The sequence below is a fragment of the Streptomyces sp. NPDC048751 genome (assembly GCF_043198595.1).
Lineage (GTDB): Bacteria > Actinomycetota > Actinomycetes > Streptomycetales > Streptomycetaceae > Streptomyces.
In genome coordinates, this window is the sequence record NZ_JBICUX010000005.1 from 400,701 (window position 1) to 458,371 (window position 57,671).

The 57,671-nt window shown below is 71.0% G+C and carries 49 protein-coding genes (1 of these 49 only partly in view); 24 read left to right on the forward strand and 25 right to left on the reverse strand.

Annotation, left to right across the window (positions count from 1 at the left end):
* The 6 genes from ACGFNV_RS19035 to ACGFNV_RS19060 all read right to left on the reverse strand — a co-directional run.
* Positions 1 to 811 carry the 5' portion of a carbohydrate ABC transporter permease gene (locus ACGFNV_RS19035; RefSeq protein ID WP_393623845.1) on the reverse strand. It extends 68 nt beyond the left edge of the window, so only the first 811 of its 879 coding nucleotides appear in the window; it begins with the start codon at positions 809 to 811; its stop codon lies off the left edge, out of view.
* Positions 808 to 1,824 carry a carbohydrate ABC transporter permease gene (locus tag ACGFNV_RS19040; protein WP_393623847.1) on the reverse strand — a complete coding sequence of 339 codons (1,017 nt, stop codon included), beginning with the start codon at positions 1,822 to 1,824 and terminating at the stop codon, positions 808 to 810. The genes ACGFNV_RS19035 and ACGFNV_RS19040 overlap by 4 nt, the downstream gene beginning before the upstream one ends.
* A gap of 2 nt (positions 1,825 to 1,826) precedes the next feature.
* Entirely contained in the window at positions 1,827 to 3,206 is a 1,380-nt protein-coding gene (locus ACGFNV_RS19045; RefSeq protein ID WP_393623849.1) for an extracellular solute-binding protein, read from the reverse strand.
* 141 nt (positions 3,207 to 3,347) lie between these two features.
* Complete coding sequence (locus ACGFNV_RS19050) at positions 3,348 to 4,004, reverse strand: peptidyl-prolyl cis-trans isomerase (protein WP_393623851.1); 657 nt, start codon at positions 4,002 to 4,004, stop codon at positions 3,348 to 3,350.
* Positions 4,001 to 8,368, reverse strand: coding sequence for an NEW3 domain-containing protein (locus tag ACGFNV_RS19055; protein WP_393623853.1), 4,368 nt, complete (start codon positions 8,366 to 8,368; stop codon positions 4,001 to 4,003). The genes ACGFNV_RS19050 and ACGFNV_RS19055 overlap by 4 nt, the downstream gene beginning before the upstream one ends.
* A 113-nt stretch (positions 8,369 to 8,481) precedes the next feature.
* A complete protein-coding gene (locus ACGFNV_RS19060; RefSeq protein WP_393623854.1) occupies positions 8,482 to 9,366 on the reverse strand; it encodes a MurR/RpiR family transcriptional regulator in 885 nt (294 codons plus the stop codon).
* A 136-nt stretch (positions 9,367 to 9,502) separates the two neighbouring features.
* On the opposite strand from ACGFNV_RS19060, the gene ACGFNV_RS19065 reads away from it, so the two are divergent.
* A complete protein-coding gene (locus ACGFNV_RS19065; protein WP_393623855.1) occupies positions 9,503 to 10,276 on the forward strand; it encodes a sugar isomerase domain-containing protein in 774 nt (257 codons plus the stop codon).
* A 74-nt stretch (positions 10,277 to 10,350) separates the two neighbouring features.
* Here ACGFNV_RS19065 and ACGFNV_RS19070 read toward each other — a convergent pair whose 3' ends face one another.
* Positions 10,351 to 10,791, reverse strand: a complete 441-nt coding sequence (locus tag ACGFNV_RS19070; RefSeq protein ID WP_393623857.1) for a DUF6086 family protein — start codon at positions 10,789 to 10,791, stop codon at positions 10,351 to 10,353.
* Positions 10,792 to 11,202: 411 nt separating this feature from the next.
* Here ACGFNV_RS19070 and ACGFNV_RS19075 point away from each other — a divergent pair, with 411 nt between their 5' ends.
* The 6 genes from ACGFNV_RS19075 to ACGFNV_RS19100 all read left to right on the forward strand — a co-directional run bounded on the left by ACGFNV_RS19075 (position 11,203) and on the right by ACGFNV_RS19100 (position 18,468).
* Positions 11,203 to 12,000 (forward strand): hypothetical protein, encoded by a 798-nt coding sequence (locus ACGFNV_RS19075; protein WP_393623858.1) that lies wholly within the window; start codon positions 11,203 to 11,205, stop codon positions 11,998 to 12,000.
* An 88-nt stretch (positions 12,001 to 12,088) separates the two neighbouring features.
* The gene (locus ACGFNV_RS19080) at positions 12,089 to 13,762 is read left to right on the forward strand and encodes a DUF262 domain-containing protein (RefSeq protein WP_393623859.1); all 1,674 of its coding nucleotides are present in this window, start codon (positions 12,089 to 12,091) and stop codon (positions 13,760 to 13,762) included.
* Between the two features lie 446 nt (positions 13,763 to 14,208).
* Positions 14,209 to 16,272: an alpha-L-fucosidase gene (locus ACGFNV_RS19085; protein WP_393623860.1), complete on the forward strand. Its 2,064-nt coding sequence runs from the start codon at positions 14,209 to 14,211 to the stop codon at positions 16,270 to 16,272.
* 169 nt (positions 16,273 to 16,441) lie between these two features.
* The gene (locus ACGFNV_RS19090; RefSeq protein WP_393623862.1) at positions 16,442 to 17,083 is read left to right on the forward strand and encodes a hypothetical protein; all 642 of its coding nucleotides are present in this window, start codon (positions 16,442 to 16,444) and stop codon (positions 17,081 to 17,083) included.
* A gap of 264 nt (positions 17,084 to 17,347) precedes the next feature.
* Complete coding sequence (locus ACGFNV_RS19095; protein WP_393624074.1) at positions 17,348 to 18,034, forward strand: hypothetical protein; 687 nt, start codon at positions 17,348 to 17,350, stop codon at positions 18,032 to 18,034.
* A 203-nt stretch (positions 18,035 to 18,237) separates the two neighbouring features.
* A complete protein-coding gene (locus ACGFNV_RS19100; protein ID WP_393623864.1) occupies positions 18,238 to 18,468 on the forward strand; it encodes a hypothetical protein in 231 nt (76 codons plus the stop codon).
* A gap of 34 nt (positions 18,469 to 18,502) precedes the next feature.
* Here the strand turns inward: ACGFNV_RS19100 and ACGFNV_RS19105 are convergent, their stop codons facing one another.
* On the reverse strand, positions 18,503 to 19,444 hold the full coding sequence (locus ACGFNV_RS19105) for a helix-turn-helix domain-containing protein (RefSeq protein WP_393623866.1): 942 nt from the start codon (positions 19,442 to 19,444) through the stop codon (positions 18,503 to 18,505).
* A 242-nt stretch (positions 19,445 to 19,686) separates the two neighbouring features.
* Here ACGFNV_RS19105 and ACGFNV_RS19110 point away from each other — a divergent pair, with 242 nt between their 5' ends.
* A complete protein-coding gene (locus ACGFNV_RS19110) occupies positions 19,687 to 21,168 on the forward strand; it encodes an MFS transporter (protein ID WP_393623867.1) in 1,482 nt (493 codons plus the stop codon).
* Positions 21,169 to 21,217: 49 nt separating this feature from the next.
* On the opposite strand, the gene ACGFNV_RS19115 is transcribed toward ACGFNV_RS19110, so the two are convergent.
* On the reverse strand, positions 21,218 to 22,663 hold the full coding sequence (locus tag ACGFNV_RS19115; protein ID WP_393623869.1) for a sensor histidine kinase: 1,446 nt from the start codon (positions 22,661 to 22,663) through the stop codon (positions 21,218 to 21,220).
* Positions 22,660 to 23,349, reverse strand: coding sequence for a response regulator transcription factor (locus ACGFNV_RS19120; RefSeq protein ID WP_133932720.1), 690 nt, complete (start codon positions 23,347 to 23,349; stop codon positions 22,660 to 22,662). The genes ACGFNV_RS19115 and ACGFNV_RS19120 overlap by 4 nt, the downstream gene beginning before the upstream one ends.
* Before the next feature lie 151 nt (positions 23,350 to 23,500).
* Between ACGFNV_RS19120 and ACGFNV_RS19125 the strand changes: the two genes are divergently transcribed.
* From ACGFNV_RS19125 to ACGFNV_RS19135, 3 genes are read left to right on the forward strand one after another with little or no spacing between them, the layout of a single operon-like run.
* Complete coding sequence (locus tag ACGFNV_RS19125) at positions 23,501 to 24,838, forward strand: ferric reductase-like transmembrane domain-containing protein (protein ID WP_393623870.1); 1,338 nt, start codon at positions 23,501 to 23,503, stop codon at positions 24,836 to 24,838.
* A gap of 13 nt (positions 24,839 to 24,851) precedes the next feature.
* On the forward strand, positions 24,852 to 25,532 hold the full coding sequence (locus tag ACGFNV_RS19130) for an FMN-binding protein (RefSeq protein WP_393623871.1): 681 nt from the start codon (positions 24,852 to 24,854) through the stop codon (positions 25,530 to 25,532).
* Positions 25,533 to 25,554: 22 nt separating this feature from the next.
* Entirely contained in the window at positions 25,555 to 26,274 is a 720-nt protein-coding gene (locus ACGFNV_RS19135; protein WP_393624076.1) for an FAD:protein FMN transferase, read from the forward strand.
* Between the two features lie 7 nt (positions 26,275 to 26,281).
* On the opposite strand, the gene ACGFNV_RS19140 is transcribed toward ACGFNV_RS19135, so the two are convergent.
* On the reverse strand, positions 26,282 to 28,237 hold the full coding sequence (locus tag ACGFNV_RS19140; RefSeq protein ID WP_393623873.1) for an ArnT family glycosyltransferase: 1,956 nt from the start codon (positions 28,235 to 28,237) through the stop codon (positions 26,282 to 26,284).
* 268 nt (positions 28,238 to 28,505) lie between these two features.
* Between ACGFNV_RS19140 and ACGFNV_RS19145 the strand changes: the two genes are divergently transcribed.
* The 6 genes from ACGFNV_RS19145 (at position 28,506) to ACGFNV_RS19170 (ending at position 33,872) form a co-directional block, all read left to right on the forward strand.
* Positions 28,506 to 29,636, forward strand: coding sequence for an ABC transporter ATP-binding protein (locus ACGFNV_RS19145; protein WP_393623875.1), 1,131 nt, complete (start codon positions 28,506 to 28,508; stop codon positions 29,634 to 29,636).
* Positions 29,633 to 30,340: an ABC transporter permease gene (locus ACGFNV_RS19150; RefSeq protein ID WP_393623877.1), complete on the forward strand. Its 708-nt coding sequence runs from the start codon at positions 29,633 to 29,635 to the stop codon at positions 30,338 to 30,340. The genes ACGFNV_RS19145 and ACGFNV_RS19150 overlap by 4 nt, the downstream gene beginning before the upstream one ends.
* Positions 30,337 to 31,005, forward strand: a complete 669-nt coding sequence (locus ACGFNV_RS19155) for an ABC transporter permease (RefSeq protein WP_393623879.1) — start codon at positions 30,337 to 30,339, stop codon at positions 31,003 to 31,005. Before ACGFNV_RS19150 ends, ACGFNV_RS19155 begins: the two co-directional genes overlap by 4 nt.
* A 49-nt stretch (positions 31,006 to 31,054) precedes the next feature.
* Entirely contained in the window at positions 31,055 to 32,188 is a 1,134-nt protein-coding gene (locus ACGFNV_RS19160; protein ID WP_393623880.1) for a DUF2332 domain-containing protein, read from the forward strand.
* A gap of 141 nt (positions 32,189 to 32,329) precedes the next feature.
* Positions 32,330 to 32,755: a hypothetical protein gene (locus ACGFNV_RS19165; RefSeq protein WP_393623882.1), complete on the forward strand. Its 426-nt coding sequence runs from the start codon at positions 32,330 to 32,332 to the stop codon at positions 32,753 to 32,755.
* A 151-nt stretch (positions 32,756 to 32,906) separates the two neighbouring features.
* On the forward strand, positions 32,907 to 33,872 hold the full coding sequence (locus tag ACGFNV_RS19170; RefSeq protein ID WP_393623884.1) for a hypothetical protein: 966 nt from the start codon (positions 32,907 to 32,909) through the stop codon (positions 33,870 to 33,872).
* 9 nt (positions 33,873 to 33,881) lie between these two features.
* On the opposite strand, the gene ACGFNV_RS19175 is transcribed toward ACGFNV_RS19170, so the two are convergent.
* The 4 genes from ACGFNV_RS19175 to ACGFNV_RS19190 are packed head-to-tail and all read right to left on the reverse strand — an operon-like array spanning position 33,882 to position 38,316.
* Positions 33,882 to 34,481 carry an ATP/GTP-binding protein gene (locus ACGFNV_RS19175; RefSeq protein ID WP_133932651.1) on the reverse strand — a complete coding sequence of 200 codons (600 nt, stop codon included), beginning with the start codon at positions 34,479 to 34,481 and terminating at the stop codon, positions 33,882 to 33,884.
* Positions 34,468 to 34,917, reverse strand: coding sequence for a DUF742 domain-containing protein (locus ACGFNV_RS19180; RefSeq protein ID WP_133932652.1), 450 nt, complete (start codon positions 34,915 to 34,917; stop codon positions 34,468 to 34,470). The genes ACGFNV_RS19175 and ACGFNV_RS19180 overlap by 14 nt, the downstream gene beginning before the upstream one ends.
* A gap of 37 nt (positions 34,918 to 34,954) precedes the next feature.
* Positions 34,955 to 35,437, reverse strand: coding sequence for a roadblock/LC7 domain-containing protein (locus ACGFNV_RS19185; protein WP_133932653.1), 483 nt, complete (start codon positions 35,435 to 35,437; stop codon positions 34,955 to 34,957).
* Complete coding sequence (locus ACGFNV_RS19190; RefSeq protein WP_393623887.1) at positions 35,434 to 38,316, reverse strand: ATP-binding protein; 2,883 nt, start codon at positions 38,314 to 38,316, stop codon at positions 35,434 to 35,436. The genes ACGFNV_RS19185 and ACGFNV_RS19190 overlap by 4 nt, the downstream gene beginning before the upstream one ends.
* Positions 38,317 to 38,594: 278 nt before the next feature.
* On the opposite strand from ACGFNV_RS19190, the gene ACGFNV_RS19195 reads away from it, so the two are divergent.
* The gene (locus tag ACGFNV_RS19195) at positions 38,595 to 39,551 is read left to right on the forward strand and encodes an ABC transporter substrate-binding protein (RefSeq protein ID WP_393624078.1); all 957 of its coding nucleotides are present in this window, start codon (positions 38,595 to 38,597) and stop codon (positions 39,549 to 39,551) included.
* Between the two features lie 7 nt (positions 39,552 to 39,558).
* On the forward strand, positions 39,559 to 41,124 hold the full coding sequence (locus ACGFNV_RS19200) for an aromatic amino acid ammonia-lyase (protein WP_393623888.1): 1,566 nt from the start codon (positions 39,559 to 39,561) through the stop codon (positions 41,122 to 41,124).
* 21 nt (positions 41,125 to 41,145) lie between these two features.
* On the opposite strand, the gene ACGFNV_RS19205 is transcribed toward ACGFNV_RS19200, so the two are convergent.
* The 6 genes from ACGFNV_RS19205 to ACGFNV_RS19230 all read right to left on the reverse strand — a co-directional run bounded on the left by ACGFNV_RS19205 (position 41,146) and on the right by ACGFNV_RS19230 (position 47,488).
* On the reverse strand, positions 41,146 to 42,519 hold the full coding sequence (locus ACGFNV_RS19205) for a glycoside hydrolase family 43 protein (protein ID WP_393623889.1): 1,374 nt from the start codon (positions 42,517 to 42,519) through the stop codon (positions 41,146 to 41,148).
* A gap of 185 nt (positions 42,520 to 42,704) precedes the next feature.
* Positions 42,705 to 43,268 (reverse strand): ATP/GTP-binding protein, encoded by a 564-nt coding sequence (locus tag ACGFNV_RS19210; RefSeq protein WP_393623890.1) that lies wholly within the window; start codon positions 43,266 to 43,268, stop codon positions 42,705 to 42,707.
* Positions 43,255 to 43,611, reverse strand: a complete 357-nt coding sequence (locus tag ACGFNV_RS19215; protein WP_393623892.1) for a DUF742 domain-containing protein — start codon at positions 43,609 to 43,611, stop codon at positions 43,255 to 43,257. The genes ACGFNV_RS19210 and ACGFNV_RS19215 overlap by 14 nt, the downstream gene beginning before the upstream one ends.
* Position 43,612: 1 nt before the next feature.
* The gene (locus tag ACGFNV_RS19220) at positions 43,613 to 44,044 is read right to left on the reverse strand and encodes a roadblock/LC7 domain-containing protein (protein ID WP_133932660.1); all 432 of its coding nucleotides are present in this window, start codon (positions 44,042 to 44,044) and stop codon (positions 43,613 to 43,615) included.
* A gap of 11 nt (positions 44,045 to 44,055) precedes the next feature.
* Positions 44,056 to 46,389, reverse strand: coding sequence for a nitrate- and nitrite sensing domain-containing protein (locus ACGFNV_RS19225; RefSeq protein WP_393623894.1), 2,334 nt, complete (start codon positions 46,387 to 46,389; stop codon positions 44,056 to 44,058).
* Between the two features lie 91 nt (positions 46,390 to 46,480).
* Positions 46,481 to 47,488: a substrate-binding domain-containing protein gene (locus ACGFNV_RS19230; protein ID WP_393623896.1), complete on the reverse strand. Its 1,008-nt coding sequence runs from the start codon at positions 47,486 to 47,488 to the stop codon at positions 46,481 to 46,483.
* A gap of 419 nt (positions 47,489 to 47,907) precedes the next feature.
* Between ACGFNV_RS19230 and ACGFNV_RS19235 the strand changes: the two genes are divergently transcribed.
* The 3 genes from ACGFNV_RS19235 to tatA are packed head-to-tail and all read left to right on the forward strand — an operon-like array spanning position 47,908 to position 51,145.
* On the forward strand, positions 47,908 to 48,282 hold the full coding sequence (locus ACGFNV_RS19235) for an ArsR/SmtB family transcription factor (protein WP_393623898.1): 375 nt from the start codon (positions 47,908 to 47,910) through the stop codon (positions 48,280 to 48,282).
* Between the two features lie 7 nt (positions 48,283 to 48,289).
* Positions 48,290 to 50,887: a magnesium-translocating P-type ATPase gene (mgtA, locus tag ACGFNV_RS19240; protein ID WP_393623900.1), complete on the forward strand. Its 2,598-nt coding sequence runs from the start codon at positions 48,290 to 48,292 to the stop codon at positions 50,885 to 50,887.
* 36 nt (positions 50,888 to 50,923) lie between these two features.
* Entirely contained in the window at positions 50,924 to 51,145 is a 222-nt protein-coding gene (gene tatA / locus ACGFNV_RS19245) for a Sec-independent protein translocase subunit TatA (protein ID WP_393623902.1), read from the forward strand.
* Between the two features lie 75 nt (positions 51,146 to 51,220).
* On the opposite strand, the gene ACGFNV_RS19250 is transcribed toward tatA, so the two are convergent.
* Together ACGFNV_RS19250 and ACGFNV_RS19255 are read right to left on the reverse strand one after the other, a co-directional pair.
* The gene (locus tag ACGFNV_RS19250; protein ID WP_393623904.1) at positions 51,221 to 51,661 is read right to left on the reverse strand and encodes a DUF6114 domain-containing protein; all 441 of its coding nucleotides are present in this window, start codon (positions 51,659 to 51,661) and stop codon (positions 51,221 to 51,223) included.
* Positions 51,658 to 52,326: a DUF6230 family protein gene (locus ACGFNV_RS19255; RefSeq protein WP_393623906.1), complete on the reverse strand. Its 669-nt coding sequence runs from the start codon at positions 52,324 to 52,326 to the stop codon at positions 51,658 to 51,660. The genes ACGFNV_RS19250 and ACGFNV_RS19255 overlap by 4 nt, the downstream gene beginning before the upstream one ends.
* Positions 52,327 to 53,033: 707 nt before the next feature.
* Between ACGFNV_RS19255 and ACGFNV_RS19260 the strand changes: the two genes are divergently transcribed.
* The gene (locus tag ACGFNV_RS19260) at positions 53,034 to 53,672 is read left to right on the forward strand and encodes a Tat pathway signal sequence domain protein (protein WP_393623908.1); all 639 of its coding nucleotides are present in this window, start codon (positions 53,034 to 53,036) and stop codon (positions 53,670 to 53,672) included.
* An 18-nt stretch (positions 53,673 to 53,690) separates the two neighbouring features.
* Here the strand turns inward: ACGFNV_RS19260 and ACGFNV_RS19265 are convergent, their stop codons facing one another.
* Positions 53,691 to 54,614: a lytic polysaccharide monooxygenase gene (locus ACGFNV_RS19265; RefSeq protein ID WP_393623910.1), complete on the reverse strand. Its 924-nt coding sequence runs from the start codon at positions 54,612 to 54,614 to the stop codon at positions 53,691 to 53,693.
* Between the two features lie 385 nt (positions 54,615 to 54,999).
* Here ACGFNV_RS19265 and ACGFNV_RS19270 point away from each other — a divergent pair, with 385 nt between their 5' ends.
* Positions 55,000 to 56,814: a S8 family serine peptidase gene (locus tag ACGFNV_RS19270; RefSeq protein WP_393623912.1), complete on the forward strand. Its 1,815-nt coding sequence runs from the start codon at positions 55,000 to 55,002 to the stop codon at positions 56,812 to 56,814.
* A gap of 119 nt (positions 56,815 to 56,933) precedes the next feature.
* Here the strand turns inward: ACGFNV_RS19270 and ACGFNV_RS19275 are convergent, their stop codons facing one another.
* Entirely contained in the window at positions 56,934 to 57,605 is a 672-nt protein-coding gene (locus ACGFNV_RS19275; RefSeq protein ID WP_393623914.1) for a ScbR family autoregulator-binding transcription factor, read from the reverse strand.
* Positions 57,606 to 57,671: the final 66 nt, after the last annotated feature.

Below are 57,671 nucleotides of genomic sequence, written 5' to 3' on the forward strand. Positions count from 1 at the left end.
GCACCGGAATGATGGAGATCACCGACCCGGCCATGACCATCCGCTGGTCGTAGCCGAACGACGAGCTCTGCAGCCGTGACAGGCCCAGCGTCAGCGTCATGTGGTTCTCCGAGCGCAGCACGATCAGCGGCCAGAGGAAGTCGTCCCAGGCGCTGATGAAGGTGTTGATGACGACCACCATGATCGCGCCCCACGCGGACGGCAGGTACAGGTGCCGGAAGCGCTGCCACTCGCTCGCGCCGTCGAGCATCGCCGAGTCCTCGATCTCGCGCGGCACCGCCAGGAACGCACCGCGCATCAGCAGGACGTTGATGGCGCCGACGAAACCGGGCAGCCACACGCCCACCACGTTGTCGACAAGGCCCAGGTCACGGATGCTCAGGAAGAGCGACACCATGATCGACTCGAAGGGGAACATCATGGAGGCGGCCAGCACGACCCAGACCACCTTGCGGCCCTTCCAGCCGGGCTTGGAGAGCATGTAGCCGGCCGTGGTGGAGAACACCAGCTGGCTGGTGATGGACAGGACCACCACGATCAGGCTGTTCCTGATGTACGTGGCCACCGGCACCTGCTCGAAGATCGCCTCATAGGCACGCAGGGTCGGGTGGTGCGGCAGCAGGGTGGCGCCCGCCCCGAAGACGTCCTCGCTGGTGCTCTTCAGCGACGCCAGGAGCTGCCAGAGCAGCGGTCCGACGGTGATGGCGAGCACGAAGAGCAGCAACAGATAGCGGACGACGAGTTCGCGGGGGCGGCCGTAGTCCCGCCAGCGAGGCACCAGGCGCCCGCGCTTGCGCACAGCGGTCGTCATGACTCGTCCTCCTTCGTCAGGCGCTGCGCCAGCAGGGTCAGCCCCAGCGTCAGCAGGAACAGCGCCACACTGACCGCCGAGCCGTATCCGGCGTTGCCGGTCATCGGGTCCAGGCCGACGTCGCGGATGTAGAAAGGCAGGGTGCGGTCGGCGCCGCCGGGGCCTCCGGTGTAGCTGCCGAGCATGAAGATCTCGGTGAACACCCGCAGTGAGCCGATGCCGGTGAGCGTGCCGACCAGCATCATGGCCTGCCGCACGCCCGGCACGGTGATGTGCCAGAAGCGCCGGATCGCCCCGGCGCCGTCCATCGCCGCCGCCTCGTGCAGCTCGTTGGGCACGTTCCCCAGGGCGGCCAGGTAGAAGACCATGTACCAGCCGAGCCCCTTCCACAGCGTCAGGCCCATCGCGCAGAACAGGATCAGCCAGGAGTCGGACAGGAACGGGATGGCGTCCCGGATCAGATGGGCCTGCTGCAGCCAGGTGTTGATCAGTCCGTCGTCGGCGAGCAGCCACTGCCAGCTCAGGCCCACGACCACGCTGGAGGCGAGCACCGGCGTGTAGAAGGCCGACCGGAAGAACCCGATGCCGGGGAGCTTCTTCTCCACCAGAACGGCGAGCAGCAGCGGCAGCAGCACCATCAGCGGCACCACGATCACCGCGTACAGCACGCTGTTGCGGGTCGCCAGCCAGAAGTCGGGGTCGTCCAGCATCCGGGTGTAGTTGGACAGCCCGACGAAGTTCGCCACGCCGCCGAGCGGCTTGGCGTCGGTGAACGACAGCAGGACAGTGTTGAGGAACGGGAACACGCCGAAGACCGCCGCACAGAGGATGGCAGGGGCGGTCCACAGCCAGGGCAGCCACCAGCGGCGGTACAGCGCCGCGCCGTTGGCGCCGGGAGCGGGACCGGGCAGCACGGCCCGGGCCAGCCGGCGGAGGCGGGACGGGGCCGTGCCCGGCGCGGAGGTGGGCTCCGCGCCGGGCAGGGGCACCGGCTTCACGGTCTGCGTCGTCACGGTCAGCTGCCCTGCTTCAGCAGCTCGTCGGCCTTCTCCTGAGCGTCCTTCACGGCCTGCTCGGGGCTCTTCTTGCCCTGCATCGCCAGCTGCACCTGGCTCACGATGGCGTTCTGCACGGCCGGGGAGAGGTTGGTCTGGTTGGTGTCGGCCGTCTTGAGCTGGTCGGCGACGAGCTTGCGGGCCTGAGAGAAGGGATCGTCACCGGTCACGTTCTGGAAGAACGGGTCTTCCAGCGAGGCCGAGGTGGTCGGGAAGATCACCACGTTGGGGTCCTTGCACCAGGCCGTCTGGTTCTCGGCGTTGGTGAGGAACTCGGCGAACGCCAGCGCTACCGGCGCGTGCTTGCTGGTCGCGGCGACGGAGATGTACTGCGGGGCACCGGCGGAGGCGCGGCCGAGCGCGTCGTAGGGCTGCTGGCCGACGGCCGTCTTGGCGTAGACCGACGGGCTGTTCTGCTTCACGAACCGCACGAAGCTCGGGTTCGTCGAGCCGTAGGCGACCTTGCCCTGGCTGTAGAGCGTGGAGGGGTCGTTGCTGGAGGACAGCGAGTCCTTCGGCATCGCGCCTTCCTTGTACAGCTTCGCCATCCAAGCGACCCACTGGGTGGTGCGCGGGTCGTCGGCGAAGGTGGCGGTCTTGCCGTCGGCGGAGAGCGTCTTGATGTTCATCTGGTCCCAATCGGACGGTATCCGCCAGATCGGGTTGGCCATCGTCGCGTAGAACTTGCCCTTGCCCGCCTTGGCGACCTTCTCGTAGTCGGCGAACACTCCGAACAACGTCGTCGGCGGCTTCGCCGGGTCGATGCCGGCCTTCTCCAGCAGGTCCTTGTTGTACGTCAGCAGGACGCCGCCGGTGTACCAGGGGAGCGTGGTGTGGATCGCCTTCCCGGAGGCGTCCTGGAAGGTGGCGGACTTCCAGAACGACGGGACGAACGGCTTCGCGACGTCCGGGTCCTTCGCACTCAGGTCGAGCAGGTAACCGGCCTTGGTGAGGGCGGTCGCGGTCGGGGCGTTGACGTTGATGACGTCCGACAACGTACAGGCCTGCGCGTCGGCGACCGTGCGCTGGGTGAACGTGTTGTCGCCGGGGTCGTCGATCCACTTGACCGAGGTGCCGGGGTTGGCCGCCTCGAACGCCTTGATCACTCCGTTGAAGAAGCCGCCGAAGTCTTTCTTCAGATTGGTGGTCTGGAAGGTGATCTTGCCCTTGACCTCGCCCGTGAGCTTCCCGGACCCGACGTTGCCCTTGTCCACCTTGCACGCCCCGGCCGTGGCGGAGCCCTTGTTGTCGGACCCGCCGCCGGACAGGCCGCACCCGGCGGCCGTCAGCGACAGGACGACGAGACAGGTGAGGGATCCGGAAAGTCTTCTCGCACGCATGATTGCTGCCTCCTGCTGGTTCCAGACTGCTGGTTCAAATCACCAACTCTGACCCCGATTGATGAAAAGGTGGACCAGAATTCATCGGAGGTCAATGGTTTCCCGTGTTGCGTTTGCGTTCCGGGCGTGCGGTCGGCTTGATCAGTGCCGGTGTTCGTGGTCCGGGTGCGACGGGTCGCCCGGGTGCTCGTGCCCGGGGGCGTACTCCACCCCGGCGCGGGCCCGGTCCAGCCAGTCGAAGAAGGCCCGCCGGCCCGCTGTCCGCCGCAGCTCGCGCGTGATGCCGTCGCGGGCGCGTTCGTAGGGCAGGAAGTCCTCCGGGGCCGCCCCGCCGAACGGGTCGACGCCCCGGCGCAGCGCCTCGGGGGTGAGGAAGCGGTCCGGGTTGCGGTCGTAGTAGTCCCGCACGGACTCCTCCGGGACCTCCTGCTCGCGCTCCAGCTCGGCCAACAGGGCGTGCGCGGCCGGGGAGTGGGCGAGCGCCGCCGCGACGATGCTGCCGAGGTCGGCGACGTCCGTACCGGCCACCGCGAGCACCCGGGACGGCGAGACCTCGTCGGGCGGCGCGAGCCCGCGTTCCTCGCAGCTCCTGCGGGCGAGCTCGTCGGTGACGACGACCTGGGTCGCCCAGCGCCGCCGCTGCCGCTCGGCGCGGGCGAGCGCCTCGGGACGCGTCTCGCGATCCCGCGCCGGGACGGCGGTGAGCAGGGCGTCCACCCGGGCCCGTGGGACGGCCACGCCGTCCACCAGGGCCGCGTGCTCCCCGGGAGCCGGTCCGTGCGCCCCGTGTCCCCTCACGGCGTCACCTCCACCGGCACCGCCTCCGTGTACGCCACACAGCCGTGCCAGGCGAGCTTCGCCATCAGCCAGTACGTGCCGGGCGGCACCGCCGAGCCGTCCACCTCGACGGTGTACTCAGCCTCCTCCCCGGCCTCCACCGTGAACCCCTGGCAGCCCGGCGCGACCCCCGCCCAGGTGCCCCACGAGGACACGGCCCACAGGGTGCCGTTCACCGGCCCGCGGGTGGGGTTGCGCAGGGTCACCGGGACCCGGGCCCGCTCGCCCCGGCGTACGGCCACCCGGTCCACGCCGAGCCCGGACACCAGCGTCGGGCCCGGGGGCTCGCCCGGCACGTCCAGGCCGACCACGTCCTCGTACACCTGCCCGCCGTACGACAGCCGCGCGCTCAGCCAGTGCCGGCCGGGCACCGCGTCCGGCGGCGGGACCACGGTGACCTCGCCCACCGTGAACCCGCCGGGGCCCAGCGCGTACGGCAACTCGGCGGGCTCCACCGACCAGCCGGCCGGCGCCTGAAGGCGCACCGCGCCCGACACCGGTGCGTCGGTCAGCTCCGAGCCGACCCGGACGGTCGCCGTGACGGGGCCGGAGACGGTGAGGGCAGCGGGGGAGAGGTAGACGGCCACGGGCATGTTGCCGCGGGGCGCGGGCCCCGAGTTGTGCAGCCAGTACCGGGTGTGCACGGGCTGAGCGGGCTCCCGGGCGGCGATGCCGGGGGCGGAGGCGGGGGCTGCCGGGCCGCGGCTGGACTCGGGGGCTGGCTGTCCGGTGTCGGGGGTCGCCGGGGCGGCGCCGGAGGCGGAGGCCGTGGTGGTGCCGGTGGGTGGTGTCGCGGTGGTGCCGGTGGCCGGTGCCGCCGGGGCGGGGGTCGCCAGGACCGTGGCCACCTCGAAGCCCGTCAGCGGCACGTTCAGGGAGCCGTCCGCCTCCGGGGGCAGCGGCTCGCCGGGGCGTTCCAGTACGTCGGCCCGCGTGGCGTCCGTCCACCGGCGCGGCCCGCGCACCCGGGCCACGGCGGCGCGTCCGTTGACCTCGTGCATCCGGACGACGACCCCCCGCCGCGGGTCAGCCGGTGCCACGCTGCCCCGGGCGAGCGGTGAGCCCGCCGGCTTGAGGGCGTCGAGCAGCACCGTGCCCGTGGGCTCCAGCGCCAGCAGGGTCGCGGTCCTCGGCAGCGGCGTGTCCTGCGACGGGCGTCTCAGCCGTGCCGTGAGCGGGTGGTTGAACGCATGCCCGGCCTGCGGCAGCCGCAGCTCGCGCCAGTCGCCCTCGCCCGCGACGACGGCGTACTCGAAGGTGTGGGACCAGCGCTGGAGCTGGAAGGCGGAGCCGTCGGGGGCGGTGCGGCGGGGTGGGTCGACCCAGATCCCGGAGGGCCAGCCGGTGCAGGAGCGCATGAGGGACATGTAGAGGTCGCCGGAGGGGGTGACGACACAGCCCGGCGTGCCGCGGTTGAGGATCGCGAAGCTGCGGCCGTCCCAGGCGTCGCCCGGCGGCAGCGCCTCGCCGCCGCCCGCCGCGGTGGCCCGCACGGTCGCGGTGTCGTCGAGCTGGTCGACCAGCGCGTCCACGGCCTTGGCGTCGTCCTCGGGGAGGGCGCCCGCCACCACGAGCAGCGGCAGCCGTTCGAGGTCGCGCAGGTCCGCCCCGGGCACCCACTCCTCGCGCAGCGAGGCGCGCGGGGCGACCCACACCGCCGCGACCCCGCCGTCGGCGATCTGCCGGCGCAGCTCGCGCGCGGCGGCCGGGTCCCAGCCGAGGGCCTCGGCGACCACGGCGTTGCGGTCGGGCCCGCCGACGGCCACGCGCAGGTCGGGCAGGTTGGAGTCGACCTCCAGATCGCCGTACCGGGGGCCGCCCGCGATCGTCGAGGTCGCGGTGACTCCCGCCCGGACCAGCGCGGCCGCGAGCGGGGTGCCGAGCTCACCGGCCTCATCCCAGGAGGCGAAGACCAGTTCGGCGACCCCGATCGCCCGGTGGCCGAGAAGCCGTTCCGTGTCGTCGTGCACCGCGACCCGTGCCGTGCAGCCGAGCCCGAACCAGGTGTTCGCCGGGTTGTCCAGCGTCCACGGGAACCGCTCGCTGTCCACGTCCACGAAGCCGAAGCCCCGCCCGATCACCGCGTCCGCCACCTCGTGCACCGGCAGCCCGCCGCGCACGTCCGACGGCCAGCGCACCCGGATCAGCCGGTCGGCGCCGTCGTACCCGTCGACGGTGGTGGACACGTCGAGCCGGTCGACGCCCGTCCACAGGGTGAGCCGCTGGGTGTAGCGGAAGACGCCGAGGTCGGCGCGGACGGTGATCCGGGACCCGGCGGGGGAGTGCTCGACATCGATGTCGGCGCGCACGTCACGGCTGCGGGCGACGGTGGTGCCGGTCGGGGTGAGGTGCCAGGGGCCCTCGCCGAAGCGCGGGTGCCTCGGGTACTCCTCCTGCACGACGAGCTCGTTGCCGACGTCACCGGCGCGCAGCAGCTCCCGGCCCCCCTCGGCCTCGCCCTCGCGCAGCGCCCGCAGACTGCTGACGGCGCCGCCGCGTGCCGGGTCGACCGTCACCTCGTAGAACGCGTTGCGGATCGTCGTCCCCTCGCCCCTGGTCCACCCGGGCAAGGGGCCTCTGGCGAGGGGGAGGGCCCTGAGGCCCGTGCCCGGTGTCGTCGGGGTCACGACCCGGAGGCGCCCGTCGTCGTCGCGTACGGCGGGCAGCGGCTGGAAGCCGTCGTCCAGGGGGACGAGGTCCGGGTCGTCGACGCTGAGCACGTCCCGGCGTTCCCAGGTCGCGGAGTTGAAGACGACCAGGTCCTGGCCGCCGCCCGGGGTGACACGGTCGGCGAGGGCCTGGGTCGCGTCGGTGTGCACGGTCCCGGCGAGGTCGTACAGCTCGCGCCAGCCCGTCAGCAGGTCGATGTAGACCTGGTCGGACTCGGAGCCGGTGATGGCGTCGTGGTGGGCTCCGTAGATCAGCTGCCGCCACGCCTTGTCGAGGGCCGCGTCGGGATAGGGATGGCCGGTGACGAGGGAGGCGAGCGTCGCCCAGAGCTCGGCGTCGGCGAGCAGTGTCTCGCCGTGGCGCTGGGCCTGCTTGGTGTCGATGTAGGAGACGTCCTTGCCGGTGTAGACCGGGTTCATGTCCCTCGTCTGCGGCGAGGCCCGGCGGCCCTCCCCGGCGAGCTGGGCCCGTACGGCGGCGAAGAAGTCGCGCGGGATGCCGCTGACGAAGCGCGGCCAGACGTACCGGGCGTTCCAGTCGCGGTGGATGGCCATCACCCAGCGGCACGGCGGCGCGTAGTCCCCGCCGACCGGGAGCAGCACGTTGCGGGTGAGCGCGACCTTCTTCAGCCCCCGGAACAGCTTGAGGGCGGCCGCCTCCGCCTCGGCCAGGGTCGGCGCGTTGTCGATCGCCCAGCCGGCGCCGTAGTGGTTGACCATGTACGCGGTCAGCAGCCCGCGCCCGGAGGGGGCGATCCACTCGAACTCGGCCGGGAACTGCATCCGCCCGGGGTCCCTCGGCTCCTCGCCGAACACGGACAGCGTCGGCCCCCACTGGTGGAACGGCCCGCGCGCCCATGAGCTGGAGGTGACCCCCGCGTCCGCCATCAGCCCCGGGAACTGCGGATCGTGCCCGAAGACGTCCAGCTGCCAGGCGGTCTCCGGGGAGGCCCCGATGATCCCGCGCTGGAACCCGTCGCCGTACAGCGCGTTGCGTACGGTCGCCTCGGCGCCGGTGAGGTTGGTGTTGGGCTCGTTGTAGGTGCCGCCCATGATCTCGACGCGGCCGGTGCGGATCAGCTGGCGCAGGAAGGCGCGCTCCTCCGGGAAGGCGTCCCAGTACGGCTTGAGGTAGTCGACCTCCGCGAGCACGAAGGTGTACGCGGGGTCGCGCCGGGCCAGATCGCAGTGGGCCCGGACCAGGCTCATGCCGGACTGGCCGCGTGAGTCGAAGGTGCGGGCGGGCAGGCCGGTGCGGGCGGGGTCGTCGGCGACGTCCCAGGTTTCGGTGTAGGCGGCCTGGGTGTTCCACCAGACGGGGTCGTAGTGGAAGTGGCTGACCATGAACATGGTCCAGCCGGGCTCGGCGGCCGTGAACTCGGCGCTGTGCCGTGCGACGTGGGAGCCGTCCTCGGCGGTCACCGTGATCCCCCGGCGGTCGCCGGGGGCGAGGCCCTCGGCGGTCACGGGGATCTCGGCGCGCAGGGCGCCGTCGTCGTCCGTCGTGGCGACGGCCTCTCCGGCGACTCCCCGGCCCTCGACGGTGAGGCGGACGCTGCGGCCGGGGACGTGGCTCAGCTCGACGGCGAGGACCTGGCGCGGCTGCTCGGCGGTTCCGACGAACAGCTCGGTCGACTCGACAGAGGTGACGCGCATGGGGCTCCTCCGCGGGAGGGATGCTCGGCGGGGCCCCATGGTGACACCGGAGGATGGTTCAAACAACCATCCTCGCGATTTACGGTTGGCTCAATCCTACATTTCGGTACGGTTCACCGGGCGCGCCGGTTCCTGACCACGTGCTGCCCGGCGATGTGGTCGGTCAGCGCCAGCGACGCGCTCGCGCGCTGGTAGGAGAGCTGGGCGACCCGGACGTACAGGCAGTCGATGAGGACCAGGACGGAGTGGCGGGCGCCGATGATGCCGGTGGGGAAGCGGGTCTCCGAGGTGGACGAGATGAGTCGGATGTCGGCGGCGCGGGCGAGCGGCGAGCGCGGGTCGGCGGTGATCGCCACGGTGGTGGCGCCGCGCTCCTTGGCCAGCTCGAACGGCTCGAGGGTCTCCCGGGTCGCCCCCGAGCGGGAGATGCCGATGGCGACGTCCGCCGGGGTGAGCAGGGCGGCGGAGGTGGCGGCGGCGTGCACCTCGGTCCAGCCGCGGACCGCGCAGCCGATGCGGAACAGCCGGGTCTCCGTCTCCTGGGCCACGGCGCCGCTGCCGCCGACGCCGTAGACGTCGATGCGGCGGGCGCGGGCCATGGCCTGCGCCGTGCGCTCGATCGCGTCGAGGTCGATGCGGTCGATGGTCTGCTGCACGGCCCGCAGGTCCGCGCTGCCGACGACCTGCACGACCCGTTCCAGGTCGTCGTCCGGTGAGATGTCGGGGCCGATCTCGGCGCTGCCCCAGTCGGAGGCCTCGCCGCGGCCGCGCTCCTGGGCCAGCTCGATCAACAGGTGCTGGTAGGAGTCGAGGCCGATGGCGCGGCAGAAGCGGGTGACCGTGGCCTGGGAGGTGCCGGTGCGGCGGCCGAGTTCCGCGGCCGAGCAGTGGGTGACGGCGGCCGGGTCCTCCAGGATGAGCTCCCCGACTTTGCGGAGAGAGCCGGCCAGGCGTGGCAGTTCCGTGCGGATCAGGGTGGTGACGTCGGTCGAGGGCATGGGGAGAAGGTATCAGCCACCGTTTGACGCGCTGATTGAATACCAGGACCGCATATGATTTATTGATTCATCGAGAGGGGCACGAGGGGTGGTTCAATCCACCAGGCCTCGTGGCGTCGGCGTTGGGGAGTATCGAGTGTCCGTCGAGTCCGTCCAGTCCGTGAGCGCCGAGAGGTTCGCGCAGGAAGGCCTGGCCGTCCTCCACCGCGTCACCGAGTCCGCCCGGGACGACGTGGCCCGGGCCGCCGCACTGATCGCCGAGTGCGTGCGCGCGGACGGCGTGATCCAGGCGTTCGGGACCGGCCACTCCCAGGCCCTCGTCCTCGAACTCGCCGGTCGCGCGGGCGGGTTGGTGCCCACCAACCGGCTGAGCATCGCCGACCTCGTCCTGTACGGCGGCGACGCCCCGAGCGTTCTCGACGATCCCCTTCTGGAACGCTCATCCGGTGTCGCCGCGCGGCTCTACGACCTCGCCGCCCCGCGCCCCCAGGACCTCTTCGTCGTCATCTCCAACTCCGGCGTCAACAACGTGATCGTCGAGATGGCCCTGCACGCCAAGGAGCGCGGCCACCGCCTGCTCGCCATCACCTCGCTCGCCCACACCCGCGCCGTCCCCGCCGGCCACCCCAGCGGCAAGAAGCTCGCCGACCTCGCCGACGTCGTCCTCGACAACGCGGCCCCCCGCGGCGACGCCCTCCTCGAACTCCCCGACGGCGGCTCCGTCTGCGCCCTCTCCACCCTGACCGGCGTCATGCTCGTCCAGATGACCGTCGCCGAAACCGCCGCCCGACTCCTCGCCACCGGCGAGCGCCCCCCGGTCTACGTCTCGGCCAACGTCCCCGGCGGCTTCGAGAGCAACCTGGAACTGGAGAGGCGGTACGCGGGGCGGATCCGGCGGACGGCGAGCTGAGGGGGGGAGACAAGGGGCGTCGTGCGGGGGCCATCACGGTGGCTCGGAGGGCACCTCACCGGCTCAGTGGGCCATCACATCCAGCGGTCCATCTCCCGCGCCCGCGTCTCCAGCGCGGTGACGACGGCGGCTGACGCGAGCCGGTGACTGCCGGGAACCCGCGCGTCGTGCTGGACGCCACCAAGGACATCGCCGGTCCCCGGGTCGGTCATTTCCACCTCGATTCCCGCGCGGCGCGCGAGCGCGACCGCCGTGGCCACGAATCCCTCGGAGAGCGCGAGAATCACCGAGTGCCCCGTCCGGCAGTGCCAGGCGACCAGGGCACACGCGAACTCCGCGTACGCGGCAGGATCGACCTCGAGTGTGTCCGGGTCACCCCAGTACTTGCCCTGGCCGATTCCCGAGGGCCGATTCAGCTCCGCCTCGAAGATTTCGACCTGCCGCAGGAAGAGGCGGCCGGCACCGTTCGACGGGTTCCACAGTGTCTCGTCGCCCATGTCGAAGTACATGCTCATCGCCGATCCCCCGCTCAGTCGCCCGGCCCAGGGTAGAAGACCGGCCGGGTGGTGGGCACCCGGGTAAAACGGCCTTGACGGTGAGGCTGACGGCGGCCATGGAGACCGGGTCGGGGAGGTCGACGATGAGGATGATGTCGTCCTCCCCGAAGGCGAAGTGCATGGCCGCGACCTTCCCGCTGTCACGCCGGCCGCCACTCGCGGAACGGCTGTATTCACTCGTTGGAACGGGAACACCTTTCGGCCGATCGCGGCGTCATGAGATGCCGTGCCGGGCGTCGCGAGCGTCAGAGGTCCTCGACCTGTGATCATCGAGCGTGCATGGGAAGTGATCGACGAGGAGCTACAGGTCGCTGGGCGGGATGTGCCGCCGCTGCGTGGCGCTCGCGGTAACGCGTAGGAGGTGATGCGGTGGACTGGCTGACCTCGCTGCCGGCGGTCGCGCTGGTCGTGGGCTGGCTCTCCCTCGCCCTGCTGGTCGCGGCCGTCGCGCGGATCGGCGTCCGGGCGCTCGTACCGGTCGAGGAGCGGGATCGGGTGCCGCAGATCGCCACACCCCTGATGCCGACCCTCGGCGCCGCTTTCGCGATCTTCGCGGCACTCACACTGGCCAGCGAGGCCGGCTACCTGCGCGCAGCGGAGGGGCTGGTCAGCGACGAGGCGGCCGCGGCCTCCCGCCTGGCATGGGCGGCGACCAGTCCGCGAGTCCATACGGAGCCGATCCACACGGCGCTGCTGGACTACTTGCAGAGCACCCGTGCCAGGGAGTGGGAGGGTGCTGCAGCGTCGTCCGGTGACGATGCCGCAACCGCTCGCGCGATCGCACGACTGGAGCGGAGTGTGCGTGCCGAGGCGGCCCGGCCGGAGGTGGGAACCCCGACAGGCACGGAGCTGGTGGTGTCCATGGACGGTGTCACCAGCAGTCGCCGCGCCCGCGTCGCGGCCGCCTCCCGTGACGTTCCGGCCCTCTACGTCGTCACGCTCGTCGTCAGCGGACTGGCCCTGATCGCGAACTCCGGCGCACTGGTCTTCCGCAGCAGCCTGCGAACGTCAATGCTGATCGTGGGTGTTGCCAGTGTCGTCGGGCTGAGCCTGGCATTGCTCTTCGCACTCAGCGCGCCCTGGAGCGGACCGTTCATCGTCAGCGGGCGCCCACTCGACGCCATCATCGACAACCTGCACTCCGGCTTCTTCGACGGGGGGACGTAGGCGGCGGATGCGATCAGCAGGCCAGACGCATCGCTCAGCTCGCCGGATTCTCGAGACACGGAGTCAAGGGCCCGTACACCCTTGGAACATGCAGCAACTAGAGGCGCAGGAAGTTTCCCTGCACAAGGTCTTCAGCAGCGACTACGACTTCCGAATTCCGGACTACCAGCGGCCCTACGCCTGGGACGTCGAGCAGGCCGTTCAGCTGCTCACCGACTTGGAGGAGTCGCTGGACAGGGGGACGGACGAGCCGTACTTTCTCGGGTCCATCGTCCTCGTCAAGGCCAAGGGCAACGCGCCCGCCGAGGTCATCGACGGCCAGCAGCGCCTCACCACCCTGACTGTCCTGCTCGCTCTCCTTCGCGACCTGACGGAAGACCCTGACCTGCGCAGTGATCTTGACAAGCTGGTCACGGAGCCCGGCAACAAGGTCCGTCGGCTCGATCCCAAGCCCAGGCTCACTCTGCGATTCCGCGACTCCGGCTTCTTCCAGCAGTACGTTCAGACGAAGGGAGCCACCGAGGCACTGCGGATCCTGAAGGAACAGACGCTGCCGACGGACGCGCAGAAGGCCGTTCTGCGCAACGCGAGGGCGTTGCACGCGATACTCGCCGACTGGTCGGAGGAGCGACGACTGGACCTCGTCCAGATGCTTGGCGAGCAAACCTTCCTGGTCGTCGTCAGCACCCCCGATCTGGACAGCGCGCACCGTATCTTCAGCGTGATGAACTCCCGGGGCATGGACCTCTCGCCCACGGACATCTTCAAGTCGCACATCATCGGTGCCTTGGACGAGAAGACCTCGGAGGAGTGCGCCCGTAAGTGGGAGGACGCGGAAGAGGCTCTGGGGCGTGACGACTTCGCCGACCTCTTCCTTCATCTGCGCATGGTGTTCGCCATGAAGCGGGCAGAGCGCGAACTGCTCAAAGAGTTTCCTGAGCAGGTGCTCAGCCACTACCTGCCAGGCAAGGCCGAGTCGTTCGTCAATGACGTCGTCGTGCCGTACGCGGACGCATACGTGCAGGTCCGCGACGCCAGTTACTCGGCGGCCTCTGGAGCGGAGCAGGTCAACGCCTGGTTCAAACGCCTCCAGCAGATCGACAACAACGACTGGCGACCCGCAGCCCTGTGGGCGTTGCGTAACCACGGCGACGACCCTGCCTGGCTCGACAGGTTCTTCGGCGCACTGGAGCGGCTGGCGGCCAGCATGTTCATCCGCCGCGTCTACACCACTCCCCGCGTCACGCGTTACGCGGACCTCCTGCGCGAACTAAACGCCGGCAAGGGCATGGACGCGACCTCCTTCGCCCTGACGGACACGGAGAAGGCCGAGACTCTCGCGCGGCTGGACGCCGACATATACCTCGTCACCAAGACCCGTAAGTACGTCCTGCTGCGCCTGGACGAGATGCTGGCCGGGAAGCCCGGAGTCTCGTACGACCACACCCTGATCACCGTCGAGCACGTGCTGCCGCAAAACCCGAAGCAGCAGTCGCAGTGGCTGCGGTCCTTCACCGACGAGCAGCGTAGTCAGTGGACGCACCGGCTCGGCAACCTCGTCCTGCTCAACCGGACGAAGAACGCCTACGCCCAGAACTACGACTTCACCGAGAAGAAGGCCAAGTACTTCACCGGCAGGCACGGCGTCTCCACGTTCGCCCTGACCAGCCAGGTACTGCAGCACCAGGAGTGGAAGCCGGAGCTGCTGCAGAAGCGGCAGCAGCGGCTCCTGGGGCTGCTGGCCGACGAGTGGGATCTGTAAGGAGTCAGGGACAGCAGCCTGCGAGGCTGAGCGGACCAGTGAGGGTGCGCGTTCAGGGTGTCGCCTTGTCCCCCCTCGCCTCCCTCGGCTGCGTGCTCGCGCCAGGCATCGGCGTGCTGGTCGGCTCGCGAGGGTGAGAAGAGGGAGCCCAGGTGCGGAGGGCTCCGGTGCCCGAGGCGTATAGGTCCGAGCTATTTCGGAAGTTCAAGTCGTGATCACGGTAGGTCGGATGGGTTGATCTCGACCACTTGGTGGACTGAGCAGGATGATTGGCGAATTGCTGTTGCACCCCTGGACGCCACAGTTGGCAGCGTCTATAAATTCATCCGATGTTGCTGACCGGCGCTGAGGTCAAGAACGCAACGCGTCCGAGGTGCTCACGGACCTGGTGGCCCCTCACACGTCCCACCCCTCCCAGCGCACCGCCACGATCCAGGAGCCGCATCATGTCCTCCGCACCCCTGAGCAGACGTTCCCTGATCAAGGCTGCCGCGCTTGCCGGGGGTGTCGTGGCATTCGGGCTGCCGCAGGTGCTGTTGCCCGCCACCGCCGAGGCCTACACCGTCCCCTCCAAGATGGACTGGTGGTACCAGGCCCGGTTCGGGATGTTCATCCACTTCGGGTCCTACTCCTACCTGGGCCACGGTGAATGGGCGTTCTCCAACGAGAGCTGGGCCAAGGCCGACTACCAGACCCAGGTGTCCGCGCACTTCAACCCCACCGCGTTCAACGCGGCGACCATCGCCCAACTGGCGGCGGACGCCGGCATGAAGTACCTGGTGATCACTGCCAAGCACCATGAGGGCTTCGCCATGTGGGACTCCAACGTCCCCAGCTTCACCGACACCACCGGCACCAAGCCGTACAACCTGCACGACTACGCCGGTGTCCAGGGTGATCTGCTGGCGGCGCTCAAGACCGAGTGCGAGGCGCGAGGCGTCAAGTTCGGGCTCTACTACTCGATCCTGGACTGGAACCACCCCTCCCAGACCATCCGGAGCGGCGGTGTCACCACGATGGCCTCGCAGGCCGCCCGCACGGCCTACATCGCGGACATGAAAGCCCAGCTGCAAGAGCTGCTGGACCGCTACGACCCGGCGCTCCTGTGGTTCGACGGCGACTGGTTCGGCGAACCCTCCAGCCCCACCCTCCAGGACTGGTGGCTCCGGGCGGACGGCGTCGACCTCTACAACTGGTTGATCGCCCGCAAGCCCGGACTCGTCATCAACGAACGGGTCAAGCGGGACCTCGGTCTGGGCGACTACGCGGTCGCGGAGTTCGGTGTTCCCAGCGCGCCACTGGACCGGCAGTGGGAGAGATGCGACACCATGAACGGCGCCTGGGGTTACAACGCGAGCCAGGAGAACTCCTACCGCCCCGTCAAGGATTTCGTTCAGGAGCTCGTCACCGTCGTCTCGCGGGACGGCAACTTCCTGCTGAACATCGGCCCCAAGGGCGACGGCTCGGTCACGGCCGGATCGGTGACCGTTCTGCGCGGCCTGGCCTCCTGGATGGCGACGTACGGCGACAGCGTGCACGGAGCCACGGCAAGCCCCTTCACCACCGACCCCACCTGGGGGAGGGCCACCAAGAAGGACGGCAAGCTGTACGCCCATGTCTTCAGCTGGCCCACCAACGGCGTGTTGCAGATCCCGGCGATCACCAACACGATCAGCCGCGTCTACCTGATGAACAACCCCTCGGCCTCGCTCACCTACACCGTCAGTGGCGGCCAGATCAGCGTCACCGTGCCGGCCACCGCCCCGGACGCCAATGACTCCGTGGTCTGCGTCGAGGTCAGCGGCGTCCCCACCTCCGCCGGCGGGGCCCGGGTGACGGTGTTCCAGGACGTGGGTTACTCCGCGGCGAACGCCGTCCTGAAGCTGGGCAGCTACACCTCCTCCCAGCTGTCGGCCGCGGGGGTGGGGCCCGCGTCCATCTCCTCGCTGAGGGTGCCTCAGGGCTACCAGGTGACGGGCTACTCCGGCGACAACCTCACCGGCACGGCCTGGACGTTCACCGCGGACAATCCCGACCTGCGGGCGACCGGCAACAACGACGCCATCGTGTCGCTGAAGGTCACGTTCAATCCGGCCTCGTACTTCCGGCTGATCAACGTCACGGACGGGCTGGCCCTGGACAGCGGCGGCACCGTCGCCTCCGGCTCGAACCTCAAGCAGTGGACGCCGGTCGACAGCCCCAACCTCCAGTGGCAGGCCGTCGACCTCGGCAACGGCTACTACAGGCTGGTCAACCGCACCAACGGCATGGTCGCCGACGGCTGGGGCTCGACCGGCGACGGCGCTCCCGCCCGGCAAGCGGCCTGGAACGGCGGCCCCAACCAGCAGTGGCAGATCACCGACCGCGGCAACGGCCAGTACTCCATCGCCAACCGCACCACCGGACTTGTCCTCGACGGCGGCGGACAGGTCCCCTCCGGGTCCGTGACCAAGCAGTGGACCTGGGTGACCAGCACCAACCTGCTGTGGACCTTCCAACCCACCTCCTGACCACCCCCAGGCGTGGCCGTGCCGCTCCCGCACCTCTTCCCGGCCGCACGGCCATGACGCGCCCCTGGAGGTTCAGCGACGGCAGACTCCCGTATCTGCGCGACACGTTCTACCCTCCGCCGGAGGTGCTGTGGCGCGGCACATCGACCCAACGTGAGAGCCTGGCCGCGTGTGTGGACGCCGCAGCGACCCCGAGCCTTCACGGCATTTCTCTGAAGAGCAGATCGTCGGTTGGTTGATCGATGAATGTCGGGACGCGGGTAACCGCATCTCATCCCTGACGACCTCGGGTGATCGCATTCTCGCCGCGGGCAGCGCGGTGATCGCGCTCGCCGCCACAGTCGCCATCGAAGGGGGGAAGAGCTACCTACTCATGTGGCTGCCGCTGGGTGTCGCCGTCGTCATCGTCTACGGGCTGTACCTGAACAACATGACCCGCTTGCTGATCGGCTACAAAATCGGCCTCGAGGCAGAAATCGAAAGGCGCGTGGGTATCCCGCTGATCTCATGGCAGTCGCGCGTCAATGTCCGTGCCGGCTCCAGCCAGCATGTGAAGAGTGTGTTCCTCATGGCGGGGGCGGTCTATGTCGCGATCGCCGCGCTCGGCCTCAACCAGGCGTTTCATACCCTGTCGTCCGGCGCCTGGGGGCATGAGCGGGCATGGCTGTACATCGCCCTGACAACCGCCGGCGTCGTGGCAGGTACCGTCGTCATCGCCTACTGCGTATGGATTCAGCGAGGCGCAGACCAGGCTGCGGCCCAGCGAGTCACAGACATGTTCGCCACCATCAGGCAGCCAGACAGTATCTAGCCCCTCGCCCACGAGCGGCCGCCTGATCGATCAACGCCCTGGCCTGCTGCCGACGTTGGACCATGAGCACCCTCTACGGCTCCAGAACGGCTCGGGAGGCACTCACGCCCCTGTCCGGCGTCGCTGATGTCACCTGAGGATGGCAGAGCCTTCTGATCTGTAGCTCTGGCGGGATTGGTCATTGCGATGACCTTGCCTCCGCTGTCAGGCGTAAACGGATCGCGTCAACGGGCCGTTCGGGCGATGATCTGTCGCGTGACAGAGATGGCGGGCTCGGGCGTCGACGACGACCACGGGTGGACTGAGCGTTTGGCGTGGGCTTACGGCCTGATAGCAACGGACCCTGGCGAACGTGCCGCTGCCCTTGTTCGACTGGCCAGTGCCAAACGAGAGGTTGAGTCTGCTTTTCTCCGGAGCAACAAGGCGTGGCTCCCGACCCCCCGGTTGCGGTTCAAGGCGCGGGACCGGAGAGCTGCCCAGAAGGCCTACGCCGAGGCCGCGAGTCACTGTCTGCCCGAAGCCCTGTGGGGCAGGCCTGCCTCCGGGGAGCTCAGCACATGGGCGGGGCTGCCTTTCGCCCTGCTGTTCCTGGAATGGGAGGCCCGGTACCCACAGGAGTGGACACAGCACGCGAAGGCGTGGGGTACGAAGCAATCTCTGATCAGGGAGCTGGCCACTGCTGATCACGAGGACCACGTCAGAACGAAACTCGTCGATCTGGTCGACCTCGCTGTCCAGCGGGTCTATCGGTGCAAGGACCGTGAGTACGTTCGTGTGGCCCGGGGGGTGGACGGAGTCGAACTGCGCGGCAGGCTCCACAAGGCTCAGCGCTCGGGAAGTCCCTGGGCACAGATCCACGCGGGCTACGTTCTCTGGCTCCTGGACAATCCCGAGGTGCCGAACACCCGACATGTCTGGAAGACGTGGCTCGCCGACACCCGCACCCGCTGATTGAGGCGCACGATCCCAGTGGGTGGCCTGGACAACCCGGCGGTGGAGGTGGTCCAGGGCAACCACCCGCGGTCCTGGTACGAGAACACGCCGAACGGCGGCGAACAGGTTCGGTCTCAGATCCCCGGACTCGCGCTGGCTGTGTCGGCGAAGTCAGCGCGGAGAAGGCGGGTGTCTCCGGCGGCGGTGGAGGGGGCGGCTGGGTGATCCTCAGCGGCCATGACGCCGACGGTGCCGCCGGGATCAACGGCGCGATGAACCGGTGGTACGGCGGCATGGTGCACGAGTTGGGCCATGCCTTCGGTCTGCCCGACTCCACACGCACCGACGGCACACCGATGTCCGCCTCGTTCTACGACTACCCGAACTGCCACTTCAGTCAGCAGCAGAAGAACGGGATACGCAACGGCCCCTACGGCCGCTTCCTGTCCTGAGCTGCCGGGCGCCCGCCCCAGGGACGGCCCGGGCTCAGCCGGCGGAGGCGCCGGCCGGGGAGGGCGTACCGGCGGGGCATGACCCGGCGGCCGGCTCCGGATGGTCCGAGGGCGCCGACTCCGCTCGGCTGTCCGCAGACTCCAGGCGGAGCATGGCCGTCTCATCCGGGGTGCCGGGGGATGCCTGGTAGACCACCATGCGCTGGCCCCCCGTCCGGGACAGTCGCATGACCTCGTAGGTCAGGGTCATCGGGCCGGCCTTCGGATGCCGGAAGGACTTCTGCCCGCCGCCGCGCTCGCAGACGTCGTACCGCTCCCAGAGTCGCGCGAACTCCGGTGACTTCAGGAGCAGTTCACCGACGAGCGCGGTCAGTTCGGGATCGTCCGGGTCGGCCCCGGCGACTGCCCGCAGATGCGCCACCGAGAGGGCGACGGTGTCCTCCCACGGCTCGTAGAGCGTCCGGCCGACCGGGTGGAGGAAGACGTAGCGGGTCAGGTTGCGCCGGTGCTCCGGCCAGTCCCAGAGCCCGGGCATCAGCCGTCGGCCGGGCGCGTTCGCGGCCAGTACGCGGTTGTAGCGACTCACCACATAGGCGGGCAGCGGGCGCACCGACTCGAGCATCCGCAGTACCGAGTCGCGGACGGTGTGGTCCGAGCTGGCCGGCAGCTCGGAGAACCGGCCGGAGGCCAGTTCCGCGAGCTCGTGCAGGCGTTCGTAACCGTCGCCACGCAGTCGCAGGGCACGGCCGAGGGCGTCCACCACGGCGGGGGAGGGGTTGGTCTCCCGGCCTCGCTCCAGGCGGATGTAGTAGTCGACGCTCACTCCGGCCAGCGCGGCCAGCTCCTCCCGGCGCAGTCCGGGAGTGCGGCGCAGGCCCGCGCCGGCCGGGAGACCGACATCCTCCGGGCGTACCTGCGCCCTGCGGGCCTTCAGGTACCGGCCGAGTTCCGTACCTCTCGTATCCGCTGCTGCCATTCGGCCATTGTCGCAGGCGGTCAAGGAGCGTGGGGGGCCCTGTCACTGCCTGGAACGCCGCACCCCGGGCACAGCTCGGTCTGCCGCGCGGCCACGCGTGAGTGGAGAGTTGATGCCGGAGCGGGCGGCCCGGCCGCCGGGGCCCAGGGGGTGCGAGACACCGGACCGCGGCTCCGGCGGCTGCGACCGCCCGCCCGGTTTTCTCTGATGAGCCGTCACCCGCAGTTGCCGAGGAGTTCACCATGCCGACCACCCCTGCTCCGCCCCCGTCCCCGACCACAGCTTCCATCCCCGGGCAGGCCTCGGAGCCGTCGACGCGCGGGCGGCCGGCACAGCCGGACCAGGCCCGACCAACCGCGCCGTCTGCCGAGGCCCCCGCCGCACCGCACCGGAGCGGCGTCGCGCTGGTCGCCTCGCTGCTTGGATTCACCGTGATCACCATCGACGTCTCGGCCGTGAACATCGCGCTGCCCGCGATCCGGGACTCCCTGAGCGGCGGGATGGCCGGGCTGCAGTGGGTGGTGGACGCCTACACCCTGATGTTCGCGGCCCTGATGCTCTCCGCGGGTGCCCTGGCCGACCGGGCCGGGGCCCGCCGTGCCTACGCCTGGGGTGTCGCCCTGTTCACCCTCGCCTCCCTCGGCTGCGCGCTCGCGCCCGGCATCGGCGTGCTGGTCGGCTCGCGCGTGGCGCAGGGCGCCGCCGCCGCGATCGTGATGCCGGCCTCGCTGGCGCTGATCAGGCAGGCCTACGAGGACGCCAGGGCCCGTGCCCGCGCCATCGCGCTGTGGACGGTCGGCGGCTCGGTGGCGATGGCCGCGGGTCCGGTGCTGGGCGGGCTGCTCACCGACTCGGCCGGCTGGCGGGCGGTCTTCCTGCTCAACCTCCCCGTGGGCGCGGTGATCCTGGGCCTGCTGGCCAGGGTGCCGCGCTCCCCGCGCCGGCCCGCCGCGCTGGACGGCGGCGGCCAGCTCACCGCCGTAGTGGCCCTGGCCGGTCTGGCCTTCGCGGTGATCGAGGGCGGCCATCTGGGCTGGACCAGCGGCCCCGTGCTGACCGCCGCCGCACTCGCCCTCGCCTCCGGGTGCGCCTTCCGCGTGGTGGAGGCCCGGCACCGCCAACCCATGGTCCCCCCGGGCATGCTGGTGGACCGCCGGGTGGCAGTCCCGCTCGCGGTCGGCTTCGCCGTCAACGCCGCCTTCTACGGCGGAATCTTCCTGCTCGGGCTGTACTACCAGCAGCTGCGTGGGATGTCGGCCATCGCGGCCGGGCTCATGTTCGTACCGATGTCGGCGGTGGTGACGGCGACCAACCTGGTCTCGCCGCGGCTGGCGGAGCGGATCGGGCGGCGGCCGGTGATCGTCGCCGGGCAGCTGATCTTCACCGGAGCGATGCTGGCCATGCTGCCGCTGACCGCGCACACCCCGGTATGGCTGGTACTCGTCCTGCTGCTGCCGCTGAGTGTCGGCGGGGCGCTCGCGGTGCCTGCCCTGACAGCGCTGATGATGGACGCCGTCCCGCAGGAACGCGCGGGGACCGCGTCCGGGCTGCTCAACTCCCTCCGCCAAACCGGCGGTGCGCTCGCCGTCGCCCTCTTCGGCAGCTTGCTCTCCGGACCGGGCGGGGGCTTCTCCCTGCCGGGCATGCGCATCGGCCTCCTCGCCGTTGCCGCTCTCCTCCTCGCCACCGCCGCCCTCTCCCGCCTCCTCCTGCCCCGCGGCTGACCCCATCGAGCGGCTCCACTCACCCTCCTGCAGCCGCTCCGACGCGTCCTCACGCCCCCCGCGTCAACGGAACCCGCACCGTGAACACCGTCGCCCCCGGCCCCCCGCTCAGTTCCAGCGTGCCGCCGTGGGCCTGGATCAGGGAGCGGGCGACGGAGAGGCCGAGGCCGCTGCCGCCGCGGTCGCGGCTGCGGGCCTTGTCGACGCGGTAGAAGCGGTCGAAGACGCGTTCGCGGTCGGCGGGCGGGATGCCGGGGCCGGCGTCGGTGACGCGGACGAGGGCCGCGTCGGGGGCGACGGCGATCTCGAGGGACACCGGGGTGCCCGCGGGGGTGTGGACGGCCGCGTTGGTGAGGAGGTTGTCCAGGACCTGGCGGACGCGCTGCGGATCGATGCGCAGGCGGAGCGGACCGGGACCGGTGGCGACCTTCAGGGGACGGTCGGGGCGGGTCGCGCGGAACGCGTCGGCGGCCTGCTGGACCAGCTCCACCAGGTCGGCGTCCTCCAGGCGCAGCGGTGTCTCCACCTCGGCCGCGTCCAGCCGGGCCAGCAGGAGGAGGTCGTCGAGGAGGAAACCCATGCGCGCCGCCTCGGCACGCAGGCGGGCCAGATGCTTGTCCCGTTCCTCGGGCGCGTTGGCGGCGGCGTACTGGAAGAGGTCCGCGTAACCCCGTACCGACATCAGCGGGGTGCGCAGCTCGTGCGAGGCGTCGGCGACGAAGCGGCGCAGCCGCTGTTCGGCCTCCGCGCGGACCGCGAGGGAGTCGTCGATGTGCTCCAGCATGGTGTTGAACGCGGTGCGCAGCTCCTCGACCTCAGGGCCGCCGCCGGGCCCGTCCGCGCGCAGCGGCAGCCGGGCCGCCGACTCCGTGAGGTCGTGAGAGGTGATGCCGTGCGCGGTGTGCGCCATGTCGCTCAGCGGCTTCAGACCGCGCCGCAGCATGGCCCGCCCGAACACCACGAGGGCCAGCAGGGCCAGTCCGAAGGTGACGGCCTGGATCGTGATCAGCTGCCCCACGGTGTCGTCGATGTCGTCCAGGGGCGCGGCGCTGACCAGCACCACGCCGGGCTTCACCTCACAGGCACGCAGCCGGTACTCGCCCTTGCCCCGCAGATCCGCGGTACGCAGGAGCTCCGTGTCGGCGGTGGTCTGCGCCCGGGCCAGGGAAGTGAAGTCGTCGACGTCGTCCGGCAGGTCGGCGGGGTCGTCGGGCCTGCGGAGCTCGGCCTTGCCGTCCGACACGTCGTACACGGCGTAGAACCAGCTGTAATACTTCTTCCCCGTCAGCGTGCCGTAGTCCGCGATGCTCTTGGACTGGGCGATCTGGCCCTGCGCCAACTGCGTGTCGAGCTGGTGGGACAGATAGTCCCGCATGTACATCGTCAGTGCCGTGCCGACGATCGCGAACACCACCAGCGACAGCACGCCCAGCCCCAGCGCCAGCCGCGTGCCGAGCCGCAGTCTGCCGTACGTCCGTCGCAGCCGCCGGATCACTCGGCCGCCTGCCGGACCACGTACCCGAACCCGCGCACCGTGTGGATCAGCGGCGAACCCGTGGCGTCCAGCTTGCGGCGCAGCCGGCTGACGACCAGCTCCACCACGTTGGAGCGGCCCCCGAAGCCGTACTCCCACACGTGGTCCAGGATCTGCGCCTTGGTCAGCACGGTCGGCGACTTGCGCATCAGATAGCGCAGCACCTCGTACTCGGTCGGTGTCAGCGTCAGCAACTGCTCGCCGCGGCGCACCTCGCGGGTGTCCTCGTCCATCGTCAGGTCCGCCACCCGCAGCACCGACCGCTGGAAGGCGGGCCCGGCGCTGCGCCGCAGCACGGTCCGCAGCCGGGCCATGAGCTCCTCCACGGCGAACGGCTTGACCAGGTAGTCGTCGCCGCCCCGGGTCAGCCCCGCCACCCGGTCGGCGACCCCGTCGCGCGCGGTCAGGAACACCACCGGCACCATCGTCCCGGAGCGGCGCAGCCGGTCCAGGACGCCGAAGCCGTCGATGTCGGGCAGCATCAGGTCGAGCACCACGATGTCCGGATGGAACTCGGCGGCGCTGCGCAGCGCCGCCTCACCCGTGTTCGCGGTGACCGCCTCCCAGCCCTCGTAGCGGGCGACGGTCGCGACCAGGTCGGCGATGGGCGGATCGTCGTCCACGACCAGGAGTCGTACTTTTTCCACCCGCTCATACTGCGCCACGGACCCGCTCCCGCCACCCCCGGGCGTCCCGCCCCTGTGCTTCGATATCCACTTGAAAGTTGTACGACAGGAAAACGACAGCTTCCAGCGGCGAAGCTCGGAGTCCTGAGGATTCGATCAAGGAGTTTCGTCCGTGACGACCATCCAATCGCCACCCGTGCCGCCCACGGCGATACGTCCCAAAGTCCTGGCCCGCACCGGCCTCTACGCCGTGCTCGCCGCCAACGTGGCCGTCGTGACCTTCTTCTTCGTCCAGGCGGGCTTCGACTCCAACGCCCTCATGGTGCTGGGCCGCTTCACCGGCCTGTACGCCGCGCTGCTCATGGCGTTCCAGCTGGTGCTGGTGGCCCGGCTGCCCTGGCTGGACCGCCGTATCGGCATGGACCGGCTGACCTCCTGGCACCGCTGGGTCGGCTTCGGACTGCTGTGGACGCTGGTCGGGCATGTGGTGTTCATCACCTTCGGCTATGCCGAGCTGTCGTCGATGGGCCCGCTCGACCAGCTGATCGACCTGGCCGAGACCATCGAGGGCGTGCTGCGCGCCCTCGTCGCCTTCGTGCTGATCCTGGTGATCGGCGCGGTGTCGGCCCGCTGGGCCCGGCGCCGACTGGCCTACGAGACCTGGCACTTCGTCCACCTCTACACGTACGTCGCCGTGGTGCTCGCCTTCACCCACCAGGTCGCCGTCGGTACGACGTTCACCGCGTCCTCCGCCGCCACGGCGTACTGGTACGGGCTGTGGGGCGTCGCCCTCGGCTCGGTGGCCGTGGGCCGGCTCGTCCTCCCGCTGTGGCGGAACTGGCGCCACCAGCTGCGCGTCTCGGCGGTCGTGCCCGAGTCGGACAACGTGGTCTCCGTCTACATCACCGGCCGTGACCTGGACCGGCTGCCCGCCCGCGCCGGACAGTTCTTCCTGTGGCGGTTCCTGACGAAGGACCGCTGGTGGCAGGCGAACCCGTTCTCCCTGTCCGCCGCGCCCGACGGCCGCACCCTGCGGCTCACCGCGAAGGCCGCGGGCGCCGGCTCCGCCGCCCTGCGGCACGTCAAGCCGGGCACCCGGGTCTTCGCCGAGGGCCCCTACGGCGCCTTCACCGCGATGCACCGCACCCGGCCCGAGGCCGTCCTCATCGCGGGCGGCGTGGGCGTCACGCCCATCCGGGCCCTGCTGGAGGAACTGCACGGCCACGCCGTGGTCATCTACCGGGTCGCCACCGACCGGGACGCCGTCCTCTACGACGAGCTGCGCGAGCTCGCCCACGCCAAGGGCGCCGAGCTGCACCTGGTGACCGGCCCGCCCGTCCCCGACAAGCTGGCCCCCGCCGAACTGGCCCGGCTGGTGCCGGACATCGCCGACCGGGACGTGTTCCTGTGCGGACCGCCGCCGATGATGAACGCGGTCCTCGGCAGCCTGCGCGAGCTGAACGTGCCCAAGCAGCAGACCCACTTCGAGCGCTTCAGCCTGGCGGGATGAGGAAGACGACATCGTGAAGCGAGCCATACCTGTCCTGGTCCTGTCCGTCGCCGGCCTCATCCCCGTCTGGCGCTACGAGCCCTCCACCGGCTCGACGTCCGCCACGGAAGCCACCACCCCCGCCTCGACGCCGTCCGCGTCCTCCGGATCGACCACCTTCACCGGTACGACCGTGACCACGGAGAAGGGCGACGTCCAGGTCCAGGTGACCTACGACGGCGGCAAGATCACGGCCGTCCGGATGCTGAAGCAGCCCAACCATCCGCAGACGACGGCCGCGGTGCCGAAGCTGATCGCGGAGACGTTGGAGGCGCAGAGCGCGGACATCGACACGGTGTCCGGGGCGACGATCACGACCGAGGGCTACAAGAAGTCGCTCCAGGCCGCGATCGACGAGCAGGCCACCAAGGCCTCCGCCTCGCCGTCCGCCGCCTCCCAGGCGGTCGCGGGCTCGACCGTGAACACCGAGAAGGGCGACGTACAGGTCGAGGTCACCTTCGCGGGCGACAAGATCAGAGCGGTCCGGATGCTGAAGCAGCCCAACCATCCGCAGACGACGGCCGCGGTGCCGAAGCTGATCGCGGAGACGTTGGAGGCGCAGAGCGCGGACATCGACACGGTGTCCGGGGCGACGATCACGACCGAGGGCTACAAGAAGTCGCTCCAGGCCGCGATCGACGCGAAGGGCGCCTGACGTGCGGCGCGTCGAGCAGGTCATGGGGTTCCCGGTCTCGCTGCGGATCGACGACGAACACGTCCCCGCCGAGGCCGCGGACGCCGTCTTCGCGTGGCTGCGCGAGGTCGACGAGCGGTTCAGCCCCTTCAAGGCGAGCAGCGAGGTGTCCCGCCTCGACCGGGGCGAGCTGTCCCCGGACGGGCTGAGCGCCGACCTCACCGAGGTGCTCGACCTGTGCGAGCGCTATCGCGTGGAGACCGGCGGCGCCTTCGACGTACGGCTGCCCGGGCGCGGTCTCGACCCCTGCGCGGTCGTCAAGGGCTGGTCCGTGCAGCGGGCGGCGGAACTGCTGACGGCGGCCGGCGCGCGGCGGTTCTGCCTGAACGCCGGAGGCGACGTCGTCGTCTCCGGCGGCCCCTGGCGGGTCGGCGTACGGCACCCCGACCACGCCGACAAGCTGTGCACCGTCCTCGCCCTCACCGACGGCGCGGTCGCCACCTCCGCGCGCTACGAGCGCGGCGACCACATCATCGACGGCCGCACCGGTCGTCCCGCCACCGGCCTCCTCAGCGTCACCGTCGTCGCCCGGACCCTGACCGAGGCGGACTCCGTGGCCACCGCCGCCTTCGCGATGGGCCCCGAGGGCATCGACTGGGCGGCGGCACGCGAGGGCTGCGAGGTGTACGCCGTGGACGCCGGGCGCCGCGTGCTGCGGACGCCCGGCTTTCCGGTGGCGGCGACCGGGGAGGCCGCCGCATGAGGGTGCTTCAGCCGACGTCGGAGGCGTCCAGGCGGTAGAGGCCGCTGTAGTCGGAGACCGCCGTGCCGTTCTTCTTCACCCAGGTGGAGATCTCGGAGTTCGCGCTGCCCCGGCCGCTGTCGCCGACGACGATGTAGTGCAGTTTGCCCGCCTTCACCAGGCTCTTGAGCTTGGCGAGGGTCATGGCGTCGTCGCTGCCCGACCAGCCGCCCATCGAGATGACCGGCTCACCGGACTCCAGGATGATCGAGGAGGCCGTCTGGTCGGTGGCGACGGCCACCAGCCAGGTGGCACCGTCCTGGTGCTTCTTCAGGTACGTGATCATCCCGGACGACACCTGCGTGTCGCCGCCCTTGCCACCCCCACCACCGCCGGTCGGCGCGTTCCCGCCTTGGCTGCCGGAGCTCGGCACGCCGGCGCCCCCGCTGGGCCGCTGGCCTCCGCCACCCATACCGCCGCCCATACCGCCACCGGTGTTCGGACCGGCCGTCGGATTGGTGCCGTTCGGGGTGGAGGACGCCGCCGAGGCCGAGTACGCGGCCGGACCCGCCAGCAGGGCCACCACCGCCGCCAGCGCGGCGAAGCCCATCAGTCGCCGCCGCTTCAGGAACCGCCCGGCGAGCAGCCCCAGCACCGCGACCGCACCCGCGCCCCCGGCCACCACCTCGGCGACCGTGTACAGCGTCCCGGAGCCGGAGACCCGCTGGAGCAGCACGACCGCCCAGACCGCGCTCACCGCGACCGCCACCGGCAGCACCCAACCCCACTTCACGGCCGCACCCTCCCGGAAGGCCCGGTACAGCATCACCCCGCCCGCGCCGGCGAGGGCCGCGATGCCCGGGGCCATGGCGGTGACGTAGTACGGGTGGAAGGTGCCCTCGGCGAGGGCGAACGTCAGGTAGTGGAGGACGAACCAGCCGCCCCACAGCAGCAGCGCGGCCCGCTCGGCGTCCGTGCGCGGGGCGCGGCCGCGCAGCACCAGCCCGCCGACGAGCGCGACGAGGGCGAAGGGGATCAGCCAGGAGATCTGGCCGCCCACGATGCTGTTGAACATCCGGTACAGGCCGGCCTCGCCGCCGAAGCTCGCCCCGTTGCCCTGCGAGCCCACCGACGCACTCGCCCCGAAGATACGGCCGAAGCCGTTGTAGCCGATGACCAGGTCCCAGACCGTGTTGTCGGTCGAGCCGCCGATGTACGGCCTTTGCGACGCCGGGATCAGGTCGACGACCACCATCCACCAGGCGCTGGAGACCACAAGCGCGACCGTCCCGACGGCGAGGTTGCGCAGACGCCGGCCCAGGCTGCCCCGCGCCGCCCACAGGTACACCAGGAAGAACGCGGGCAGGACGACGTACGCCTGCATCATCTTCGTGTTGAACGCGAAGCCGATCGCGACCCCGGACCACACCAGCGGCATCAGGCGCCCGGTGCGTACGGCCCTCATCAGGGCGGCCGCGCCGAGCAGCATCAGGAAGACGAGGACCGGGTCGGGGTTGGTGTCCCGGGTGATGGCGACGGTGATCGGGGTGAGGGCCAGCGCGAGGGCCGCGACGAGTCCCGCGACCGGGCCGAAGTCCCGCTTGACCATGCGGTGCAGCAGCGCCACCGAGCCGACGCCGACCGCGACCATCGGCAGGGCCAACTGCCAGGTGCCGTAACCGAGCACGCGGGCGGACAGGCCCATCACCCACAGGGCGAACGGCGGTTTGTCGACGGTGATGAAGCTGCCGGCGTCCAGGGCGCCGAAGAAGAACGCCTTCCAGCTCTTCGTACCGCTGTAGACGGCCGCGTCGTAGAAGCTGTTGCCGGTGACGGAGGAGAGGTTCCAGGCGTACAGGGCCGTGGCCAGCACCAGGACCGCCCACAGCGCGGGACGTGCCCAGCGGGGGTCCTCCGGGGCGGCGGCCCGGTGCCTGCCCTCCTGGGCGGACACGGGGGCGGGCGGCGGGGCGAGGGTCGTCATGGCGCGTACTCCAAGGGCTGCGGGCGGCACGAGGCGTTCATGGCAGTGACCTTCGGGTCCCTGTCTGGGCGAACGCTGTGCCCGCGGTGAGCGGACGATGAGAATCAGCGGACTCACAGGACGCCCACAGCCTGGCCTGCCCGAACGTCCGGACTCGGCCACAGCGGCGCAACATGGGCCGTCTACACTCTCCCCGCAACGGCCCGCCCGATCACGATCATGGGCGCGCGGGCAGCGGCTCTGCCAGACCCGAAGGGTGTTCGGCGCTTTGATACGGATAGATTCAGTCACCAAGCGGTATCCGGACGGCACGGTCGCGGTCGACCGGCTCTCCCTGGAGATACCGGACCGCTCGATCACCGTCCTCGTCGGCCCCTCGGGCTGCGGGAAGACGACGACCCTGCGGATGATCAACCGGATGGTCGACCTCAGCGAGGGCACCATCCTCATCGACGGCAAGGACATCACTCAGCAGCCGGTCAACACCCTGCGCCGGTCCATGGGCTACGTCATCCAGAACGCCGGCCTCTTCCAGCACCGCACGATCGTCGACAACATCGCCACGGTGCCCCGCATGCTCGGCTGGGGCAAGGAGAAGGCACGGGAGCGGGCCCGTGAGCTGATGGGCCGGGTCGGTCTCGACGCCTCGCTCGCCAAGCGGTACCCGTACCAGCTCTCCGGCGGTCAGCAGCAGCGCGTCGGTGTCGCGCGGGCGCTCGCCGCCGATCCGCCGGTGCTGCTCATGGACGAGCCGTTCTCCGCCGTCGACCCCGTGGTCCGCAAGGGCCTCCAGGACGAACTCCTCCGTATCCAAGAGGAGTTGGGCAAGACCATCGTCTTCGTCACCCATGACATCGACGAGGCCGTCAAGCTCGGCACGATGGTCGCCGTGATGCGCACCGGCGGCAAGCTCGCCCAGTTCGCGCCACCCGCCGAGCTGCTGTCCGACCCCGCCGACGAGTTCGTCGAGGACTTCCTCGGCGCCGACCGCGGCATCCGCAGGCTCTCCTTCTTCCCGTCCACCGGCCTCGAGTTGCTGACCACCCCGGTCGTCGCCGTCGACGCCACCGCCGAGCAGATCGCCGCGCGCGCCACGGCCGACGTCCCCTACCTCCTCGTCACCGACGTGGAGGGCAGGCCCCTCGGCTGGAGCGAGCCGGGCGAGCTGACCGCCGGGGAGGTCGTGCCGGAGCGGCTGCTGTCCTACGGTCGGCCCTTCACGGCCGGTACGGACTCGCTGCGGGCCGCCCTCGACTGTGCCGTCCTGTCGCCCACCGGGTGGGCCGTCGCCGTGGACGCGGACGGCCGGGTGACCGGCGTGGTCTCCCAGCAGACCATCGCCGAGGCGATCCGCGGCGCCCACGCGGAGGGCCGTACGGACTCCAAGGCCGCCCGATGAACGGCTTCTTCGACATCCCCAGCGACCTCCAGCACAGCTGGCTCGGCCTCGTCGGGCTCCACCTGCGGGAGGCCCTGCTGCCGGTCCTGGCCGGTCTGGTGGTCGCGCTGCCGGTGGCGCAGCTGTGCGTGCGGTTCCGCTGGCTGTACCCGCCGGTGCTGTGGGTGACGACCGTGCTGTACGCCATCCCGTCGCTGGCGTTCTTCGTGGTCCTCATCGACTACACCGGCCAGACCGAGCTCACGGTGATGATCCCGCTCACCGTGTACACCCTCGTCGTGCTCGTCCCGGCGATCGTGGACGGTGTGCGCTCGGTCCCGCAGGAGACCCTCGCCGCCGCCACCGCCATGGGCTTCGGACCCGTACGCCGTTACGTCCAGGTCCAGTTGCCGATCGCCGTGCCCGCCATCATCGCGGGCCTGCGGGTGGCGACGGTGTCGAGCATCTCCCTCGTCAGCGTCGGCACCCTCATCGGCAACCAGGGCGCGCTGGGCAACCTGCTCAACGACGCCACCATCTACAACCGGCCCGAACTCGCCTGGAACGCCGTGATCACCATGGCGGTCCTGGCGATCCTCGCCGACGGCCTGCTGGTCGTCGTACGCCTCCTGCTGACGCCGTGGATGCCGAGTGGCGCGCGCCGCCGGAAAGCCAAGCCCGATGTGGATGTGCCCGCCCAGAAGGTGAAGGACGCAGCCCGGTGAACGTACTCAACTTCGTCAACGCCTTCTTCAGCGACCACGCCCACTGGACCGGCTACGACGGCATCCCCACCCGCGTGGGCGAGCACGTCCAGTACACCCTCCAGGCGCTCGCCCTGGCCGCCCTCATCGGCCTGCCGATCGGCCTGGTCACCGGCCACTACGGACGCGGCGGCAACGCCCTGTCCCTGATCGCCACCGCCGGACGCGCCCTGCCCACCTTCGGTCTCCTGGTGCTGATGACCCTGCTGCTCGGGTTCGGCCTGGTGAACGTGATGATCCCCCTCGTCGTCCTCGCCGTCCCGCCGATCCTGGTCACCACCTACGAGGCGATGCGATCCGTCGACCCCTCCCCGGTCGACGCCGCCCGCGGCATGGGCATGCACGAGGCCGGCATCCTCTTCCGCGTCGAACTCCCGGTCGCCCTCCCGCTGATCCTCAGCGGCCTGCGCTCGGCGGCCATCCAGATCGTCTCCACCGCCACCATCGCCGCGTACGTCTCCCTCGGCGGCCTCGGCCGCTACATCGTCGACGGCCTCTACCAACGCAACTACGAGAAGGTCATCGGCGGCGCCACCTGCGTCGCCGTACTGGCCCTGGTGACCCTGGGCCTGTTCTGGGCGATCGCCAGGATCACGGTGTCCCCGGGCGTGCGAAGGAGCGCCTAGTCTCCCGTAGGAGTCATACGCGGTCGTTCCCCTGTCTAGACTCGTCGGAATGCCAGGACCGACCGCAGCAAGTGCCGGCCCCGTGGGCAAGGCCCGCACCCTCGCTCAGGTGTACCGACGCTTCGGTGAGGCCGACGCCGCCGCGACTTCGCCGCTGTACGAGCGCGTCGCCGTCGCCCTGAGCGAGTCCGACGAGGCGCTGCGCGCCATCGGGACGGCGCCGGCGCGCAAGCGGCACCCCACGGTGATCCTCGCCGCGCTGCACGACCTCGCCCTCGCCGGACGCGCCCCGGCGCTCGCCGCGGCCTATGCCGCCGCGGACGGCGACGCCGCCGCCGGCGCGGCGATCGACACGCTGCTGCGCACGACCGACGCGGTCGTGGCCGTCGCCGCGCGCCGGAAGCCGCGCACCTACGAGACCGGACGCTGCGCCGTGCTGTACCCGGCCGTCGCCGAGGCGGCCCGCCGGGTGGGCGCGCACACGGTCGGGCTGATCGACGTGGGCTCTTCGGCAGGGCTCAATCTCCATGTCGACCGCGTCGGCATCACCTACAGCGACGGACAAGCGCTGGGTGACCCGTCGTCTCCCGTGCAGCTGTCCTCCTCGATCGTGGGGGACCGGCCCGTCCCGGCACGGGCGATGCCCGAGGTCGTCGCCCGGATCGGCGTCGACCCCGACCCGGTCGACGTGACCGACGCGGATGACACCCGATGGCTGCGCGCCTGCCTGCCGCCGGATCAGCGGGACCGGATGGCCGGGCTCGAAGCGGAGCTGGCGCTGGCGGCGACGGACCCTCCGCTGCTGCTGCGCGGTGACGCCGTCGAGGTGCTGCCCGACGCCTTCGCCCATGTGCGCCCGGACGCCCTGCCTGTCGTCACCACCACGTGGGCGCTCTCCCGCTTCCCGCTCGAGACCCGCCTGCGCTTCCTGCACCGCCTCGACGAAGCAGCGGCCGACCGGGGGGCGGTGGCGTGGGTGTCGGCGGAAGGGGTCGGAGTCGCGCCGACGATCCCGACATTCGGCGACCGCCGCGCCTCCGGCCACAGCATCATCGGTCTGACGGTGTGCGACCGGTCGACCCTGCACGCCGAGGCCCTGGGCCGCTGCTGGTCGCGGGGGCGCTTGCTGGCTTGGCTGGCGGACTCCCGGGGTGCGGGTGATGTCGTGCCAACCGGGGAGTAGGGTCTCAGGTCAGCCGAACACAGGATCGACGGGGGACTTGTGGCGGGGTATCTGGGGCCACTGGAACTGGTCGGAGACCGCTGGATCATCGGAGACCCGAAGAAGGAGGGCGGCTCGTGCCTCGTGCTCACCGCTGAGGGCATGGAGCACCACGAGCCGGGGGCGCCAGGACCTCAAGCCGTCATCCCGTGGTCCAAGTTCGTCGAGCTGCATGTCCGAGCCACCTATCGGGCGTCGCATGCCACCAGCACCGTGGGCGTGCTGGGCGTGCTGGGCGGCAGCCACATGGACACCGGCCGCAGTGGCTGTTCCGTGAGTGGGCTCCTTCGCCACCCGTACGAGGGGTGGTCGGTGAACTACACCCATCACCAGCGCCCTTACACGGGCCCGCACGTCTTCATGGTCAAGGCACTGTTCCGGAAGACGTCGGAAGCGAAGGCCTTGCACCGCCTCGGTGACCCGGAATGGATGGGAGCGGCTGTTTCCCGGCTGGCGCCACTGCGGACATGGTGGCTTCCCAAGGCGAACCGCGAAGTGAGCGAGATCATTGAGGACCTCGGCACCTGACGAACGGCTTGAAGAGCGCCGTCGCGCACCGTCGTGGCTGACACGGGCGCCTCGTCTCAGCCTGGCGGGGGACACGCATGCGACTCGGGCGTGATGTGGCGGGGCAGGGCTGCCGAGGAGAGTGGGTTCCCACAGGTGAGAGGGGAACTCGATGGATCGGTTGGACCGGGCGGGGCGGTTGGCCGCATACGGGGCCGCGGCGGCGATGGCGCCCTATGCGGTGATCAAGGTCGTATGGGTGGTCGGCGCGGTCGCGGGGCTGTTGCCGATCGGTGAGGGGTTCGGCCTGGCGGGGTGGGTGGTGCTCAACACCGTGACCATCGGCATGGCGGGCATCGGGATCACCATGGCCCTCGCTCTGGTGCGGCCCTGGGGAATGCGGTTACCGGGGCCGCTGGTGGCGTTCGTCGCCTGGGTGGGCTCGGGATTCCTCGTCGCGATGTTGCCGTATGCCGTTCTGGACTCGTTGCTGGGTGGGTCGGGCGGTGACGAGCCTCAGGGGGAGAGCGGTGGCGCGTCGATGCCGGGCTGGGAGGCCGTGCTGATCCAGGTCAGCTTCGTGGGGATGGGGCTGGGCCTGGCGATCGCGCTGCCCGCGTATCTGCGGCGGCGCTGGCCGGACGCGTTCGCCGGTCGGGTCGGCGACGACGGCGGGGGTGTGCCGCGCCGGGTGCTGTGGGCGGCGGGCCTGGGGGCGGTGATCGGTTCGGTCTGGCTCTACTGGGCGGTCGGCGGCCCGGCCGGTGTCGCGCACCCGGCGGACCGGAACGCCGACTGGCGGCTGCTGAACGGGGTGTGCGGGCTGTGGGCGCTCGCCGCTTCCGTTGCCACGTGGGCGCTCAGCCGTAGTCGGCCCGCCCGGCTGCCCCGTTGGGTCCCCTTGACGTTCGGCTGGCTGGGGGCGGGGTCGCTGTTCGCGTGGAGCGGCTGGAAGCTGCCGCTCACGTTGTACGTGGCGGTGGCGGACCCCGCCGACACGTCGCTGCCGGAGAACCTCACCGTCGCGGCCGGCCTGCACGCCGCCGCCGTGGCGGCGGGCGCGGTCATGCTGCCGACGCTCGTGCGGAGGCGAGGCCGCGGCATCACGGCACCCGAACTCCCCGGCGCCGCCTCGTGATGGGCCGCCTCACGCCTCCGAGCGGGCCAGCGCCAGTTCCAGGACGACGAGCAACGCGTCCCGTACCGAGCCGCGTTCGCGGGCGTCGAAGACGATGACCGGGACGCGGTCGGCGACGTCGAGGGCCCAACGGACCTCGTCCAGCGTGTGCTCGACCTTGCCGTCGAAGGCGTTGACGGCGACCGCGAACGGGATCTGCTTGTGCTCGAAGTAGTCGACGGCCGCGTAACAGTCGTCGAGGCGGCGGGTGTCGACGATGACCAGCCCGCCGACGGCGCCCTCGACGATGTCGTCCCACATGAAGCCGAACCGCTCCTGCCCGGGCGTGCCGAACAGGTACAGCTTCAGGGTGGGGTCGATGGTGAGGCAGCCGAAGTCCATCGCGACCGTGGTCGTGGCCTTGCGCGGGGTGTGCGTGAGGTCGTCCACGCCCGCCGCGACCTCGGTGATCGCCGCCTCGGTGGTCAGCGGCTCGATCTCGGAGATCGCGCCGACGGTGGTGGTCTTGCCCACCCCGAAACCGCCCGCGACCACCATCTTCACCGGCAGCGGCGGCCGTACGGCGGCCCGGTCCGCCGCGACGGGGGCGAGCGGTTCAGTCGGAGTCACGGAGTACCCCCTGGGAGTCGGGAATCGCGCGCAGGCCGTCGATGAGCCTGCGCAGGACGGAAGCATCATGGGTGACGTCGGCGTCGGGCACGTGCACCGTCAACTGCCCCGCGTCGCGCAGGTCCTCGGCGAGGACCCGTACGACGTTCAGGTGCAGCCGCAGCCGGGCCGCGAGCTCCGCGAGTGACTGCGGCAGCCGGCACGCGGCGACGATGTCGTGCTGCTCGAAGGAGAGCCGGTCGAGCGCGTCGAGCCCGGTGACGGTGGCGACCACCTGGGTCTCGACGGGCATCGTCCGGCCGGAGGCGGTACCCGCCACCCGGCCGGCGGTGACCAGGAACGGCCGTACGGCGGAGGCGGGACCGACCGGGGCCGGTACGGGGGGCGGCGGAGCGCCGTCCTCGTCGGCGCCGCTCGCGGTGCGGCCGTCCGCCATCGCAGGTCGTCTTCCTCTCTCGGCCGGCGGCGAGCGCTCAGCGCCGCGTCGGCTTCGTGGCGCCGACGCTGTTCTTCAGCTCCAGCACGAGTTGGGGGCTGAGCGCGGTACCGGCCCGGTTGGCGAACACCGTCATCTCGTAGGCGATGTTGCCCAGCTTGGCCTCCTTGTCGGTGACCACGCCGAGCACCGCGCCGCTGCCGATCGCCGCGACCAGGACGTGGCCGCCCTCCAGGTCGATGATGACCTTGTTGAGCCCGCCGAGGCCGTAGTTGCCGGAGGCACCGGCGGCCAGGCTGGTGATGCCGGAGACGATCGCGGCGAGGCGCTCGGAGTCCGCGTGCTCGCGGAGCTCCGACACGGCGATGAGCAGGCCGTCGGAGGAGACGGCGATGGCGTCGACGACGCCCGCGGTCTCGGTGGCGAAACGGTTGAGCAGCCAGGTGAAGTCGGCTGCGGCGGCCTGCAGGTCGGTCGGCGTGGTGCCTCCCGTCGGAGTGTCACCTGTCGACGTGCTCACTGCTCGGCTCCTTCCGGGAGGTGGTTCTGGTGGTGCGGTTCACGCGGGCCGGGGTGGTCGTGTCCGTCGCGTGGGGTGGGCGGTTGGCCGCCCTGGGTGGGTCTGTCGACCGTCGGTTGCCGGTCGTCCGTCGTGTGCTGGTCGTGCGGGTGGTGCGTGTCGTGCTCTTCGCTCGGGGCGCAGCTGTCGCGGTTCGCGCGCTCCACGGCTTCCTCGAACTCCTCCAGCGCCAGCCGTACGGCGTCCGCGTCGGCGGGGCGGGCGGCTTGGCGCACGGCTTGGTCGGCGGCGGCACCGATCGTCGTACGCAGGGTGGCTCCCCGCACGCGTCGGCGCAGGGGGCGTGAGCCGCCGTCGCCGCCGGCGGGGGCCGGGGGCGTCGAGGGGGTGTTCCTCGCCCAGGACGGGGTCGCCCGGGGCGTGCCCTTGTCGGGGGGCTGGGGAACGGACGGGGTCTGCCCGGCATCGGCGGCCGGGGACAAGGGTGCCCGCGGGCCACCTGTGGCGTCGTCCCGCCTGGGGACGCGGCGAGGAAGGGCGCCGGACTGCTCGTCGGATCCGGCCCGGCCGGTCTGCGCGGGCACGCCCGGCAGCGGCGCCTGGGCGGCGACGGTCCCGGCGTCCCTGCCGACGCCCTCCGCGCCACGGGCGGCGTGGCCGAGCCCCGCGTACCCGGAACGCCGGTCCCCGGCGGTGCTTCCGACGCCCGCCGAGCCGGGGGCACCGGCCGCGCTGCCGGCGCCTGCGGTGTCTCCGGTGCCGACCACGCTGCCCGCGCCCGCCGCACTCCCGGCACCGACCGCGAGCTCCGCCCCCGCCGTCCCCCGCGCGCCCTGCCCCCTATCGGCACCGTCGCTCACCGGTGCCCCCGCCGAACCGCCGGAGGCCACCGCGCTCATGGTCAGGAGGAGGGTCGAGGGGATCGTCACCTCGGCGGTCACACCGCCGCCCCGGGTGCGGGCGAGGGAGACGCCGACCTCCCAGCGGCGGGCGAGGGCGCCGACGACGAAGAGGCCGAGAACCTTCGTGGGGACGAGGTCGAGGCGCTCGCGGCGGATGAGGCGGGCGTTCTCCTCCTCCAGCCGCTCGGCGCTCATGCCCAGGCCGTGGTCGGTGACCGTGATCAGCGCACCCTCGTCGACGTCCCGCACGCTCACCTCGACGGTGCTGTCCGCGGGGGAGAACGACACGGCGTTCTCGAGGAGTTCGGCCACCATCAGCGTGAGGTCGCCGATGATGTCGGGCTCCACCATGACCTCGGTCCGGGCGGACAGCCGTACCCGCTGGTAGCCCTCGATCTGGCCGAGCGCGGCACGCACCACGTTGGTGAGCGCGGTCGGGCCGGAGTCCAGGACGGTCTCGCGGATGCCGGCGAGCAGCATCAGGCTGTCGGCGTTGCGGCGCAGGCGGACCGCGATGTGGTCGATGCTGTAGAGCCGTTCGAGCAGGGCCGGGTCGGTCTCCCCGCGCTCCACCGCGTCGATCAGCGCCAGCTGCCGGGTGGTCAGGTTGCTGACCCGGCGACCGACGTTGCCGAACATCTCCGCGGTGTTGCGGCGGCTGAGCACCTGCCGCGCCAGCAGCGCGACCGCGGTGGTCTGCACCCGGTTGAACACCTCGGCGAGCTGGCCGATCTCGTCGCGCGCGGTGACGGGTATCTCGCGCAGCCGGGGCGGCCCGTCGTCCTCGGCGTCGTCGTCGGCGACCCGGGCGAGTTCGCGGTCGGCGACATCGGCGACCTGCCGGGCGGCGCCGGTGAGGGCCAGCACCGGGCGGACCACGGAGCGGCGCACCAGCACGGAGAAGGCGATCCACAGTGCGAAGCCGACGATCGTGAGCCACAGCAACAGCCGGGCCCGGCTCTGGGCGCTCTCGGAGGCGTCGTCGGCGCGGTCCGCGATCTCGTCGATGAGCGAGGTGGTGATCTTCAGCCGGCTCTCGGCCTGGTCGCGGTAGACGCCGTAGGACGCCAGCGACTCCTGGAACGCCCTGCGGGCCTCGGCGGGCGTGTCGGCCTGCAACGAGCTGGGGTCGACGGTGAGTTCGGCGTAGTGCCGGCCGATGGTGGCCTGCGGGACGCTGTGCTCGATGCCGCCGAGCGTGTCGGCCTGCTGGTCCGTGGCGAACCGCGAGAAACGTTCCGCCTGGTAGGTGTAGACGGCGTAGTTGCCGACCGCGCCGGTGAACTCGATGAGCGCGTTGGAGTCACCGGTGCGCGCGGAGAAGACGCCGGTCTCGTAGGCGGCGTGGGCGGCGTCGGCGCGCAGCAGGGAGTCGAGGAGGTTGCCGGTGAAGGTGGCGGCGAGGGCCGCGTTGCGGTCCAGGCCGAGGCCGTCGATGACGCTCTGGGCGGCGTTGGTGTACGCCGGGTCGATGTTGTCGGCGGGCAGGTAGCCCTGCTCGATGGTGTCGCGCAGGCTGTCCAGGCCGGTGATCTCGCGCAGTGCCTGCGCCTCGGTGTCCGGCAGCCGGTCGCCGAAGGTCTCGCGCACCGTGCGGACCTGGGAGTCCACCATCACCTGCGCCACCCGGTAGGCGGACTGCGAGGGGGTGCCGCCGTCGTTGGTGGCCTCGTGCCGCACGGAGAGCAGGATGGCCTGCTGGTGCTCGGACTCCAGTCGGTCGACGAGCTTGGCCACCTCGGTGCTGTCGCGCACGAGTTGGGCCGCCGACTGGGCGCGGTCGGACTCCTGGGACAGGTCGACGATGATGTAGCCGAGGAGTACGGCGACCACGGCGAGCGGGACACCCAGCAGGACGTTGAGCTTGAGCCGGAACGGCCATCGGTCGGCGAAGCCGTGTATGCCGCGTATGCCGTGGATCCGGCGGGCCCCGCGCCGCGACGGCGCGGCGGGAGCGTCCACCTCGTTCGTGGACACCGGGCCTCCTTCGTGGGGTACGTGACCGGATCTGATCGACGCGGACTGGGACCCCCGCGACCGCTGTGACCGATGTCAACGGAAGCGAGCCTACCGGCATGTGTAAGGGGCGATCGCGTCGCCCTAAGTCAAGAATCCATTACGAAGCGCCGTCGCGTGGCCGTCGATCGGGTGGGCTCGGTTTGCCGTTCTTTTACAACCGGTCATGTTTCGAAGCCAATCGGTAACAAGACTGCTCTTGACTGCGCCAGAACTGGCTGGATTGGATCAATTCTGTGATTCCTACCGCGAAGAGCAGCTCGTTCAGCCCGAGACACCCCGGCGTCGCAGCCGTCGCCGTCGCCGCCGCGGCGGTGCTCGTCGCGGGATGTTCGTCGTCCTCCGACGACACCAAGGACCCCCTCGCCGAAGGCAAGTCGGACGGCAAGACCGTCGTCGTCGGCTCCAACAACTTCGCCGAGAGCATCCTCATCGCCGACATCTACGGCGAGGCCCTGAAGGCGAAGGGCCTCAAGGTCACCTACAAGCCCAACATCGGCAGCCGCGAGACGACCTACGGTCTGCTGAAGAACGGCTCCATCACCGTCCTGCCCGAGTACAACGGCTCACTGCTGGCGTACCTGGACAGCAAGGCGGAGCAGAAGTCGAAGGAGACCGTGAACGCGGCGGTCAAGTCCAAGCTCGACAGCAAGCTGACGCTGCTGGAGTCGGCGCCCGCCGAGGACAAGGACTCCGTCACGGTCAACGCGGCGACCGCGAAGAAGTACAACCTGACCGGGCAGTCCACCCTCGCCGACCTCAAGGACGCCGCCCCCGACCTGGTGATCGGCGGCTCGCCCGAGTTCCAGACCCGGCAGCAGGGCCTGCTCGGCCTGAAGTCGGAGTACGGACTGGAGTTCAAGTCCTTCAAGGCCCTCGACGCCGGTGGTCCGCTCACCCAGGCCGCGCTGAAGAAGAACACCGTGCAGGCGGCGGACATCTTCACCACGGACCCGACCATCACCAAGGAGAAGTTCGTCGTCCTCCAGGACCCGAAGAACCTCTTCGGCTTCGCCAACGTGACCCCCCTCGTCTACAAGAGCGGGCTCTCCCAGGAGGGCGTCGACGCCCTGAACGCGGTCTCCGCGAAGCTCGACACGAAGACGCTGCTCGACCTGGACTCCCAGGTACAGCTGGACAACAAGGACCCGCTGGACGTGGCCAAGGCCTGGCTGAAGTCCGCCGGCCTGGGCTGACCACCTGGTGAGCACCATCGCCGACGACCCGACGCGACCGTCCCCGGCCCCCGGGGGCGGCCCCGTCGTCCTGGACGGCACCGGCCTCACCGTCGACGAGCTGATCCGGCTCGCCGACGGCGGGGCCGTTCCGGTCGTCGCCCCCGAGGCGTACGACCGGGCCCGCCGCTCCTGGCACACCGCGCAGCGGCTCGCCGCGTCGGGGCGGCTCTACGGCCGGGGCACCGGCGTCGGCGCGCACCGCTCCGTCACCGTCGACTCCGACGACGAGGCCTCGCACGGCCTGCGCGTCCTGCGCAGCCACGCAGGCGGCGCGGGGCCGTTGCTGCCCGCCCGCGAGGTCCGCGCGATGCTCACCGTCCGCGCCAACCAACTCCTCGCCGGCGGCTCCGGCATCCAGCCCGCCTTCATCGACGCCCTCACCGAGGCACTGACCTACGGCGTCCATCCCGCGATCAACACCTACGGCGGCATCGGCACCGGTGATCTGACGGCGCTGGCCCAGACCGGCCTGACCCTCATCGGCGAACGGCCCTGGCTGACCGACCGGTCGGCGGCACCGGAGGAGACGCCCGGCACGGAGCCGGTGCCGGGGCCGGCCGGAGAAGCACAGGACGGTCCGGCGCACGGCCTGCCCACCCCCGTCACCCTCCACCCCGGCGACGCCCTCGCTCTGCTCAGCAGCAACGCGCTCGCGCTCGGGCAGGCGGGGCTCGTCTGTCATGAGGTCGGGACGTTGATGCGGGCCACGCATGCCGTGGCCGCGTTGGCACTCGTCGCGGTGGGCGGGTCGGGGGAGGCGTACGCCGCGCCCGTGCACGCGCTGCGGCCATATCCGGGGGCGGTGCGGGCGGCCGGGGAGGTACGGCGGCTGCTGGCGCTGCCGGAGCGGCCGCTCGGCACCGGGCGGCGGATCCAGGACCCCTTCGGCTTCCGGGCGTTCCCGCAGGTGCACGGCTGCGCCCTGGACGCCGCCGACGCGTTGCGCCGGATCGTCGAGGTGGAGGTCAACTGCCCCTCCGAGAACCCCCTCATGGACCCCGACGGCACCACCGCCTACCACCACGGCGGCTTCTTCGCCGCGCCCCTGGGCCTCGCCCTGGACGGACTCGTCCTCGCCCTGCTCCAGACCGCCCAGCTGTCCGTCGCCCGCCTCACCGCGCTCGGTGACCCGGACCTCACCGGGCTGCCCGCCTTCCTCGCCACGGGACCCGCGAGCAGCTCCGGCACGATGATCCTGGAGTACACCGCCAACTCGGCCCTCGCCGAACTGCGCGCCTGCGCCGCCCCCGCCTCGGCCGGCCACGCCGTCCTCTCGCACGGCCTCGAGGAGGCCGCCAGCTTCGCCTCCCAGGCCGCCCGCCAGGCCCTCCGCGCGGCCGACGCCTACGCCACCGTCCTGGCCTGCGAACTCGTCACCGCCGTACGAGCCCTGCGGCTGCACCCGGTACCCCCGCCGCTCACCGCTTTCACCGTCGCGGCGGCCGCCCTGCCCGAGGGCACGGACGACCGCCCCCTGACGGCGGACGTGAGCGCGGCGACGGAACTGCTGTCCACGCTCGCCGCGTTGTGAGGCGGGCTGTACCCGGGCCCGTCAGTAGCCGACGTAGAACGTGGCGTCCTGCTTCTCCGTGGTCGTGGAGATCGGGTCGATGCGCAGGACGTAGTTGGAGTGGCGTATGTAGCGGGTGGGGAAGTTGTGCGAGCGGAAGGAGGCCCAGCTCGCGTCCGCCAGGCCCGCCTCGCGGTGGAACGTGGCGTCCGAGGCGAACGTCGAGGTGCCGTCGTTGACGTCCAGGCGGAGCTCGTAGTTGTAGTGGCGCAGATAGCGGGTCGGGTTGTTGACCGACTGGAAGGAGACCCCGGAGCTGTCGGCGAGGCCCGGCACCAGCTTCCACTGCGAGTCGGTGTACGGGTCGAAGGGGTAGGGGTCGATGCGGCCCACGTAGTTGCTGTGCCGCCAGTAACGGTCCGGGAAGTTGTACGACTTGAGCCGGTTCCAGGTCGGGGCGCCCCACTTCGCGACCAGGTTGTCGTACACGGTCGAGGTGATCGGCTGGATGCCGCAGTGCTTGGAGTTGAGCGGCTGGGTGTAGAGGCGCTGGTCCAGCGCGGTCCAGGTGCCGGCCGCGAGGTCGCCGCTCTGCCAGGCGTAGAAGACGCCGTTGGGGGTGTAGGTGTCGCCCCACAGGTACCAGGTGCCGGACGACAGCGACTTGACCAGGGTGGGGGCCTCGGTGCCGCCGTGCGAGACCGCGGTGCTGAACGGCGTGAAGCTGCCCGGGTTCAGCGAGGTCGACCTGGCCCCGACCAGGGTCCCGTTCTTCTTGAAGTACAGGTAGTTGACCCCGTTCACGCCGACGGCCATGTCACCGTCGATCACGTCGTAGCCGGGGTCGAAGAAGACCTGCGGGGCCGACGCCGTGACGAAGTCGGTCGTGTAGTTGACCATGATGACGTTGTGTCCGCTGCTGTTGACCGCGGAGTAGATGAGCGCGTACTGCCCGCGACCCGCGTCCCAGAACGCCTCCGGCGCCCAGCTGTGGGTGTTCATGTCGTGCAGCTTCAGCCGGTGGTAGCCGGTGAAGGTGCGCAGGTCGGTGGAGTTCCAGACGTGGACGTACTGACTGACGTAGTTCCAGTCGGTGCCGTTGAGGTCCGTGGCGAGCACGACGAACGTGCCGTCCTGCTTGCGCAGGACGAACGGGTCACGCAGCCCGAGCGAACCCTCGGTGGGCGTGACCACGGGGTTGTTCTGGTTCAGCGGCATCCACTGCAGACCGTCCCGGCTGACGGCCAGGTGCAGGCCGTAGTTGGCCTCGAGCATGGTCGTGGACTCGGTGAAGTACGCCATGACGTACGCCGAGTCGGCCGCCTGGGCGGAGCCGGAACCGAGGGTCAGGCTCAGCGGCACGGCGGCGGCCAGGCCGAGGATCGTACGGCGGGAGGGTTGGGGGGCCGGGGTCATGTGCTCTCCAGGGGGTGCGGGTGCCCTCAAGGCGCTCAAGGCGCGCTCTAGAGTGTTCGATGTGTCGAACGCGGTTCGGTGGAGCGGTCAGAAGGTAGAGCTGAGGCGGGTGAGCGTCAATGACACGGACGTGCTTGGCGGGAAACCGCCATCCGTTCCCGACGGTTCACCGTGCCGCGGTTGCTTCAGACCGTGGCGATCAACCGGTCGATCAGCGCGATCAGCACGTCCCGGCACGACTCCCGCTCCCGCGCGTCGCACAGCAGCACCGGGATGTGCTCCGGCAGCGCCAGGGCGTCCCGGACGTCCTCCGGCGGATACGGGTGCAGTCCGTGGAAGCCGTTGACGCCGACGACGAAGGGAATGCCCCGGCGCTCGAAGAAGTCGACGGCCGCGAAACTCGCCTCAGGGCGCCGCACGTCGATCAGCACCACCGCGCCCAGCGCGCCCACGGCCAGGTCGTTCCACATGAACCAGAACCGCTGCTGCCCCGGCGTGCCGAACAGGTACAGCACCAGGTCGTCGCTGATGGTGATGCGACCGAAGTCCAGGGCCACCGTGGTGGCACGTTTCTCCTCGATGCCCACGAGGTCGTCGACGCCCAGCCCGGCCACGGTCAGCGGTTCCTCCGTACGCAACGGGGCGATCTCGCTGACCGAGCCGACCAGGGTGGTCTTGCCGACGCCGAAGCCGCCGGCGATGAGGATCTTCACGGTGTCGGGTGCGGCGGTGGTGTCAGAGCCGGCCAAGACCGTCCCTCACTTTCTGCAGCAGGTCCAGGTCCGGGGTGCCGGAGACGGGATGCGGCGGACGCGCCGTGATCAGGCCCGCCTCCAGCAGGTCGCAGAGCATGATGACGACCACGCTCACCGGGAGGTCGAGATGGGCGGCGAGCTCCGCCACGGCGACCGGCCGCGCGCACAGCCGCAGGATCCGCGCCTGCTCGGGCTGCGGGCGCACGGCCCGGTCGGGCGGCGGATCCACCGCGGTCACCGTGGTGATGAGCGTGAAGTCGGCGCGGCTCGGCCGGGTCCGTCCGCGGGTGAGGGCGAACGGTCGTACCAGTCGGCCCGCCTCGTCGGCTCCGCTCACCTCACCCGCCGTTGCCGACAACGGGACCGACACCGGCCCGCGGCGCCGCGCTCAGGTGCTCGCCGATCTTCTTCACCAGCATGTTCATCTGGTACGCCACCACCCCGACGTCCGCGCCCGGCCCGGTCAGCACCACGAGATGGGCGCCGGGCCCGGCGGCCGTGAGGATCAGATAGCTGTTGGCCATCTCGATGAGCGCCTGGCGCACCGGCCCGCCCCGGAAGTCCATGCTGACGCCCTTGCTGAGACTCATCAGCCCGGACGCCGTGGCCGCGAGGCGTTCGGCGTCGTCACGAAGAAATCCGGTCGACTTGCTGACCACCAGCCCGTCGTCGGAGAGCACGACGGCCTGGTTCACGTCGGCGACCCGGTCCACGAGTCCGGTGAGCAACTGGTCGAGCTGGGTGTTCGTGGCGGGGATGGGGCGTGTCATGGCGGTGTCCTTCACGAGCGGTCGGCGGGTGGGGTCGAGGTCGGGGAGGCGCCCGCGGCGGCCGGCTCCGCTGCGTCGTCCGGCGGTCCTGCGTCGTCCGGCTCCGGTCCTTCGCCGTCCCGCGCGCGGAGCGTGCCGCGCTGGAAACCGGCGAGCGAGGAGGCGGCGCGCTCCGCGGTGAAGTCGTCGGCCGAGGTGTCCTCCTCGGCGGGGCAGGCCTCCTCGCGCAGTTCGACGGCCAGGCTGGTCTGCGGGACGCGCCGGGGCAGCGGGGTGAGCCCGTCGGTCCGCGCGGGCGCCGTGGGGGCGGCGGCCACGGCAGGGGTGCGGACCGGGACGGGGGAGCGGGGCGGGAGCGCCTCCCGGGCGGGCCCGGTCGCCTCGGCGTCGACGCTTCCCTCCGGCTCGCCGGGCGCCTCCGGGACCACGATGTCGTGCGGGATCAGCACGATCGCCGTGGTCCCGCCGTACGGCGAGGAGCGCAGATGGGCGGTGATGCCGTGCCGGTGGGCGAGCCGGGAGATCACGAACATGCCGAGGCGCAGGTCGTCCGCGAGCCCCACCACGTCGAACTGCGGAGGCTCCGCCAACTGCGCGTTGAGCGAGGCGTAGTCGTCCTCGGACAGGCCGAGGCCCCGGTCCTCGATCTCGATGGCGAGACCCTTGGCCACCATCGAGGCCCGCACCCAGACCGGGCTGGGCGAGGGCGAGTACACGGTCGCGTTGTCGATGAGCTCGGCCAGCAGATGGATCACGTCCGCGACCGCCGGCGGGGCGAGACACACCTCCTCCTGGGTGTGCACCTCCACCCGCTGGTACTCGGCGACCTCGCCGACCGCGCTGCGCAGGATGTCGATCAGCGCGACCGGTTCGCTCCAGGTGCGTCCGGGCCGCTCGCCGCTGATGATGACGAGGTTCTCCTCGTAGCGGCGCAACTGGCTGGCCGTCGAGTCCAGTTCGTACAGGCCCTTGAGCACGTCGGGGTCCTGGTGCCGGCGTTCCAGCGCGTCCAGCTTGCTGAGCTGGAGGTTGACCAGGTTCTGGCTCTGCCGGGCGATGCCGAGGATCACCTTCTGGAAACCGCGCCGGGTGTCGGCGAGTTCGACCGCGGTGTGCACCGCGGTGCGCTGCGCGGTGTTGAAGGCCTGGGCCACCTGGCCCAGTTCGTCGTTGCCGTAGTCGAGCGGGGGCGTCGCCGAGTTCACGTCGACCTTCTCCCCACGGTCGAGCCGCGCAACCACATCCGGCAGCCGTTCCTGCGCCAGGCCCAGCGTGGCCTCCCGCAGACCGCGCAGCCGACGGGACAGGGACCGGGTGATCCGCCAGGACATGCCCACGCAGAGCAGCAGCGCGACCAGGCCGCCGGCGCTCAGCGACGCGGCCTTGAGCAGCAGCCCGTCGGCCCGGTCCGAACTTCGTTCGAGGAGTGCGTTCGTCTGCTGCTGGATCAGGTCCGTGTAGTCCGCGGAGAGCTTCGTCATCGCGGTGCTCCACCGCTTGCCCGAGTCCGGCAGCACGATCCTGCGGCCGTCGCCGCTCGAGATGCGGGCGGCGAGCACCTGGTCCTCCACGGCCTCCAGGGTCTGCCACTCGGGGCTCTGCAGTATCCGTTCGGTCTCCGCCTTCGCGGCGCCGGTCAGCGCGGGGACGACCTGGTCCTGGACCAGCCAGCGGCGCGCTTCCACGAGCTGCGCGTACTCCGTCCACGCCTTGCCGTCCATCTGCCCCGCCGGCCAGGCCAGGGTGAGCTGGGCGTCCTCCTGGGAGACCAGCTCCGCCGCGTGCTCCAGCGCGACGAGCGGGCCGGCCTGCGAGGTGAGGTCACCGTCGTCGACCTGGGAGAGCTCCTGGAAGGCGTGGATCTGGTCGTCGATGATCGACGTGTACTGGTCCAGCGCCTGCTCGGCGGTGATGTCGGTCGGATGGTCCACCTGCCCCCGGTAGTACTCCAGGCTGCCCACCGACGCGACGACCGAGTACATCCGCTCCGCGACCCGGTCGGGTGCCTTCTGGATGGCGTCCTGCCGGCTCACCAGCTTCGCGACGGCCTCGTCGGTCTGCTTGCGCGCCGCGTCGAGGGCGGCACGGGAGCCCTTCGGCGAGGCCAGCCAGGCCGCCGACAGGCTGCGTTCCCCCTGGAGGGCGAGCGTGGCGTCGGTGCCCATGGCGCCGGTCGACTTGCTCAGCTCCGTCTGGGCGCGCAGCCGTAGTCCTTCCGAGAACATCTGGATCGTCGTCACGCCCCACATGGCGGCGAGGGTGACGCTGGGGACCAGGGCCAGCAGGATCAGGGAGAGACGTATGGAGCCGAGACGGCGGCGCCGGGCACCTTTCCGTGGGGACATCGTCATCCTTGGCGATCAGCGGGGAGCGTGGGGAGGGGACGGTGGGGAAGGTCTGAGGGACGGTGAGGGACGGTGAGCGGGGAGGGGTCGGTCAGCGGGTTCCGTTGGCGGCGAATCCGGCGACGGCGGCGACGTTCGCCTTGGTGACGAACGCGGGGCCGGTGAGCACCGGCGCGACACCACCGCCGCTGATGTTGCCGTTGGTCTTGTACAGCCACAACGCGTCAACGGCGAGATAGCCCTGGAGGTACGGCTGCTGGTCCACGGCGAACTGCACGTCACCGTCGCGGACCGCCTCGACGAGGTCCTTGTTCAGGTCGAAGGTCGCCACCCGCGCCCGGCTGCCCGCCGTCTTCACCGACTTCACCGCCGCGAGCGCGAACTGGGCGCCCATCGTGACGACCTCGTCGACGCTCGGGTCCTGCTCCAGGCTCGCGGTGACGGCGGCGGACATCGCGTTCATGTCGGTGCCGTCCACGTAGAGCATCTGGGTCTCGCCGCCGAAGGCCTTCTTCACGCCCGCGCAGCGCGCCTCCAGGCTGACGTTGCCCCGCTCGTGGATGACGCACAGGGCGTGTTTGGCCTTCAGCCCGTTCAGCTTCTCGCCCACGGCCCGGCCCGCGACGCTCTCGTCCTGGCCGAAGTACTCGAGCGTCCCCGTGGACTGCCAGGCGTTGAGACCGGAGTTCAGGCCGACCACCGGTATGCCCGCGGACTTCGCCTCGGTGACCGGTGCCTTCATCGCCTGCGGCTTGGCCAGGGTCAGCGCGATGCCGTCGACCCGGTCGCGGATCGCGTCCCGCACCAGTTCCGCCTGCCCCGCCGCGTCGGAGTCGCTCGCGTACGTCAGGTCGACGTTGTCCTTCTCGGCCGCCGCCTCGGCGCCCTTGCGCACCAGCTCCCAGAAGTCGTCGCCCCGGCCGCCGTGGGTGACCAGGGCGATCTTCAGCCGCCCGGTGTCCGCCCGGCCTGCCGCGTCCGCGTCGGCCGAGGTGTCGCCGAAGGCGGAGCAGCCGGCGAGGAGGAGACACACGGCTGCGGCGAGAGCCGTGACGCGTACGGATCTGCGGGGGGAGGGAGGTGGGAGGGGAGCGTTCATCGGGGGGTGCACCTCGCTGTGCGGCAGAGCAGGAGGAAAGAGCGAGCACGGTCGAAGTCGCGGGACGGACGCCGACCGAGACACTTTCGCTGGCTCGGAGCCAACCGTGTGTGACCGCCGGTAGTCAAGTGACCAACCACATGCAGTGAGTTGCCGCTGCCGCATTGTGATCTACGAGCCGGGGCCAAACGCCCTTTTCGCGGGGCGAGTTGGCGTATCTGCTCGAAAACCGGATGTGAGTATTCCTCCACCCGACCTCCAGCGACGGAAGAAATCCTCCACAGCGGCACGCTGGCCGAAACCATGCGGTCCCGCGACGACCCAAGTCCGTACGGCGTCCATGGCGTTGCCCCGAGAACAAGCGCCTAGACTGGGCCGGACCCGTGAGGGGACGCGGTGGGCACGGGAGGCAGCGGACGGTGGCGGTCGGCAGGGGTGCCGGGGACGGTGGGAGCAGCGAGGATCCGTCCGCCGACGTGCTCGCACGGGCGGCCGAGACCTTCGGGCTGCTGGCCTCGCCCGCGCGGCTGCACATCGTGTGGGCACTGGCGCACGGCGAGAGCGACGTGAGCGGGCTCGCGGAACGGGTCGGCGGGGCGTTGCCCGCGGTGAGCCAGCACCTGACGAAGCTGAAGCTCGCCGGGCTGGTCCGCTCCCGCCGCGAGGGCCGTCGACAGGTGTACTTCGTCGACGACCCGGACGTGGCCGACGTCGTACGGCTCGCGATGGACCGTCTGACCGACCGCGCCGCCGGCGGGGCCGAGGTCCCCGCGGTACGCCTGCGTGGCGTGTGAGACGTCCGTGGCGCCCGAGACGGCCGCCGCCGGCACCCTGGCCGTGCTGCGCGGGCTGACCGAGGAGGAGGCCGCCGCCCGGCTCGCGGAGTTCGGCGAGAACACGGTGCCCGCACCGCGCGCGGTCGCCTGGCCCCGGCTCCTCCTGCGCGGCCTGCGGGACCCCTTCACCGCCGTACTCCTCTGCTCGGGCCTCGTCTCCGCTCTAGTGGCCTCCTGGGGCAGCGCCTCGGTGATCCTCACCCTCGTCGCCGTGAGCTGCGTCCTGCGGGCCGCCGGGGAGCACCGGGCCGACCGCTCCGTGGCAGCCCTGCGCCAACTGGTCACCGGCACGGCCACCGTTCTCCGCCGCACCCCCGCCGGCCCGGTACGCCCCCGCGAGATCCCCCTCACCGACCTGGTCCCGGGCGACGTGATCCACCTGTCCCCGGGCGACCTGGTCCCGGCCGACGTCCACCTCCTGCGGTCCCACGGCTTCACGGTCCACCAGTCCGCCCTCACGGGGGAGTCGGCACCGGTACCGAAGACCGCGCCGGACGCGCCGGGGAAAGCGGCCGCGCCGCAACACACGCCGGCCCACGCGGCTCCGGGGGCGCCCGCCCCCTTCGGCCGCCCCCACCTCTGCTTCCAGGGCAGCGGTGTCGTCACTGGGACCGCCGCTGCCGTTGTACTCGGGACCGGGGCGCGGACGCGGTTCGCCGCCGGGCAGGGGGGCGGTGGGCGGCGGGAGAGGAGTGCGTTCGACCGGGCCGTGTACGGGGTCTCGTGGGTGTTGATCCGGTTCATGCTGGTGACGCCGCCGCTGGTGTTGATGGCGGGCGCGGCGCTGGACGGGCGGGCACCGGAGACGCTGCCGTTCGCCGTGGCGCTGGCCGTGGGGCTCACGCCCGCGATGCTGCCGGTGATCGTCACGGTGTGCCTGGCGCGCGGCGCGGCCACCCTCGCCCGTACGCACGGTGTGATCGTCAAACGGCTGCCCGCGCTGCACGACCTGGGCGCGATCGACGTGCTGTGCCTGGACAAGACCGGGACGCTCACCCAGGACCGGCCGGTCGTGGCGCGCTCGCTCGGCCCGGACGGACGCGATGCCCCGGACGCGCTGCACTGGGCCGCCGTCAACGCCTGGTGGACCCTCCAACTCGCCGAGGCGCCCACGCCGGACGCCCTCGACGAGGTGATCCTGGAGACGGCCGGGACGGTCGGCGAGGAGTACGACGGAGTGGGCGCCGTGCCCTTCGACGCGGTGCGGCGCGTCTCCACGGCCGTGGTCCGCGGCCGCCTCGGCACGCACGTCCTGGTCAGCAAGGGCGCCCCCGAAGCCGTACTGGAGCGCTGTGCGCTCACGCCCACCGAACGGGAACGGCTCCTCGCGCTCGCCGCCCGCGAGGCGCACGCGGGCCTGCGCGTGCTGGCCCTCGCCACCGCCGAACGCCCCGCCCGCACCCGCCCCTACGCGCCCACCGACGAGCGCGGGCTCACCTTCCGCGGCCTGCTCACCTTCCACGACGCCCCCGCCCCCACCGCCACCGACGCCCTACGGAACCTGTCCACGCTCGGCGTCACCGTCCTGATCCTCACCGGCGACCACCCGGGCACAGCGACCCGCGCCTGTCACGACCTGGGCCTGGACCCGGGGGACGTACGCGTCGCGGGGGAGTGGGAACCCGGCCGACGCACCCACGACCCGGGCGACTCCACCCACCGCACCTCCACCGTCGTCGCCCGCTGCACCCCCGCCGACAAGGCCCGTGTCGTCACCGGGCTGCGGGCCGCCGGGCACACCGTCGGCTTCCTGGGCGACGGGGTCAACGACGTGCCCGCGCTGCGGGCGGCGGACGTCGGGGTGGCGGCCCGGGGTGCTCGGGACGCGGCCCGGGAGAGCGCGGACGTCGTACTCGCGGACAAGGACCTCACCGCGCTGGGGCACGCGATCACCGCGGGCCGGCACAGCAGCGGCACCCTCGCCTCGTATTTGCGCGTCACGCTGTCCTCGAACCTCGGCAACGTCCTCGCCATGCTCGCCGCGGGCCTGTTCCTGCCCTTCCTGCCGATGCTCCCGGCCCAGGTCCTCGCCCAGAACCTCTGCTTCGACGCGGCCCAACTCGCCTTCGCCCATGTCCAGCCCGGCACCGCAGCGCCGCGCCGCCCGAGCGTGCTGCGCCCGCCGTCCCTGCTGCGCTTCCTCACCGGCTTCGGCGTGCTCAACGCGGCCGCCGACCTCGCGGCCTTCGGCGTCCTCGCGCTCGCGTCGTACGGGACCCACCTCACCGACGCCGTATACGACCAAGCCGTGTTCCACTCCGCCTGGTTCACCGAGAACCTGCTCACCCAGGCGCTGGCGATGATGCTCCTGCGGACCGGCCGCCGCGCCGGACGGGGCCGACGGCCCGGCCCCGTCGCCCTGGCTGCAGCCGCCCTCGCCGCCGTCGGACTCCTGCTGCCGCCCGGACCGCTGGGCGCCGCGCTCGGCATGACGGGGCTGCCGACGCCGTACTACCCGCTGCTCGCCGTCGTCCTCGGCCTGTACGGGCTGACCCTGAAGGCGCTGACCCGACGTTCCTCCCGGAGTTGTACAGTTGCGCAACACGGCAACCATTGCTGCTGAGTCCGGGAACGACCCGGCGAAAGGGAGGGCGCTGCCATGCTCCGCAACGGACTGGAACCCTGGCACCTGCTGATCGTGGCGATCGTCGTGATCGTGCTGTTCGGCTCCAAGAAGCTGCCGGACACCGCACGGGCGCTCGGCAAGTCGATGCGCATCCTCAAGAGCGAGGCGAAGGCGATGAAGGACGAGGGAACCGCTGCCTCCGTGGAGGCTCCCGCCGCCCCCGTCTCTGCGGACGCTCCCGCCACCACCCGCTGACCGGTTCGCCCCCGCGCGGCCGGGGACGCCGCCGCGCCGGCCCCCGTCACGGGGGCCGGCGCGGGCGTACAGCGGTCAGGCGGGTCCGCCGGCCTGCTGCTCGAACGACGACGGCACGGCGGCGGCCTTGGCCTGCAGCCGGGCCTCGTCCTTGCGCTGTCGGCGGCTCTTGCGCGGATCCTGGTCGGCCACCCACCCGAAGGCGAGACAGCTGCCCACGACTCCGAGGAGCAGACCGATGATGAAGCCCCCGATGTTCGAGGTGAGCCACGTGCCCAGGGAGAGCAGGACGCCGAGGATCGAGTAGAAGAGGCGCTGGGCCGGGTTGAACAGGATCAGCAGCCCGATCAGCACCATCAGGGTAGGCAGGAGGTAGCCGGCCAGTCCCTGCATGCCGACGTGCAGGATGACCGGCAGCGGTGCCTTCATCGTCACCAGGATCTCCGCGCCGCCCAGGACGAGCATCAGCCCGCCCGGGAAGGGCCGGCGCGCGCTCCACTGCCGGAACCGGTTCACTTCTCGCAACCCTCGCTGCTGAACTTCATGCGCAGGTCGGGCAGCTTGAAGACGGCCGCGGTGGCGCCGTAGTTGTGCTGGTACAGGTCGGTGATGACGACCTTCTCGGCCTGCTGGCCGTAGACGCCCGGCATGCCCCGGGTGTCGACCTTGTCGAAGGTGCTGGCGTCGCGGCCGATCTCGATCTTGTTGAACTCGGCGTTGCCGGTGATCTCGTCGGAGTCGATGGCCAGGTTCTGCACGGCGACCTTGGTGCCCTTGTTGCCGGCCGTCAGGACGAGCTGGATGCCGCCGAGGTCGACACTCTGGCAGAGGTTGGTCAGCTTGCCGCTCTTGACCACCGAGGTGACGACCAGCACGTCACCGCCCGTGTCGCCCTGGTTGGGGCTGTTCGGGATCATGTGGTCCAGCGAGCCGAACTGCGCGAAGCCATCGCCTTCGAGCTTGTCGGCGGTGACCACGAACGGCATACCGGAGATCGAGAACTGCACACCGAGGGCGCCCTCGGCGGTGAGGATCGCGAGCCCCGCGGCGACACAGGTCGCGGGCACCGCCATCACGGCGGCCCGGCGCAGCCGGACCCGGCCGCGTCTCTCTGCGGAACCGCTCACCGGGTTCTCGGGGGTGTTGTCGGCGGACGACGTGACGTCCGAGGACGAGGCCATGTCTGCTCCCATGGGCATAGTCATGCGGGTTGGGCTTCAAATGGCGCGTTGTCCTGGCGCGGACAGCGGCTGTCGCGCACACCTCCTCACAACTCCCGGAAATCGCAAGGGCTTTCTCGTTACGCGTCAGTAGCCGTCTCGGAAGTTACCGATGGTTACACCCAGGGGTCAAGGCCGTTGTGAAAAAAGGGTGTCCATTGTGTGTCATCCGTGACCTGGATGCCAAACAGAGATCGACAAGGTCGTCCTCTGCATACAACTTCCGGCTTTCTTCTTGACGCTGACAGATCCTCAGGTCTACAACTCTCCCTGGTTCACCGGATCCGTGGCGCCGGATCCGCAGCGCGTCGGCCAACTGGCGCGCACTTCCCGGACTTACCTTCCTCACGGGCACGTTCTGCCCCCGAGTCCGCATGATCAGCACCTCCCGGCACCGGCACGGCCGCCCTTCCCATCCAGGGAACCCTGTCCGGTCGCCCCCTCCTGCCCGGCCCGGTCGGAGGCCACCCCCAGCGCCTCCGGCCGGTCCCGGCCGCCGTCGCTGCCGGTCCGTCACGTACGGAGAAGGCGTCACGGACCGGCAGCGGCGGACACCCAGCCGCGCCGTCCCCATGAGCTCCTTCGGGACCACACGCGCCCCCCACCCCGAAGGCCCCCCACGCCCCCACGAGTTCAGCCCCCCACTCCCCAGAAATGAGGCACCCCGCATGCGTACGCGTTCTCTCCTCACCCTCGTCGGCACCGTCGCCGCCCTCTCGCTGCCCGCCGTCGCCCCCGCCTCCGCGGCCGACACCGCGGTGCTGACCGCGGGCGGCAATGCCGTGGCCGTCGGTGACGTCCTCACCGCGTCCCTGGCCAGCGGCACGACCGCCACGCTCTACTCCAGCGCCACCGGCACCAGTGGCGTCTCCTGCTCGTCCTCGCAGTTCACCGCCACCGTCACCGACAACCCGACCGCGCCCGGCACGGCGACCGAGTCGCTCACCGGTCACACCTTCTCCAACTGTTCCGCGAACGTGCTCGGCGTGCTCGGTGTCACCGGCATCACGGTCAACAACCTGAACTACACGACGAGCGTGTCCTCCGACGGCACCGTCTCGGTGACCCCGGCGGCCGGCTCCACCATCCAGACCACGGTCGTGCTGCGCACCTTGCTCGGCAGCATCAACTGCGTCTACCAGGCGCCCAGCCTGAGCGGCACGGCGGACAACGCCGACAACAGCATCAAGTTCACCGCCCAGGAATTCACGAAGGTGTCCGGCTCGTCCCTGTGCTTCGCCAAGGGCTACTTCACCGCGAAGTACGCCCCGGTGAGCGACGGGACCACGCCGGTCACCGTCAACTGACCCTCGTAGCAGCGGAGTTCAGCGCCGACGCAGGCGCAGGACCAGGGCGGCGCCGCCGGTGAGCACCAACACCGCAGCGGCGCCGCCCGCCAGCATCGGGGCCGACGGACCGGACCCGGCGTCGGTGGTGGACGCCACCGGCGCGCTGTCCGGTGCGGAGCTGCGGGCCCGCGCGGCGGCCGGCGCCGGGGCCGACGTGGAGGGCGTCGGCGCCGGCGCCGGCGACTTGGCTGCAGGGGACGCGGGCGGCTCGCTCGCGGCCGGGGCCTTGGTCGCGGGAGGCGCGGCCGATGCCTTCGCCTCCGGGAACACCACGTCGGAGCACGAGTAGTACGTGTCCGGCGTACTGCTGTTCTGCCAGACCGTGTAGAGGACGTGCCGCCCCGTCCGGTCGGCCGGCAGCTTCGCGTTCAGGCGGTACGCGCCGCCCGTCAACGTCGGGTCCGTCACCTCGGCGAACGGCCGCTGCGGCAGGTCGGACCAGGTCAGCGGCTTCGTCGGGTCGTAGCCGGGTTTCGTCAGGTAGAGCCTGAAGGTGCCGGTGTGCGGGATCGTCGAGACGTACTTCATGCTCAGCGTGGAGCCGGGCGTGAGCCGCGTCGACGGCCAGTCGGAGCGGGCGAGGTCGAGACCCTTGTAGGCGGGCAGACCGCCGCTGCACAGCTCCCCGTCGGGGATCGTCTGCCGGTCCCGGCCGTTCACGTTCGCGACGCGCAGATTGTCCCAGGCGGTGAACGGCGCGCCGTTGGCGGCGACGGCCGCCTCGCAGGCCGCCGTGCTCTTCCGCGCGCCCCCGTCCGGCGAACAGGCCACCACCCGGCTGACCGGATCCGTGGGGGCGCCGTGCGCCTGGGCGGGCCCGGCCGCCCACACCCCGAGCAGAAGCGGGCTCGCGGCGACGGCCGTCAGGACAGCGGTGCGGTGTGCGGTCATCCGGGGCATCCGGAACGTCTCCTCGGCCGGCACGGGAACGGTCTGCTCCCCTGAAGTACGGGCGACGGCCCCGGCGCGTTCAGTACACCCCCGCCGCGTCCATCGCGCGCCGACCCGCACAAGTCGCGCGGGCAAAGAGGACATTCGTCGGCAACCGGCCGACGTCGAGGGTGGGTTTCCGGCCTGATCGAGGGTTTCCCCTGTATCCCTATGACCTTCGCTTTGCCTATCGTTCCACCACAGCTGACCCACAGGTAACCCCTCGTCCGGTCGGCACACGCGCCTGGCCGGCCGTCGCTCCGCTTTTCGACGCACCCCCCTCCGCTTCGACGACGAAGCGATTCGAACCGCGCCACTCCGCGCTGCCCGGAGTACGGCAACGAAAGGCAAGCCCTTGCGCACCTCTCCCTCCCTCAGACGGAAGCTCATATCCGTCGCCGCCCTCTCCGCAGCCCTGCTGACGACCGGCACCGCCTCCGTCGCCGTCGCCCAGGAATCCGCCCCCCGGGACACCTCCGCCGTTCCCGCCGCGCAGACCGAGGCGGCCCCCGGCACCACCGCCGAGCGCCTCATCGTCGGCTACAAGTCCGGTGCGGAGGAGGCCAAGTCGAACAAGGCCGCCGAGGCCGACGCCGCTGCCAAGGGCAAGGAGGCCGGCGAGGACGTCGACTTCCAGCGCCGCCTCGGCACCGGCGCCGCCCTCGTCGACCTGGGCTCCGACCTCACCCGGGCCGATGTCGCCGACGTCGTCGCCGAGTACCAGGCCGACCCGCAGGTCGCCTACGTCGTACCGGACCGCCTCAACAAGCCGAAGGCCGACCCGAACGACACCGAGTACGCCAAGCAGTGGGACCTGTACGAGGCCACCGCGGGCATGAACGTGCCGGGCGCCTGGAACACCACCACCGGCACGGGCGTCACCGTCGCCGTCATCGACACCGGTTACGTCACCCACTCCGACCTCGCCGCGAACATCGTCGCCGGCTACGACTTCATCGGTGACACCGCGGTCTCGGTCGACGGCGACGGCCGCGACAGCAACCCCGCGGACCCGGGCGACTGGTACAACGCCAACGAGTGCGGCTCCGGCATCCCGGCCTCCAACTCCTCCTGGCACGGCACCCACGTGGCCGGCACCATCGCCGCCGTCACGAACAACAACAAGGGTGTCGCGGGCATCGCCTACGGCGCGAAGATCTCCCCGGTCCGTGTGCTCGGCAAGTGCGGCGGCTACGACTCCGACATCATCGACGCCATCACCTGGGCGTCCGGCGGCAGCGTCTCCGGTGTGCCCGCCAACTCCAACGTCGCCAAGGTCATCAACATGAGCCTGGGCGGTGACGGCGCCTGCACCTCGGCGACCCAGAGCGCGATCAACGCGGCCGTGAACCGCGGCACGACGATCGTCGTGGCCGCCGGCAACGACAACGACAACGTCGCGAACCACTCGCCGGGCAACTGCAACAACGTCATCTCGGTCGCCGCGACCAACCGCTCCGGCGCGAAGGCGTCCTACTCCAACTACGGCTCCCTCGTGGACATCTCGGCGCCCGGCGGCCAGACCAGCACCGGCACCGCGAACGGCATCCTGTCCACGCTGAACTCCGGCAGCAAGACGCCGTCCACCGAGTCGTACGCGTACTACCAGGGCACCAGCATGGCCACCCCGCACATCGCGGGCCTGGTCGCACTGCTGAAGTCGGCGAACCCCTCGCTGACCCCGGCCCAGATCGAGTCGGCCATCAAGGCCAACGCCCGTGCGCTGCCCGGCTCCTGCTCCGGCGGCTGCGGCGCGGGTCTGGCGGACGCCGCGAAGACGGTGCAGGCGGTGAGCGGCTCCGGCGGCGGTGGCTCCACGGGGGGCACCACCTTCACCAACACCACCGCGGTCTCCATCCCGGACAACGGCTCGGCGATCGAGTCCTCCATCGCCGTCACCGGCCGCAGCGGCAACGCGCCCTCGACACTCCAGGTCGGCGTGGACATCACCCACACGTACCGCGGTGACCTGGTCATCGATTTGGTGGCCCCGGACGGTACGGCCTACCGCCTGAAGTCCTCCAGCACCTCGGACTCCGCGGACGACGTCAACACCACCTACTCGGTGAACGCCTCCAGTGAGGTCGCCAACGGCACCTGGAAGCTGCGCGTGCAGGACGTGGCCGCGCAGGACACGGGACGGCTCAACAGCTGGAAGCTGACGTTCTGACCCCTGGACCGAAGAGGTCGACAGCGGTGACGCCATGAACGGGCGGGCCGACCGGTGCGGATGGGCGCCGGCCGGCCCGCCTTCGCGTTCCCCGGCGTCACATGTGCGTGGGCTCGCGGTCACACGTGCGTGGGCTCGCGCTCCTCCGCGTCCAGCGGGTCGAGCGTCGCCAGGACCCGGGCGCCGCGGTCGGCCGCGCTGTCCAGGTGCTGGAGCAGACCCGGTACGGCGATGCTCGGCAGGATGTGGGACCACAGCACCGACAGCCGCCCACCCAGGTCCGCGCGGCCGGTCAGCGCCCGTGACATCAACTGGATGCCGGTGAACGCGCCGACGATCATCTCCACGGTCTCCCGCGGCCGCACCGTCGGCAGCAACTCGCCCCGCTCCCGCGCCAGTTCCAGCAGTACCGTCAGCCGCTCCGCCCACTGCCGGAACGGCTCGCCGTGATCCACGCTCGACGGGGTCTCCTGGTCCACCGCGAGCCGGACACTGCCCCGCAGCAGGGAGTTGCTCAACAGCCGCTCACCGACCACGAACGTCATGTCGATGATCTCCTGCACCTTGCAGGTCTGCGGCGGCACGGCACCGAACGGCACCTGCTCGTCCAGCACCGCCTGGGCGAGGGACTCCTTCGACGGGAAGTGGAAGTACAGGGCACCCTTGGTGACTTCGGCCCGCTCGAGGACCATGGCGATGGTCGTGGACGTGTAGCCGTGTTCGTCGAACACCGCGCCGGCGGCTTCCAGGATCGCCCTGCGCGTCCTGATGGCGCGCTCCTGTTTCGCCATAAGAGCCCCTCCGCGGCGCCGAGTCAGTCTGTTTTTGCCTTGGTGTGCCGGAACGGCCCGATCATA

Coding starts and splice junctions, on each gene's coding strand:
- ACGFNV_RS19095 (WP_393624074.1), top strand. CDS start 17,348: ATGGCGGGCTCGGGCGTCGACGACGACCACGGGTGGACTGAGCGTTTG.
- ACGFNV_RS19055 (WP_393623853.1), bottom strand. CDS start 8,368: ATGCGCGTCACCTCTGTCGAGTCGACCGAGCTGTTCGTCGGAACCGCC.
- ACGFNV_RS19080 (WP_393623859.1), top strand. CDS start 12,089: ATGCAGCAACTAGAGGCGCAGGAAGTTTCCCTGCACAAGGTCTTCAGC.
- tatA (WP_393623902.1), top strand. CDS start 50,924: ATGCTCCGCAACGGACTGGAACCCTGGCACCTGCTGATCGTGGCGATC.
- ACGFNV_RS19165 (WP_393623882.1), top strand. CDS start 32,330: ATGGAGCACCACGAGCCGGGGGCGCCAGGACCTCAAGCCGTCATCCCG.
- ACGFNV_RS19255 (WP_393623906.1), bottom strand. CDS start 52,326: ATGGCCTCGTCCTCGGACGTCACGTCGTCCGCCGACAACACCCCCGAG.
- ACGFNV_RS19105 (WP_393623866.1), bottom strand. CDS start 19,444: ATGGCAGCAGCGGATACGAGAGGTACGGAACTCGGCCGGTACCTGAAG.
- ACGFNV_RS19070 (WP_393623857.1), bottom strand. CDS start 10,791: ATGAGCATGTACTTCGACATGGGCGACGAGACACTGTGGAACCCGTCG.
- ACGFNV_RS19260 (WP_393623908.1), top strand. CDS start 53,034: ATGCGTACGCGTTCTCTCCTCACCCTCGTCGGCACCGTCGCCGCCCTC.
- ACGFNV_RS19060 (WP_393623854.1), bottom strand. CDS start 9,366: ATGCCCTCGACCGACGTCACCACCCTGATCCGCACGGAACTGCCACGC.
- ACGFNV_RS19275 (WP_393623914.1), bottom strand. CDS start 57,605: ATGGCGAAACAGGAGCGCGCCATCAGGACGCGCAGGGCGATCCTGGAA.
- ACGFNV_RS19225 (WP_393623894.1), bottom strand. CDS start 46,389: ATGTCCCCACGGAAAGGTGCCCGGCGCCGCCGTCTCGGCTCCATACGT.
- ACGFNV_RS19110 (WP_393623867.1), top strand. CDS start 19,687: ATGCCGACCACCCCTGCTCCGCCCCCGTCCCCGACCACAGCTTCCATC.
- ACGFNV_RS19160 (WP_393623880.1), top strand. CDS start 31,055: ATGCCAGGACCGACCGCAGCAAGTGCCGGCCCCGTGGGCAAGGCCCGC.
- ACGFNV_RS19205 (WP_393623889.1), bottom strand. CDS start 42,519: ATGACCCCGGCCCCCCAACCCTCCCGCCGTACGATCCTCGGCCTGGCC.
- ACGFNV_RS19180 (WP_133932652.1), bottom strand. CDS start 34,917: ATGGCGGACGGCCGCACCGCGAGCGGCGCCGACGAGGACGGCGCTCCG.
- ACGFNV_RS19220 (WP_133932660.1), bottom strand. CDS start 44,044: ATGACACGCCCCATCCCCGCCACGAACACCCAGCTCGACCAGTTGCTC.
- ACGFNV_RS19230 (WP_393623896.1), bottom strand. CDS start 47,488: ATGAACGCTCCCCTCCCACCTCCCTCCCCCCGCAGATCCGTACGCGTC.
- ACGFNV_RS19140 (WP_393623873.1), bottom strand. CDS start 28,237: ATGACGACCCTCGCCCCGCCGCCCGCCCCCGTGTCCGCCCAGGAGGGC.
- ACGFNV_RS19150 (WP_393623877.1), top strand. CDS start 29,633: ATGAACGGCTTCTTCGACATCCCCAGCGACCTCCAGCACAGCTGGCTC.
- ACGFNV_RS19170 (WP_393623884.1), top strand. CDS start 32,907: ATGGATCGGTTGGACCGGGCGGGGCGGTTGGCCGCATACGGGGCCGCG.
- ACGFNV_RS19085 (WP_393623860.1), top strand. CDS start 14,209: ATGTCCTCCGCACCCCTGAGCAGACGTTCCCTGATCAAGGCTGCCGCG.
- ACGFNV_RS19045 (WP_393623849.1), bottom strand. CDS start 3,206: ATGCGTGCGAGAAGACTTTCCGGATCCCTCACCTGTCTCGTCGTCCTG.
- ACGFNV_RS19135 (WP_393624076.1), top strand. CDS start 25,555: ATGGGGTTCCCGGTCTCGCTGCGGATCGACGACGAACACGTCCCCGCC.
- ACGFNV_RS19265 (WP_393623910.1), bottom strand. CDS start 54,614: ATGCCCCGGATGACCGCACACCGCACCGCTGTCCTGACGGCCGTCGCC.